Here is a 42,622-nt window from a genome sequence, read left to right as displayed (position 1 = left end):
CCTACCGCGTCGCCACCGTGCTCGCGCCGGCCTGGACCACCGACTGGATCACCGCCGAGGCGCGCGAAAAACTGCGCGTCTACGGCATCGCGCCGCCCACGGGCAACTGCGGTTCAGCCGCGACCTCGGCGTCACAGGAAAAAGTCCTGCGCTTCGTGCCGCGCGCGCTGCCCGCCCCGGCCTGCCCGCGCTGCGGCTCCGCACACACCGAGCGGCTCGCGCAGTTCGGCTCGACCGCCTGCAAGGCCCTGTATCGCTGCCTCGACTGCCGCGAACCCTTCGACTACTTCAAACCGTACTGATATGGCCACCCCGCAATTCCATCCGCTGCGTATCCGCGAAGTACGTCCCGAAACTGCCGATGCGGTGTCGGTCGCCTTCGAAGTCCCGCCCGAGCTGCGCGAGCAGTATCGCTTCACGCAGGGCCAGTTCGTCACGCTGAAGACGCATATCGAAGGGGAGGAAACGCGCCGCTCGTATTCGATCTGCGTGGGCGTCACCGACTACGACCGCGACGGCGAGTTGCGCATCGGCATCAAGCGTGTGCGCGGCGGGCGTTTCTCGAACTTCGCGTTCGACACGCTGCAGCCCGGCCACACGATCGACGTGATGACGCCGGACGGCCGCTTCTTCACGCACCTGAACGCCGAACAGGGCCAGCAGTACCTCGCGTTCTCGGGCGGCTCGGGCATCACGCCGGTGCTCGCGATCATCAAGACCACGCTCGAGGTCGAGCCGCGCAGCACCTTCACGCTCGTGTACGGCAACCGCAGCGTCGACCAGATCATGTTCGCCGAGGAGCTGGAGGACCTGAAGAACCGCTTCATGAACCGCTTCGTGCTGTATCACGTGCTGTCGGACGACCTGCAGGACGTCGAGCTGTTTAACGGCGTGCTCGACCAGCAGAAGTGCGCGGCGTTCCTCGAGCAGTTGCTGCCGGCCGACGCGATCGACGAGGCGTTCATCTGCGGCCCCGCGCCGATGATGGACGCCGCCGAGGCGGCGCTGAAGGCCGCCGGCGTGCCGCCCGCGAAGGTGCACGTCGAGCGCTTCGGCACGCCGCTGCCGCAGGCGGGGGTGCCGCCCGTCGAGATCAGCGCGGACACCCCGGCTGCCGACCTCGAGATCGTGCTCGACGGCAAGCGGCGCAGGCTGCGCCTGCCGTATCAGGGCGTGAGCGTGCTCGACGTCGGGCTGCGCGCCGGTCTCGCGCTGCCGTACGCGTGCAAGGGCGGTGTGTGCTGCACGTGTCGCGCGAAGGTGCTCGAGGGCGAAGTGAAGATGGAAAAGAACTACACGCTCGAAGAACACGAGGTCCGCGACGGGTTCGTGCTGACGTGTCAGTGTCATCCGGTGAGCGAGAAGGTTGTCGTCAGTTACGACGAACGTTGAGTCGGGAGCTTTCGTGGCCTGGGTGTGGAGTCGCTTCGTGTGACGGCCGCCGCCGCTTTCGGCCGTTTCGCGATCCGCTTACACTAGGGGCCGCTCATCGATCGGGACATCGGTTTCCAGTCGGCGAGCGGCCTCTTTTTGTTACAGCTGCAAGCGTCACAGCAAGCCTTTGCCCATGAGCACGATTCATCTCACCAACGGCGACGTCGCCGCCGAGTCGCTGCGTACCGCGCTGGCCCAGGCGGGCCGCGACGACCGCGTGCAGCCGTCGCGCGACGATCTGGCGGTCGGCCCGCTACGCGGCGTCGACGACGCTCCGTACGTGCGCGCCGACTTCTGGGAACGCGTCAACGCCGACACGCAGCGCGACTTCGTGCGCGAGTTCCGCGAACAGGCCGCAGTGCTCGACGGCCTCTCGAACGACACCGCGAATCTCGTTGTGTGGCACGCCGAAAGCGCGTCCGATCAGCTGATGCTGCGCCGTGTCTGCTACCTGGTGCGCAACAGCCCGCAGCGTTTGAACGAAGTGCGGCTGTCGATCGCCGACCTCGCCGATCCGCAAGCGTGGGCGCATACGCGCAAGGACCGCGCGACATCGGTCGGCATGTTTGCGCCGGACGTATTGCAGGCACATCTGCCGGACGCCGCGCCGATTTCCGTGCTGCGCATCAGCCGGCTTGCGCTCGAATGGCAGGAGGTCAAGCAGGCGAACGGCGAGACGCGGCGCTGGCGTGACAATACCTTCACGAACGGCAGCTTTGCCGAACTCGACACGCTGATTCTCGAACGCGCAAGCGACGACTGGCAGCCCGCCGCGCGCGTCGCCGCCCATGTTATGACCTCCGAACTGTGGTTTCTCGCCAGCGACAGCATCGTGCTGTGGCGCATGCGCGAACTCGCGACGCAACGACGCATCCACCTGCGTGGCGACGCGAACGAATGGCGCTCGCTCGAACTGCGCGCGGCGTCCGCTTCCAGCTCACCCCAATAAGATAAAACAGACAACTATGGCCCGCACCCGAGCCCCCGACCACGAAACCCAGCGCGAGCAGATTCTCGAACTGGCCGCCGCGAAGTTTGCGCAGACCAGCTACCCAAGCACGTCGATGGCCGATCTCGCCGCGGCGAGCGGCACCTCGAAGGCGCGCCTCTATCACTATTACGAGAGCAAGGAAGCGATCCTGTTCGACCTGCTCGATCGCTACACGAAGCGGCTGATGCTGATCATCGCCGAGGTGGAAGGGTCGAGCCAGCGGCGCGAACTGAGCGAGCGCGAAACCTTCGCGGAGCTGATCCGCGCGTTCCTGTCCGAGTATGAGACGTCGCACAGCCGGCACGTCGCGCTGTTGAACGATGTCAAGTATCTGGTCGATTCGCAGCGCGAGATCATCCTGAACCGCCAGCGCGACGTGGTCGCCGCGTTCGCGCGGCAGCTCGCGCGTGCCTACCCCGAACGAGCGACGCGCGACAACCAGACCGCGCTGACGATGATGGTGTTCGGCATGATCAACTGGACCTTCACGTGGCTCAAGCCGGACGGCCGCATGGGTTATAGCGAGTTCGCCGAACAGGTGGTCGGCATGGTCGAGCATGGTCTCGGCACCGCGCCGGTCAAGTCAGACGACGGTCCGAACCGGCGCCTTGGATGATGCAAAGCAACAACATTCATACGAAATATGTCAGCTCCGGGGATGCATGCGGCATCCTGTCCCGAACGTGCGTTCATTTTGCATTTCCTTTAAAAATCAATTGACTAAAATTAGGGCTCCAGCGGTCTAGGTAATCACCTCAGTTTTTGATACGGGTTTTCCCTAGTGAATGGCTTGGGTTTCCGCTAAAATCGGTTTTGCGGTGCACAACACCGCCTGATTAAAAGGAGAACCCGACCATGAACATGCTGAGCCTTCGCACCACCGAGCCGATCGCGCCGAACGACCGCGCGTCGCTGTCTGCTGGACGCGCGCACGTTCTGGTCCGAGAACTCACCGCGGTCGATCGCGAACGCCTGCTCACGCACTTCCTCGCGCTCGACGAAGAAGACCGACTGCTGCGCTTCGGCCAGGTTGTGCCGAACCGCGTAATCGAAAACTACGTGCGCACGATCGACTTCACGCGCGACACCGTGTTCGGCGTGTTCAACAGCAAGCTGGAACTGAGCGGCGTCGGCCATCTGGCCTACCTGCCGGCCGAAGGCAACAAGCGCACCGCCGAATTCGGCGTCTCGGTCCTCGAAAGCGCGCGTGGCATCGGTATCGGCTCGAAGCTGTTCGAGCGCGCCGCGATCCGCAGCCGCAACACGCATGTAACGACGCTCTACATCCACTGCCTGGCGCGCAACTCGACCATGATGCACATCGCCAAAAAGGCCGGCATGAAGATCGAATACGCGTACGGCGAAGCCGACGCCTATCTGACGCTGTCGCCGGCAGATCAGTCGAGCATCCTCGCGGAAATGCTGCAGGAGCAGGCCGCCGTGTTCGACTACGCGCTCAAGCGCCACGCGCGCCAGGCATCGCGACTGTTCGAGTCGTTCATGCCGGTGGCTGTCGCTGCCTGAATAATCGCTACGGGGAATTGAGACTGGGGCGGCCGCAAGGTCGCCCTTTTTTCTATCTGTACCAAATCAACGCCATGCGCAGGGCGTGACGCGTGAAGCCTACAAAATGGGCAGCGCTGTCGTTTCCTTGATTTTTTCGAGCGAAAAGCTCGATTTCACATCGATCACCGATGGATGCCGCAGCAATTGATCCTGGACGAAGCGCGAAAAGTGCGCCATGTCCTCGACCTGGACGCGCAGCAGATAATCCATCTCCCCCGTCATCGCGTGACACGCGACCACTTCGGGCCACGTCTGCACGGCCGCGCCGAACAGATCGGCGTGGGTGGCATCGCCATGCGGACTGAACGCGCGACCGCCGCCCTTCTCCAGCCGCACGTTGACATACGCAAGCAGGTCGAGTCCGAGACGCTGCGCGTCGAGTAGCGCGACGTAGCCGCGAATCACGCCGCTTTCCTCGAGCCGGCGAATCCGCCGCAGGCACGGACTCGGCGACAGATTGATCCGCTCCGCTATCTCCTGATTCGACAGCCGGCCATTTTCCTGAAGGATCGCCAGAATGCGTCGATCGATCGCATCTATCTCGCTATTAGCCATGTTCTGCCACGTTTCGCTCGAATCGAGCCATAAAGTAGCTCGAGAATAGCGACGCGCGATTAAGTTCGCAAGTTCTTGCCTCCATCACAGTTCTACACTTGCCCTATCCGGTCGCGCTCAGCCGACCGTCCCGCGCGCTCACCGCCAGCGCGCCTCGGCAACCCCCTTGCATGGGATTGGAGACAGACAATGCAGGTTTCTACTTGGGAAAATCCGGTCGGCACCGACGGCTTCGAATTCATCGAATACACGGCGCCGGACCCGAAAGCGCTCGGCAAACTGTTCGAACGGATGGGTTTCACCGCCGTTGCGCGACATCGTCACAAGGACGTGACGCTGTATCGTCAGGGCGACATCAATTTCATCGTCAACGCGGAGAAGCATTCGTTCGCGCAGCGCTTCGCGCGCTTGCATGGCCCGTCGATCTGCGCGATTGCGTTTCGCGTGCAGGACGCCGCGAAGGCCTACAGCCAGGCGCTCGAAAAAGGTGCCTGGGGATTCGACAACAAGACCGGCCCGATGGAGCTGAACATCCCGGCGATCAAAGGCATAGGCGATTCGCTGATCTATTTCGTCGACCGCTGGCGCGGCAAGAACGGCGCGGCGCCGAACAGCATAGGTGACATCGACATTTACGACGTCGACTTCGAACCGCTTCCCGGCGCGAACCCCAATCCGGTCGGCCACGGCCTGACCTATATCGATCACCTGACGCACAACGTGCATCGCGGCCGCATGCAGGAATGGGCCGAGTTCTACGAGCGCCTGTTCAACTTCCGCGAGGTGCGCTACTTCGACATCGAGGGCAAGGTGACGGGCGTGAAGTCGAAGGCGATGACTTCGCCGTGCGGCAAGATCCGCATTCCGATCAACGAGGAGGGCTCGGACACGGCCGGCCAGATCCAGGAATATCTGGACGCGTACCACGGCGAAGGCATCCAGCACATCGCGCTCGGCACCAGCGACATCTACCGCACCGTCGACGGCCTGCGCGCGTCGAACATTGCGCTGCTCGACACGATCGACACCTACTACGAACTCGTCGACCGGCGCGTGCCGAATCATGGCGAGCCGCTCGAGGAACTGCGCAAGCGCAAGATTCTGATCGACGGCGCGCCGGACGATCTGCTGCTGCAGATCTTCACCGAAAACCAGATCGGCCCGATCTTCTTCGAAATCATCCAGCGCAAGGGCAATCAGGGCTTCGGCGAGGGCAACTTCAAGGCGCTGTTCGAATCGATCGAGCTCGACCAGATTCGCCGCGGCGTCGTACAGGACAAGACCTGATCGCGGTGACTCGCGCCTGATCGGCGCGCAGAAGAAAAAAGGGCGAGGATCGCAGGATCCTCGCCCTTTCACGTTGCACGCCGCCGCTCTCTTCGAAACGGCGGCCGGTTGTCACAAGACGCGCGCGATGCGGCGCGTCATGAATTCTGCCTGTACTCATTGCTGCCGGTCGCACCGTCGATCGTTCCGACCTGCGCCGGCGCTACCTGCGCCGTGCGAATGATCGCGTTCGACAGCGCCCCCGTACTGCCCGGATTCGAGTGCATCGGCGCGCTCATCGCGAAGAAAGCGGCGGAAACCATCAGGAACGTCTGGATGTTTCTTGTGTTCATGCGTACTCCTTTTCTAACTGCCCTGCTGTCCAGAAGCTGCGCAAAATGCGCAGCGATCAGCATCGCTCGCAGGTCGGGGATTAGACAGTGGTTTTCACTGCGGTTCCGCACATTTGTAGGTTTTACAGCTTGTTACATGCGCAAGCACAACCCAACTCGATTCCGTGGAAAATCCGCGCCAACTGCTGACAACGCGCGGCCAACTTGCAGCGAAACCATCTGAAATCAGACTCGGCGCGGGCGATTTTTGATCCGCTGCGGCGGGTTTCCACCAGTGCTACCATCGCTTGAAACCCGTCAATATGACGACCCCGGCCCCAGCATTCACGAGATGCCGGGGGCCAGAAAAGTTTTGGTGATCCCAAGCTGAAGTGGAGGAGTACACATAATGAATGCCCCGCTAGACGCAGGTCAGCGAGCCTCGCTCGAAGCCGCGTTGTCTTCCGTCACGCTCGACGACAAATACACCCTCGATCGCGGCCGCGCTTACATGAGCGGCATCCAGGCGCTGGTGCGTCTGCCGATGCTGCAGCAGGAACGCGACCGCGCCGCTGGCCTCAATACGGCCGGCTTCATCTCCGGCTACCGCGGGTCCCCGCTCGGCGGACTCGACCAGTCGCTGTGGAAAGCCAAAAAGCATCTGTCCGCGCATCAGGTCGTGTTCCAGCCAGGCGTCAACGAAGACCTCGCGGCCACCGCCGTGTGGGGTTCGCAGCAGGTCAACCTGTACCCGAGCGCCAAATACGACGGCGTGTTTTCGATGTGGTACGGCAAGGGCCCCGGCGTCGACCGCTCCGGTGACGTCTTCAAGCACGGCAACTCGGCCGGCTCGTCGCGGCACGGCGGCGTTCTGGTGCTCGCCGGCGACGATCACGCGGCCAAATCCTCGACACTCGCGCACCAGTCCGAACACATCTTCAAGGCGTGCGGGCTGCCGGTGCTGTTTCCGTCGAACGTGCAGGAATATCTGGACTTCGGCCTGCACGGCTGGGCGATGAGCCGCTATTCGGGCCTCTGGGTCGCGATGAAGTGCGTGACCGACGTGGTCGAATCGTCCGCATCGGTCGATATCGACCCGCACCGCACCAGCATCATCCTGCCGGAAGACTTCGTGATGCCCGACGGCGGGCTGAACATCCGCTGGCCCGATCCGCCGCTCGTGCAGGAAGCGCGTCTGCTCGACTACAAGTGGTACGCGGGCCTCGCCTACGTGCGCGCGAACAAGCTCGACCGTGTCGAAATCGATTCGCCGCACGCGCGCTTCGGCATCATGACCGGCGGCAAGGCCTATCTCGACGTGCGTCAGGCGCTGACCGACCTCGGTCTCGACGACGAAACCTGCTCGCGCATCGGCATCCGGTTGTACAAGGTCGGCTGCGTGTGGCCGCTCGAAGCGCAAGGCGCGCACGCCTTCGCGCGCGGTCTCGACGAAATTCTCGTGGTCGAGGAAAAGCGCCAGATCCTCGAATACGCGATCAAGGAAGAGCTGTACAACTGGCCCGACGCGCAGCGCCCGCGCGTGTTCGGGAAGTTCGACGAAAAAGACGGCGCGGGCGGCGAATGGTCGGTGCCGATGGGCAACTGGCTGCTGCCGGCGCACTACGAGCTGTCGCCCGCGATCATCGCGAAGGCCATCGCCACGCGGCTGGACAAGTTCGATCTGCCGTCGGACGTGCGCGCCCGGATCGCCGCGCGCATCGCGGTGATCGAGGCGAAGGAAAAAGCGCTCGCGCGGCCGCGCGTCGAAGTCGAGCGCAAGCCGTGGTTCTGCTCGGGCTGCCCGCACAACACTTCGACCAATGTGCCGGAAGGCTCGCGCGCGATGGCCGGCATCGGCTGTCATTACATGACGGTCTGGATGGACCGCAGCACCAGCACGTTCAGCCAGATGGGCGGCGAAGGCGTCGCGTGGATCGGCCAGGCGCCGTTCACGAACGACAAGCACGTGTTCGCCAATCTCGGCGACGGCACCTACTTCCACTCGGGGCTGCTCGCGATTCGCGCGGCGATCGCGTCGAAGGCGAACATCACCTACAAGCTGCTGTACAACGACGCGGTCGCGATGACGGGCGGCCAGCCGGTCGACGGCGTGCTGACCGTGCCGCAGATCACGCACCAGCTCGCCGCTGAAGGCGCGGCGAAAATTGTCATCGTCACCGATGAGCCGGAGAAATACGCGGCGAATGTCGGCCTCGCGCCCGGTGTCGACATTCATCACCGTGACCAGCTCGACGACGTGCAGCGCCAGTTGCGCGAGATTCCTGGCACCACGATCCTGATCTACGACCAGACCTGCGCGACCGAAAAGCGCCGTCGCCGGAAGCGCGGCGCGTATCCCGATCCGGCACGGCGCGTCGTGATCAACGAGGCGGTGTGCGAAGGCTGCGGCGACTGCTCGGTGAAGTCGAACTGCCTGTCGGTCGAACCGCTCGACACCGAGTACGGCACGAAGCGCCAGATCAACCAGTCGACCTGCAACAAGGACTTCTCGTGCGTGAACGGCTTCTGCCCGAGCTTCGTCTCCGTTGAAGGCGGCCAGTTGCGCAAGCCCAAGGCGGCGTCGGGCGCCGGCGCCGACATGCCGCCGGTGCCGGACCCCGAGCTGCCGTCCATCGAGCGTCCGTACGGCGTGCTGGTGACGGGCGTCGGCGGCACCGGCGTCGTCACGATCGGCGCGCTGCTCGGCATGGCCGCGCATCTCGAGAACAAGGGTGTCACTGTGCTCGACGTCACCGGCCTCGCGCAGAAAGGCGGCGCCGTGATGAGCCACGTGCAGATCGCGAACCAGCCGGCCGACATCCATGCGACCCGCATCGCGATGGGCGAAGCGAGCCTCGTGATCGGCTGCGACGCGATCGTGACCGCCAGCGACGAGTGCGTGTCGCGGATGCAGGCGGATCGCACGCGCGTGGTGCTGAACAGCGCGCACACGCCGACCGCCGAGCTGATCAAGAATCCGAACTGGCGCTTCCCCGGCAGCAGCACCGAAGCCGACGTGCGTGCCGCAGCGGGGGACGACAACGTCTCGGCCGTCGACGCGAACCACTTTGCGGTCGCGCTGCTCGGCGACGCGATCTACACGAACCCGTTCGTGCTCGGCTACGCGTGGCAGCGCGGCTGGGTGCCGCTCACGCACGAGTCGCTGATTCGCGCGATCGAGCTGAACGACGTGCAGGTCGAGAAAAACCGTGCCGCGTTCGAATGGGGCCGGCGTGCCGCGCACGATCTGGCCGCGGTGCGCAAGCTCGCGCAAACCCAGGGACGCGGCGAGTCGGCCGACAACGCAAGCGGCAAGATCATCGCACTGCATACGCCGAAGGCGCTCGACACGCTGATCGACAAGCGCGCCGACTATCTGACCGCATGGCAGAACAGTGCGTACGCAGAGCGCTATCGCACGCTGGTGTCGCAGGTGCGTGCTGCGGAAGAAGCGCTCGATTCCGCCGACGGCCAAATGCCGCTGACCGAATCGGTCGCCAAAAACCTGCACAAGCTGATGGCGTACAAGGACGAATACGAAGTCGCGCGTCTGTACAGCGACCCGGCGTTCATCGAAAAGCTGAACGCGACGTTCGAAGGCGACTGGAAGCTGCATCTGCATCTTGCGCCGCCGACGCTATCGAAGAAGGACGCGCACGGCCATCTGGTGAAGAAGAAGTACGGTCCGTGGATGTTCCGCGCGATGCACGTGCTCGCGAAGCTCAAGTTCCTGCGCGGCACCGCGCTCGACGTGTTCGGCAACACCGAGGAGCGTCGCACCGAGCGCGCGCTGATCGGCGAATACGAGGCATTGGTGCGTGAATTGATCCGCGGGCTGACTGCGCAGAAGCGCGATCTCGCGGTCGAGCTCGCGAACCTGCCCGACGGCATCCGCGGTTATGGGCACGTGAAGGAGAACAACCTGAAAGGCGTGCGCATCAAGTGGAACGAGCTGCTCACGCGTTGGCGTTCGTCCGATGCAGGCAAGACGACGCAGCACGCGGCCTGATCGACTCTGGCAGTTGAACTGAAAAGCGGCGGTCTTCACGGACCGCCGCTTTTTTTCGGACGCAAAAAAGCGCCACGGAACCGCAATTCCGTAGCGCCTTTACCGAAGCCGTCGCGCGCGCGTTACTGCCGCCCCCGCTTCAACCCCGCGCGATGCACGTTACTTCGCGTTCACCGACTTGCGCGCGTTAGCCGAAGCGACCGCCGTCATGTTGATGATCCGGCGCACGGTCGCGGCCGGCGTCAGGATGTGCACCGGCTTTTCCGCGCCGAGCAGGAACGGTCCGACCGTCACGCCTTCGCCGCCCACCACCTTCAGCAGGTTGTACGCGATATTCGCCGCTTCGACGTTCGGCATGATCAGCAGGTTCGCTTCGCCGGCGAGCGTCGTGCCCGGGAACGCGGCCTTGCGGATCGCCTCCGACAACGCCGCGTCGCCGTGCATTTCACCGTCGATTTCGAGCGACGGCGCGCGTTGCGTGATCAGCTTGCGCGCCGCGGCCATGCGCTGCGACGACGACGACGGCGCGCTGCCGAAGTTCGAGTTCGACAGCAGCGCGACCTTCGGCGTGATCCCGAACTTCTCGATTTCGCGCGCGGCGAGCATCGTCATGTCGGCGAGCTGCTCGGCGGTCGGCACTTCGTTCACGTACGTGTCGCAGATGAACAGGTTGCGTCCCGGCAGCATCAGCAGGTTCATCGCGGCGAAGTTATCGACGTTGTCGGCCTTGCCGAGCACCTGCTCGATGAAGTTCAGGTGCGTGTGGTACTGGCCGATCATGCCGCAGATCATGCCGTCCGCATCCCCGAGATGCACGAGGATCGCGCCGATCAGCGTGTTGAACTTGCGCATCGCAGCCTTCGCGACGTCGGGCGTCACGCCTTCGCGCGCGCCGATTTCGTGATACGCCTGCCAGCTCTTGTGATAGCGCGGATCGTCTTCCGGATCGACGATTTCGACGTCTTCGCCGCACTTGAGCTTCGAGCCCATCTTCTTCAGACGCATCTCGATCACCGACGGACGGCCGACCAGGATCGGCTTCGCGATTTTTTCGAGCAGCACGAACTGCGCGGCGCGCAGCACGCGCTCGTCTTCGCCTTCGGCGAACACGATGCGCGCCGGTGCCGACTTCGCCGCCGCGAAGACCGGCCGCATCACCATGCCCGAGCGATAGACGGTCGCGCCGAGTTGTTCGCGATACGCGTCCATGTCCTGGATCGGACGGGTCGCGACGCCCGAATCCATCGCGGCCTGCGCGACGGCCGGCGCGATCTTGATGATCAGACGCGGATCGAACGGCTTCGGAATCAGGTATTCGGGACCGAATTCGAGGGAGTGGCCTTCGTAGGCCTTCGCGACCTCATCGCCCTGGTCGGTTTCCTCGGCCAGTTCGGCGATCGCGCGCACGCACGCGAGCTTCATTTCTTCGGTGATCGTCGTCGCGCCGACGTCGAGCGCGCCGCGGAAGATGAATGGGAAGCACAGCACGTTGTTGACCTGGTTCGGATAGTCCGAACGGCCGGTCGCGATGATGCAGTCCGGGCGGACCTTGCGCGCTTCTTCCGGACGGATTTCCGGCTCGGGGTTCGCGAGCGCGAGAATCAGCGGCTGCGAGCCCATTTCGGCGACCATCTCCGGCTTCAGCACGCCGGCGCTCGAGCAGCCGAGGAACACGTCGGCGCCACGAATTGCGTCGGCGAGCGAGCGCGCTTCGGTGTGCGCCGCATAGCGTTCCTTTGACGGATCGAGGTTGCCGCGCCCTTCGTAGATCACGCCCTTCGAGTCGGCGACGATAATGTTCTTCTTCGACAGACCGAGATTGACGAGCAGATCCAGGCACGCAATGGCGGCGGCGCCCGCGCCAGAACAGACCAGCTTCACTTCGTCGAGCTTCTTGCCGACCACTTTGAGGCCGTTCAGGATCGCCGCCGACGCGATGATCGCGGTGCCGTGCTGATCGTCGTGGAAGACCGGAATCTTCATACGTTCGCGCAGCTTCTTCTCGATGTAGAAGCACTCGGGCGCCTTGATGTCCTCGAGGTTGATGCCGCCGAGCGTGGGCTCGAGCATCGCGATCGCCTCGACGAGCTTGTCCGGATCGGATTCGGAGAGCTCAATGTCGAACACGTCGATGCCGGCGAACTTCTTGAACAGACACCCTTTGCCTTCCATCACCGGCTTCGCGGCGAGCGGGCCGATATTGCCGAGGCCGAGCACCGCTGTACCGTTCGTGATCACGCCGACCAGGTTGCCGCGCGACGTGTACTTCTGCGCGTCGAGCGGTTCCTCGTGAATCGCCATACAGGCTGCAGCCACGCCCGGCGAATACGCGAGCGACAAATCCAGCTGGTTCGACAGCGGCTTGGTGGGCGTCACCGAAATCTTGCCAGGTTTCGGATTCTGGTGATATGCGAGAGCGCTTTGCTTGAATTGTTCGTCCATTTCTAGGCCTGCGAGACGTAAGTGATTGGACCCGGCGCCCCACACCGTTGCGGCGTTTTCATCTGTCGAATGGATAGCCGATCGAGGCGGTTTTCGCACGCGCCCGGCAAGGCGCGATGACTTACCTCGACGAAGACGGGACGATGTGGAGTGCTTCGCGGGTCGATCAGTGTACACCCCGGAAGTGTCGATGCACTGAGTGGTTAACAGAACTCACCATTGGCGAAACAGCCGCTATAAATGCGGAGTCGCTGCACTTGACGCTGTTTTTCCGCCAATTGTCGGCGGCAAGCTCAGTCGAGCTCGGCGCCGCGTCGCTCAGGGATCAGAAATAGTGTCGCGAAGATGTCGAGCAGGTAAATCGACGCGAGCAGCGCGAGCGCCGCGCCGAACGAGTAGCGCGCCGCCAGCGCGCCCACCACCACCGGCCCAAAGCCGCCCACTGCGCGCCCGGCGTTGAACAGCACGTTTTGCGCGGTGGCGCGCGCATCGGTTGGATAGAGCTCCGAAATCAGCGCGCCATAGCCGCCGATCATGCCGTTCACGAACACCCCCATCGCCGCGCCGCCGATCAGCAACGCCATCGGCGTCGTCAGTTGCGCATATACGAACACCATCACGACTGCGCCCGCCTGGTAGAACAGGAACGTCGGCTTGCGGCCGAAGCGGTCGGCGGCGATGCCGAATAGCCAGATGCCGGCCGCCATGCCGAGAATCGTCGCGGCGGTCCATAGCCCCGATTTGGTCAGCGAATAGCCGAAGGTCTTCGACAGATAGCTCGGCAGCCAGATCATCAGCCCGTAATAGCCGAAGTTCTGCACCGAGCACAGGATCATGACGCCGAGGCTCGCGCGCGTCGTGCGCGCATCGACGAACAGCAGTTTCAGCGGCAGCTTGCGCATGCCGCGCGCGACGCGTTGGTTGAAAAGCGCCGGCTCCTCGACGCGGCGCCGCACGAAGAACGACACGACCGCCGGCAACAGCCCGAGCGCGAACATGCCGCGCCAGCCGATCACCGGCAGCAGGAGCGGCGTCAGCAACGCGGCCGCCAGCACGCCGAACTGCCAGCCAAGACCGACATACGACGACACCCGCGCCCGCTGCGACGCCGGCCACGCTTCGGCGACCAGCGTCATGCCGATGCCGAATTCGCCGCCCAGCCCGATGCCGGCGATGGTCCGGTAGACCAGCAGGTCCGTATAGCCCTGCGCGAGCGCGCACAGGCCGGTGAACACCGCGAAGATCAGGATCGTCCACGTCAGCATGCGCACGCGGCCGAAATAATCGCTGAGCACGCCGAACAGCACGCCGCCCGCGACTGCGCCGATCAGCGTCCATGTAACCAGCGCGCCGGCCTGCGACGAGCTCAGATGCAGGTCGGCGGCGATCACGGGCAGCATGAAGCCGAGGATCAGCAGATCGAAGCCGTCCATCGCGTAGCCCAGCACCGACGCGAGCAGTGCGCGGCCCGCATGGCCCGGCTTGACGGCAAAACGGGTTTCGGTGGCGGAGGCTGAGGCGGATGGAGCGGCGTTCATTGAAAGCATTCCGTTGGTCTGGAGGCGGCTGCGTGGGTTGCCACCCGGGAAAGTCGCGTGAGTGTAAAGGCGGCCTCAGCCGGTCACAAGCCGATGCGCGCGCCGAAGCGCCCACCGGGGGCGGCGGCGCGTACGACGGCCTCCTCGGTGCGACCCATTTCAGGTAAAATAACGGCCCACGCGCGCAGCAAAAGCCGGTCTTTGCTCTTCCCCCGGCCGCGTATCCCGCCCAGCATGGCGCGGCATACCCCGCTTGCTGCGCCACCGGGCCCGGCGCCCGCTTCTCCCCCCGCTCACTCCGAAGGATCCGCCCATGACAGGCTTCGATCGCCAGACGATCTCCGACACCACCGCCAAAATGCTGCTCGAAGTGCAAGCAGTGCATTTCAACGCGGAGAAACCGTATATTTTCACGTCCGGCTGGGCGAGCCCGGTGTATATCGACTGCCGCAAGCTGATCTCGTATCCGCGCGTGCGCCGCGGCCTGATGGAAATGGCCGAAGCGACGATCCTGCGCGACGTCGGCTATGAGCAGATCGACGCGGTCGCCGGCGGCGAAACCGCGGGTATCCCGTTCGCGGCATGGCTGTCCGACCGCCTGATGGTGCCGATGCAGTACGTGCGCAAGAAGCCGAAGGGTTTCGGCCGCAACGCGCAGATCGAAGGTCTGTTGACCGAAGGCCAGCGCGTGCTGCTCGTCGAAGACCTGACGACCGACAGCCGCAGCAAGATCAACTTCATCAACGCACTGCGCACCGCCGGCGCGACGGCGAACCACTGCTTCGTGCTGTTCCACTACAACATCTTCAAGGAAAGCGTGTCGGTGCTGAAAGACATCGACGTCGATCTGCACGCGCTCGCCACGTGGTGGGACGTGCTGCGCGTAGCGAAGCAAAACAACTACTTCGACACGAAGACAATCGACGAAGTGGAGAAATTCCTGCACGCGCCGGCCGAATGGTCCGCGGCGCATGGTGGTGCGACGTCTGCGCCGCAATAAAGCCATCGCGGTAAAGCAGTGACAATAAAAACGTAGCCGCTTTATGCGAATTGAATAAGAAAGCCGCCTGTTGCGAAACAGGCGGCTTTTTTTATCGCCGATTGCATATTGCCGATTACCTTTCGCCGATTACGCGGCGGACAAAACGAGGCGCGATATCAGGACTCGTTCGCGATGTTCCTGGCCGCGTTCGACGACAGATTCAGCAAACCATTGCTCTGTGCATACTGGAAAAGTTGGGAGTCGCGATCGATTCCGAGCTTGCGCATGGCTGCATTTTTCTGCGTGCTGATCGTCTTGATGCTGCGATTCAAACGCTCCGAAATTTCCTTGATCGTCATACCCGACACGAACAGCCGCACGACTTCGAGTTCGCGCCTCGACAGCTTCGAGTCGTCGCGCTTGCCGGCCGAATTGACCCGCAACCCTTCGAGCACCGCCTTCACCGACGGACTCATATAGGTCATGCGACGGCCGACGTGCTGTACCGCAAGCGCAATATGGCTTAGATCGTCCGACTTGTTCACGACCGACGTCACGCCAAGCTCCTTGAGCCGTTTCAGTAAGGCGGCGTTCTCGAGCATGGTGAGCACGACAATGGGCAGGTTCGGAAAATTGCGGCGTAAATAGTCGATCAGTTGCAAGCCATCGCCGTACTGACCGCCCGGCATGGCCAGGTCGGTGACGAGCACGTCGCATCCGGTGGATTGCAACAATTTGATGAGTTCAGTCGACTGTCTTGCGCGCCCAACGACTTGCATACCGGGAAATTTGTGAAGCGCATTTTCGGCACCAAACAGAATAACCGGATGATCGTCTGCCACCACGACCCTGAGTGAAACTTGCATCGTCCTCCTCTGGACGGATAAACCGGTCTCCACAACTTCTAACACTTCTTTCGACGCTCGCTATTTAAACGAGATAAATACAGCCAGGGTCGCCCGATAATCCTCTTACTATAGCTGATTTCCTATCTGCTAATTCCGCGGAAAGCGAACAGATTGCGTCGCAGAGCTAATCAGCGCTGGTGTTAGACTTTATTCGACCTTGGGGCACAATTCAGGAAAACGACCATCGCGAGGACCCGCGCCTCGCGCCCTGACAGGAGAACCGGCATATGCGCGTGCGTTGCCTGGTTGTTTCGTTGGCTTCATCCTGGTGGCATCGATCGCTCGCCGTCGGTGCGATGCTCGCACTATTGGCGGCGCATAGTGCCGGTGCCCGCGCCGACGAGCCGTTCACGCTGACGAGCGCGAGCGTGCGCGCGGGCGGCGCCGTGCAGAATGCGCAGGTGTTCGACCAGAGCGACTGCAAGGGCGGCAACCGTTCACCGCAGCTTTCATGGCGCGCCGCACCGGCCGGCACGCGCGGCTTCGCGATCACGATGTTCGACGAGGACGCGCCTGGGCGCGGCTGGTGGCATTGGGCGGTCGCGGGCATCCCAGCCACGGTCGACAGCCTGCCCGAGAATGCCAGTTCGTCCGGTTTCCTGCGCAAGCTCGGCGCGGTCGAAGCGCGCAACGACTTCGATACCGACGGCTATGGCGGCCCGTGCCCGCCGCCCGGCAAACCGCATCGCTATATCATCACCGTGTACGCGCTGAACTCGGCCGATCTGCGTCTCGCGCAAGGGCGTCCCGCGTTGATGTTCGATCACGAGATCGGCACGGCCGCGATCGGCAGCGCGAAGCTGGTGATCAATTACGGGCGCTAGTGGCGGCCAGCGCGGTCGTCATGGCGCGCCGCCTCGCCGCATCGGGTTTCGTCTCCCATCACCTTCCGGGTCGCCTTGCTGGAGCAGTCCATGTCGAAGATCGTCATCGTTTATCACAGCGGCTACGGCCATACGAAGAAGGTCGCCGAAGCCGTGCTCGCGGGCGCGCTCGAAGCCGGTGCGCACGCGAAGTTGATGCCGGTGGGCGACCTCGACGACGCCTCGTGGGACGAACTCGCCGCGGCCGACGCGCTGATCTTCGGCGCGCCGACCTACATGGGCGGCCCGTCGGCCGACTTCAAGAAGTTCGCCGATGCGAGCTCGAAACCGTGGTTCGCGCAGGCGTGGAAGGACAAGATCGCGGCCGGCTTCACGAACTCGGCGACGATGAACGGCGACAAGTTCTCGACGATCCAGTACTTCGTCACGCTGGCGATGCAGCACAGCATGATCTGGGCGGGCACCGGCATGATGCCGTCGAACACGAAGGCCGCGACGCGCAACGATCTGAACTTCGTCGGCGGCTTTACCGGCCTGCTCACGCAATCGGCGGCCGATGCGTCGCCCGACGAAGCGCCGCCGCCGGGCGATCTCGAAACCGCGCGCCTGTTCGGCGCGCGCATCGCGGGCGTCACCGCGCGCTGGATCGCGGCGCGCGGTTGATGGCAGAGCGGCCTGAACGGCGCCGAAGCGGCGTCGCGCCGCATCTGTAGTGCATCTTCGGTCATCAGCCCGCATTTGCCGCGCAACGGGTCACGCCGATGTCACGTTGCGCGCGCATCGTCGTTTTTTCGCGCTGCACCGCACGGTCGCGGCGATGACGTCTTAAAATAACGTTCCGGCGCGGCGTCGCGCCCCGTTTCCAGCGAGTGAGAGTGAGATGAGCACGAAAGTTTTTGTCGACGGACAGGAAGGCACGACCGGCCTGAAGATTTTTGAATACCTGTCGCAGCGCGCCGACGTCGAAATCCTGCGTATCGAAGAAGCGAAGCGCAAGGACCTGGACGAGCGCCGTCGTCTCATCAACGCATCGGACGTCACGTTCCTGTGTCTGCCCGACGTCGCCTCGCGCGAATCCGCTTCGCTCGTCGAGAACGACCGCACGGTGCTGATCGACGCGAGCACCGCATTCCGTACCTCGCCCGACTGGGCCTACGGCCTGCCTGAACTGGCCCGTTCGCAGCGCGAGCGCCTGCGCACCGCCAAACGCATCGCCGTGCCGGGCTGCCACGCCTCGGCGTTCGTGCTCGCGATGCGCCCGCTCGTCGAAGGCGGCGTCGTCGCGCCCGAGTTCGCCGCGCATGCCTACTCGATCACCGGCTACAGCGGCGGCGGCAAGAAGATGATTGCCGACTACGAAGCCGGCGGCAACGACAGGCTGAAGAGCCCGCGCCCATACGCGCTCGGCCTCACGCACAAGCATTTGCCGGAAATGGCCGCGCATACGGGCCTGAAGTCGGCGCCGATCTTCACGCCGATCGTTGGCGACTTCTACAAGGGCCTCGCGGTCACCACGTACTTCTCGCCGGGCCAGCTCGCGAAGAAGACGACACCGCAGGACGTGCAGGCTCTGTTCGCCGAGTACTACGCAGGCGAAGCATTCGTGCACGTCGCACCGTTCGACGCCGACGCGAACCTCGACAACGGCTTCTTCGACGTGCAGGCGAACAACGACACCAATCGTGTGGACCTGTTCGTGTTTGGCAATGAGGAGCGCTTCGTGACCGTCGCGCGTCTGGACAATCTCGGCAAGGGCGCGTCGGGTGCGGCGATCCAGTGCATGAATCTCGCGATCGGCGCGACCGAAGACAGCGGTTTGAAACGCTAAGCGAGTCGACCCGCGAGCCTCGCTGCGAGCCTACGAAAAAGCCAGCCGGTCTATAAAGACCGGCTTTTTCGTTTTAATACCGCGAACCCGGTCACTTCCTTCGTGGCCGCGTCGTATAAGGTCTGAGCTTGATTTTCTGTGCTTGCGGCGGCGGCGCTTTGCGCACGCGCGGCGAATTCCGGGCAAAAAAAAGCCCGCCTAGGTTGGCGGGCTGAATCCATATCAGAGGAGACATGGAGGAGACAAGACGTACTATAGCAAACCGCTTGGTGCGTTGCAACATGCAAATTAGGGTTGACCCTCGATGTTGCAAACATACAACGGTCACACAAATACGCTTCAGTTTCCCTTGTCTGCCAGCAGGCGCGGTGCTCAGTGCCGCACCAGCGCCATCATCGCGCCGAAACCCACGAATACACCGCCCGTCAGCCGGTTGAACATCCGCGCGACGCTGCGGCTCTTCAGCTTCACGCCGATGCGTGTACCAAAACCCGCGTACACCAGATACCAGCTGACCTCGATCAACGCGAACGTCGCGAGCAGCACGCCGAACTGCGGCAACTTCGGTTCGGTGGCATCGATGAATTGCGGCAGCAGCGCGGCCGCGAACAGAATCGCCTTCGGATTGCTGCTCGCGACCAGAAAGCCGTTGCGAAAAAGCGCGAAGCGCGAGCGCGCGGGCCTGACCGCCAGATCGTCGACGGTTTGCGCGGCGGCTTCGTCGGCCGGCGCGCGCCATGCCTTGATGCCCAGATACACGAGGTAGGCGGCGCCGATCATGCGCAGTGCGTTGAACATGGTCGGCCATGCCGCCAGAAACACGCCGAGTCCCGCCGCCGATACCGCCAGCATCAGCACCAGCGCCGACAGACAGCCGGCCATCGTCGCGCTAGCGCGGCGCAGGCCGTGCTGGGCGCCGTGCGTCATCACGAGCAGCATGTTGGGACCGGGAATCGCGGATACGACGAAAACGGTGGCGACGAACAGCCACCAGGTATGCAGAGTCATCGAGGTCGGGAGTAGGGAAATCGGGCGGCCATTATGCCTTGCCGGCCAGCGTGACTCCATGCGGTCACATTGGGTCGATCGCTCGCGTGCGGCGATCGACGGCCACGATCAACGGCCGGCGCGCCGCGCGGCCACCTGGCCCAGCACCGCGAAATCCTTCTCGCCGTCGCCGTGCGCGATCGCCTCGATCAGGCTGTCGCGCACCACGCTTGCGACCGGCATCGGCGTCGTCACCGCATCGGCGGCGGCGAGCGCGAGGCGCACGTCCTTCAGTCCCAGACGCGCCTTGAACAGCGCCGGTTCGAAGCGCTGCTCGGCGATCAGCTTGCCGTAGCCCGAGTACACCGGCCCCGGGAACAGGCCGCTTGTGATCACATCGAGGAAGTCCTGCATTCCGACGCCGTGGCCCGTCACGAGCGCGGCCGCTTCGCCGAGCGACTCGATCGCCGCGCCGAGCATGAAATTCGCGGCCAGCTTCATCACGTTCGCCTGCTGCGGCAGCGAGCCGATGCGCCAGGTCTTCTGGCCGAGCACGTCGAAAATCGGCTGGATCCGGTCGATCGATTCGGCAGGGCCGCCCGCGACGATCGTCAGCTTGCCTGCGGCTGCGACGTCGGGCCGCCCGAGCACCGGCGCGGCCACATAGTGCACGCCGCGCGACGCGTGCGCGGTCGCCAGTTCCTCGGCGAGCGCCACGGAAATCGTCGCCATGTTCGCGTGGATCAGCCCACGCGGCGCATGTTCGAGCAGCGACGCGGTGATGACTTCGCGCAGCGCGGCATCGTCGGCGAGCATCGAGAACACGGCGTCGCCCGCAAACGCTTCAGCCGGCGTGGCGACCACTTGCGCGCCCCGCGCGGCCAGCGGCTGAGCCTTCTCCGGCGAGCGGTTCCACACGCGCACCTGGTGCCCGGCTTTCAGAATGTTTGCAACCATCGCGGCGCCCATCTCGCCGAGACCGATAAAACCGATGTCCATCTATCGCTCCGTCTTCTAAAGAACCCGAAGTAAAGCACACTCATGCGACATGCGCAGGACAACACGCAGCCCGCGCGGTGCGATACTGCAGGCATGGTCACCGCGACATTCCGCTTTTACGAGGAACTGAACGACTTCATCGCCCGGCCGCTGCGCCGGCGCGCGTTCACCTGCGTCTGCGCGCGCGACGCGACGACCAAGCACATGATCGAAGTGCTCGGTGTGCCGCATACCGAGGTCGAGCTGATCCTCGTGAACGGCGAGTCGGTCGGTTTCGATTATCCGCTCGCCGACGGCGACCGCGTCGCGGTCTATCCGAAGTTCGAGGCGCTCGACATCCAGCCGCTGCTGCGTGTGCGCGAGCGTCCGTTGCGCGTGATGCGCTTCATCGCCGACGCGCATCTCGGCGGCCTTGCGCCACTATTGCGGCTCGCGGGCTTCGATACGCTGTACGACAACCACTTTCCCGACGCCGATATCGAGGCGCTCGCCGCCGCGCAACAGCGCATCGTGCTAACGCGCGACCGCGAGCTGCTCAAACGCCGCCACATCACGCATGGCTGCTATGTGCGCGCGCTGCGGCCGCGCGAGCAGTTACGCGAAGTGTTCGAGCGGCTCGATCTCGCGCGCAGCGCGCAACCGTTCCGGCTATGCCTGGTATGCAACGCGCCGCTGCGGCGAATCGGGCGCGAGGAAGCCGGCCCGCGTGTGCCGCACGGCGTGCTGCAGCGGCATAGCCGCTTCGTCACCTGCGATGTATGCGGACGGGTGTTCTGGGAAGGCACGCATTGGCAGAGGATGCGTGCGTTGATGGACAGCGTCTCCGCCAGCGCGCCGGAGCGAGTCGGCTGACGTCGCGTGCTTGCGTACAATGCGGGTTGATCTATTTGGCAGAGGCCTTTCCGATGGCGATGAAAAAAACCGACCTTGAAAAGAACAAGGCGCTGAAACTGGGCAACGCGATGAAGCAGGCGGCCGCGAACCGCGGCGGCAAGAACGCGGCGACCGAGCCGAAAGTCGACCGGCGCGAGCAGCGCAAGCTCGATCAGGCGCAAGGCCTCGTCCCGTTTGCGTGCAAGCTCAATAGTGGGCTGGTGGAAGAGCTAAAAACGCGCGCCGCCACGCATCCGGACGGCCTGAACGGGCTGCTCGATGAAGTGATCCGGCGCGGGCTCGCGGGCTGATCCTCCCGCGCGCAATATTCGCCGCAAAAGCAAAAAGGCCAGAGCTCGCGCTCTGGCCTTTTTGCTTGCAACGCATCTGCCTTCACCGGCTGCATCGACCGGCAAGCGGCCCGGTGCAGCGGTATGGCACGCCCGACGAGCGGGCGTCGGCTTAGTTCTGCGTGCCCTTGTCGTTCGTGCCAGCGGCCGAAGCTGCAGCGGAAACGTGTGCCTTCTTGCCGTGGGTCTTCAGTTGCTTGATGTGGTGCTTCTTCGGTGCGCTTGCTGCTTCCGTAGCTGCGGCATCCGATGCCTGTGCGAAAGCCTGAACGGAAACGAGTGCGATCGAAGCGGCTGCGAGCGAGACGATAACTTTTTTCATGTGTTGATCCCCAAACCAGACGACTTAGTCAATGTGAATGAATACAACAGCTGCACGGTAGAGCGGGCCGGACTTCGAGGCGCCTTGTGCTCCCCGCGGGAGAGTATTACCCAAGCGTAGGCGGTTTGTCATGCGCAAAACTCGATATGTATTTTCCGGGAGACAGCCTGCTTTCAGCGTGCTTGCATCGACCTGCAAGTTGCACCAGGGACACTACCAACTCCCCCGTGAAGCCACCTGCCGCGCGCCTCGCCGACCGCTTCGCCGCGCTCAAACAAGGTTCCGCAGCAGGCTCGCGGTCTCCTGCAGCGCCGGCAAAACGCGGTGCAGCGCGGCGTTCGCCGACTCCTCGCCGATCGGCATGCTGACGCTGATCGCCGCGACCACCGTACCGTGCCGGTCGCGCAACGGCACCGCGACGCCGCGCACCCCGATCTCGAGCTGCTGGTCGGTGACCACGTAGCCGTTGCGGCGGATTTCGCCGAGCACTTCCCTGAGCCGGTCGACCGTCGAATAGGTGTACGGCGTAAAAACCTTGATCGGATACGACGCGAGCCACGGGTCGATGCTGTCGGGCGGCTGAAACGCGAGCAGCACGAGCCCCGCCGACGATAACGGCGCCGGCGCGCGCGAGCCGGTCACGAAGCCGACCGCCATCGCCCGATTCACGCCGTTGCGCGCGACGTACACGACGTCGTGTTCGTCGAGGATCGCGACCAACGCGGTTTCCTGCACGGTCGCGGTGATCCGCTGCAGGAACGGCTGCACCGTGCGCGGCAGCCGCGCCGAATCGAGGTAAGACTGCCCGAGCCGCAGCACGCGCGGCGCGAGCCAGAACAGCTTGCCGTCGGTGTCGACGTAGCCGAGCTCGCGCAGCGTCAGCAGATAGCGGCGTGCCGCCGTCCGTGACAGGCCGGCGCGCGCGGCGACCATCGTCGGCGTCATGCGCGCGTGTTCTTCGTCGAATGCTTCGATGATCGCGAGCGCCTTCGCGGCGCCCGCGATCCAGTCCTTGTCGTCCATTTCGTTTGCTCGTGGAAGGAGCCAGGGATCGCGGTCCGGTTTGCAAGTCGCGTGATCACAGCGATCCGCACGGCGGCGACCGCGGCCGTTGCGCGATTATCGCGCGGCTCGCGGGCTTTGCCTGCCCGGCGCGCGAGGCCCGCGTATCATGTGAGCGATTCCTTACGGGCTGCGCACCGCGTGGCGCGCCCTTGCGGCTTCCCAGCCCGATCCACACGACAAAACAGAACAAACCTTGAATCCCGACACCCGCCAACACCTGCGCGCGAACGTGCTGATGCTGATCGCCGCGATGATCTGGGGCTCCGCGTTCGTCGCGCAGAGACTGAGCCTCGATACGATCGGCCCGTTCCTGTTCACCGGCTTGCGCTTTTTGCTCGGCGCGCTCGTCGTGCTGACGATGATCGTCTGCGTGCGCCGCCCGGCGCTCGCCGAGTTGACGAAGCGCGCGCCTGGCGGCGCCCGCGAACTGCTTGGCGCGGGCGGACTGCTCGGTGTCGTGCTGGCCGTGTCGATCTCGCTGCAGCAGATCGGCCTGCAGTACACGAAGATCGCCAACGCGGGCTTCATCAGTTCGCTGTATGTGGTGATCGTGCCGCTGCTGGGCGTGCTGTTTCGCCACCAGACCGGTCTCGGTACATGGCTTGGCGCGCTGCTCGCGGCCGTTGGCATGTACTTCCTGAGCGTCGACGAGCACTTCTCGATGCTGTATGGCGACTGGTATCAGCTCGCCGGGGCGCTGGTGATTTCCGCGCAGATGATGCTGGTCAGCCGCTTCGCGGCGCGCCACGACACGCTGATGCTCGCGCTCGTGCAGTTCGTGACCTGTGGGCTCGTGTGTCTGTCGATTGGCCTCGTCGTCGAGCCCGTTAGCGCCGCAGTAATTGTGCGAGCCGCGCCGACGATCGCGTACGGCGGTGCATTATCGGTGGGCGTCGCGTATACGATACAGGTGGTCGCGCAGCGCTATGCGGCGCCTTCGCACGCGGCGGTGATTTTCAGCATGGAAGGCGTGTTCGCGGCGTTCGCGGGCTGGCTCGTGCTCGGTGAGACGCTGACGGCGCGCGCATTGTTCGGCTGTGCGCTGATGCTCGCGGGATTGATCGTGTGTCAGGTACTGCCGGGCTGGAAACGCGCCCGGCAGCGTGCTCCGCAGGGGTTGTGACTGACAGCAGTTGACACGATTCGACGCCGACGCTCGGTGCGCGACGCGCACCGGCAGGCGTCTTGCCCATTCGCCCAACTATGCCGCGCGCGGACGAGCGAATAGGCTCGGCGTATCGGCGGTCGGCGGAAACACACACCAGCAGCCGTCGTCGTGCCGAAAGAAGAACAAACCGCGCGCGCCCTCTTCCGACGAAGTTTCCACCCGCACATAACGCCGCCCGCCGGTGCGCGTGCGGCTGAACTCCGTCACGTGAACCGGCTCCGCCGGCGATGGCGAAAGCCACTTGTCGACCAAAAACCGCAACGACTGTTCGCTCGCGGTTCTCATGATCTGCTCCGGAACAGCTTGTCGCGCTGCGCATTGCGCGTGGACTCGGGACTGTCGTCGTCGCGAGCGGTGTCGCCGTTCTCGGCAGCCTCGGCGGCTGCCAGCGCCATCATCCGATTGGTTGCGGCCGCCCGCAACGATCTGCAATGGGCCGCATGTCGAAGGTCCGAGAGAAGACGGACTAGCTGTCGTGCTGATCTGCGTTTCATACATCCCCCGCACTGCACCAGAAACCTCACAAAGCACTTTAACTCTATGCCGGATTGCTCGCTGGGCAAATGGTTTTTGACGAAATAGCAACAGTCGCGCTTGCAATAAGAAGGCGCGCAATCTTCGTACCGCGTCATCAATGTGCGCGATCGGTGGCCGAAATTCTGTGCGTTGGCGAGCGCTTCGCATCGCGCGAAGCGCAGGTGCGGGCAACGGCAAACGTAGTTCGGAGGCGACGGTTATCCACAGCGACCTCTGAATAACTTCGGGATAGCACGACGAACAGCCTGTGCGCGAAATCTTGATAAAGGTGGGGTCGGTTAACGGGTGCTCGAACTTATCCCAGTTATGTAGTTTTTCTACCGACGTGTTCCGCAGGGTTATCGGTTTCGCATGATGTTGAAGCGGCGGGACATTTGCGACTTATCCACAGAATCGGTTGACCCTTGTTAACTACTACTACGTATGTATACGTATTAAGTAAACACCATAAGGTGAATCTGGCTGCGCGCCTGAATCAAAGGCTGATCGGATCTTGATCAGCCTCGATGCGAAAGCCGCTGCGCCGCTGTCACGGCGCCAGAGACGCCGTGCCGCTCGCGGGTTCGATCGCAGCGGCCTGGCCAATCGGGTCGGTTGGTTGGACCGGAGAGGACGGCGACGGCGTCGTGAGCGAAACCGGTGCGGGCGCTGATTGGACCGCTTGAACCGCAGATGACTGCGTCGCCTGAACCGACACTGCCGGCGTCGCCTGAACGGCAGCGGGAGTCGTCGCCGGTACCGGCTCGGGGACCGGATCAGGAATCGTCAGCTGGAGCGGCGTGGCTACCTGCATTGGCAGCGTGCGCGTTTCGATCGAGCTGCTCGTCACCGGCTGCGTACGCACGACGGTCTGCAAGTAATGATCGACGAGGCTGAAAAAGCGGTCGTAAAACTTCCCAGACGGGATCGTTTCGCTCGAGATCTTCACCATCGCGTCGCTATTCGAGCGAATCGGCAGCGACAGCGAACCGAGCACGCTGAGCCCGACGCTCGCCGACGTATCGCTCTTCTTCAACGCAAAGCCGTTCTGCACCGCGTTCACATAAACGATGCTGGTATTGGCCGCCTCTTCGCCGGGCGTGCAGACGACGTGAAATTCGACGACCACGTGTGAATCGCCGGTCGGCTGAAAATTCTTCGTGCCGTCGACGGTATCGGGGCGCGACATCGTCGTCAGATAGCCTTGACTCAGCAGTGCGCGGCGCGCGGCTTCGCAGCTATCGCCGGTACTCGAATTGAAATTGCGCGCGTACGGGCTTGCGCCGGTTTCGAACAGTTCCTGCGTGAATTTGGGTTGCGGCGTGCTGCCGCTGCATGCGGTGAGCGCGAGCAGCCCGAACAGGGCCGCGGCGGTGGTGCGGGAGAAGGGGGTCTGCATGATCAGGTGCAAGAAGCGCCTCGTGAGCGCGAATGGGAATGCATTGTAGAGCGGGCAGCGCTATGTGCGTAAAAAGCGTGCAAGCCGGAGCCCGAACCCCATTACGTCACGTAACACAGCACATCAACTAGATGCACGCCGCCCGACCTTCGCAACACGTACGGGCGAAAACGGGAGTAGAAACCGCGAGCGCGCCTAGTTCGATGTCGTGCGCGTCGAGCCCGCTGTCGCGGCCGAACTCGACCCTGAGGCCGTGGTGGCCCCGCTCGCCGCAGGTGTCACAGGTGTAGTGAGCGCCGCCGGTAGGCTGAACGCGTCGGCCCACGGGTTCGCACCGGCACAACGATCCGCCTCGCACAACGCGGCTCGCCCGGCGGCTCCTGAAGCGCCGTCCGCGGGCGTCGCAACCGCCGCGAAATCTTCGACGCGCAGATTCACCTTCTGCGCATAGGCCTTCGAGCCGCCATAGCTCTTCAGTGCCGTATTCAGATCGCCGTTCGCCGAGCGCATGTAGCCGTATAGGATCGCCGAACCGGCTTCGATGTTCGCACCCGGTTCGGTCAGGTCCTTCACGTTGCGCAGCAGCCCGCGGTGCGCCTGCGGCACGACCTGCATCAGCCCCGTCGCGCCATTGGCGCCGCGAGCCTTTTCCTTGAAACGGGATTCGATCGAGATGATGGCGAGCAGCAGCGCCGGAGGGAGGGAGTATTTGTTGGCGGCGGATTGCACCGCGTCGGAGATCTTTTGAGCTTTTTCTCTGCCCACACCGAATTTCTGCGTCAGGTACGCCGATATTCGGTCGGTGTTTTCGTCGGCCGCCGCGGTTTGCGCGAGGCCGAGCGAAAGCACGATCAGACAAAGTAACCGGCTCATGGTGGACGTCGGGGAAGCAAAGATCCGCGCATTATAGCTCCGCGGTGCAACGGAGCCTTTCTTCGAGAGTTTTTGTCTTTTAAATCAAGGGTGACCAGAACTCTTCGCATTTTTCGCTCCGCTTGTTTGACCGCTTCGGTCTTCAGTTCATAGCCGTCGGTCAGCGTTGCGAGGAACGCGGTGAAGAGCGGATGGGCTATGTTCGCGCCCGGCTGGTCGATATGACAGGACGCGCAATTGCCGCCGGCGGGGTCGTCGAACAGCCTTTGCCTCGCAACTCTTGTGCAGTTAGTTGCACTTTTCTGTCGAGGTAGCAATCGAACTTGCTCGTGTACGGATGAGAGCTCGGGTCTTCGCGCTCGAAGCGCTCGATCGCGTGGCGAGGGGGGCCTCGCTTCATCGTTCGCGCGGATTTGAGACAATGCACGTCCGCCGTGCGGATCGCGTTGCGCACCGCCTCGATGAACAACCGATGTTTTCAGCTATGAGCAAGACCGCGTTTATTCCCAGCGTCCCGGGCACATCGGACGACGACTTCGAGATTTCGGCGAGCGCGAAGATGGCCGGCTACCGGCGCTTCTTCGGCGTGTTGAAGGTCGTGCGCACGACCGACGGCCGCGTGCTGTTTCCGTTCGACGGCGCGCCCGAACTCGGCCCGCATCCGAGCCGCGTCGAAGCACTCGCGGCCGCGCAGGTGTATGGCGAACACATCGTCGCGAGCGATCTGGCGCGGCCGGAGTTGTAGGCCGAGACACCCTCGAACCGGGTCCATTCCAACGAACGGCGAGGTCTCCGTCAGCGCGCCCGCACCCGGCGCGCAGCCCCAGCCCCCGAGCGTGCCGCGAGCACACCGCCGATGACGCCGCCGATATGGCTCTGCCACGACACATCGGGATAGATCGGCAGCACACCGAACAGCAAACTCAGACCGTAGCTGCCGACCACGATTAGAGCCACGAGGATCGACGCCAGATTGCGCGTGTAGTAGCCGCGTGCGATCAGGTAACCCGCATAGCCAAACACCAGTCCACTCGCGCCGATATGCACCGAATACGGCGCGCCGAACAGCCACGCGCAAAGACCGGCGCCGAGCATCGCGCCGATGGTCGCGCGCCAGAAGCCGCCGATGTGCGGCCACGTACACAGCCAGCCCAGCACGACGAGCGCGCTCGTGTTGGCCGCGATATGCCCGACGCTCGCATGCAGCCACGGCGCGAACAGAATCCCTTGCAAGCCGCCGAACGTACGCGGCACGACACCGTGTTCGTCCAGATGCAGGAACGGCAACGCAACCGACAGAAAGAACAGGGCCCACATCGAACCGACGAACAGCGCGATCAGTACGACTCGCGACTTGAGCTTCTCGGTGAGCGTGGTGCGAGATGAGGTCTTCATGGAACGTGGCCACGGGATGTCGACAGAGGGTAGTCGATGCGGCGTCGTCACGTCGAGGCATCGTGGAACGACAGATGCCGATTTGAGCGGTGGATGTTTCGTCAGCCGCACCGCACCGAATGGCGGTGCGGCTGATTTGGCGGAGCCGGCGGCCCGGTTCGTCGCCGCCGCCGTCGTCGTTACGTCTTCTGCTTCGTCGTCACTCCACCGTCACCGACTTCGCCAGATTGCGCGGCTTATCCACATCCGTGCCACGCGCACACGCGGTGTGATACGCGAGCAACTGCAGCGGCACCACGTGCAGGATCGGCGACAGCAAGCCATAGTGCTCGGGCATCCGGATCACATGCAGCCCTTCGCCGTTGACGATTTTCGTATCCGCATCGGCGAACACATACAGCTCGCCGCCGCGCGCGCGCACTTCCTGGATGTTCGACTTCAGCTTTTCGAGCAGCGCGTCATTCGGCGCAACCGTCACCACCGGCATCGCTTCGGTCACGAGCGCCAACGGCCCGTGCTTCAGCTCGCCAGCCGGATACGCCTCGGCGTGGATATACGAAATTTCCTTGAGCTTCAACGCGCCTTCGAGCGCGATCGGATAATGCATGCCGCGTCCGAGGAACAATGCGTGTTCCTTGCGCGAAAACTCCTCCGACCAGGCGATGATCTGCGGCTCCAGCGCGAGCACGCTGTTCAGCGCGGCCGGCAGGTGGCGCAACTGCTTCAGATAACTCGCTTCCTGCTCGTCGCTCAAACGTCCGCGCAGCTTCGCGAGCGTTGCCGCCAGCGTGAACAGTGCGACCAGCTGCGTCGTGAATGCCTTGGTCGACGCGACGCCGATCTCGCGGCCCGCATGCGTGAGGAACGACAACTCGGTCTGCCGCACCATCGCGCTCGTCCCGACGTTGCAGATCGCGAGCGTGTGCTGGTGGCCGAGTTCCTGCGCGTGCTTGAGCGCCGCGAGCGTGTCGGCGGTTTCGCCCGACTGCGAGATCACCACCACCAGCGACTTCGGATTCGGCACCGACTCGCGATAGCGATACTCGCTCGCGATCTCGACCTGAGTCGGAATCTTCGCGATCGATTCGAGCCAGTACTTGGCGGTGAGTCCCGAGTAGTAGCTGGTGCCGCACGCGAGAATCAGCAGGCTGTCGATGTCCGCGAACACCTGGCGCGCGCCTTCGCCGAAGATCGACGCATCGAACGCGTCGGCTTGCGGAATCGTGTCGGTGATCGCGCGCGGCTGCTCGAAGATCTCCTTCTGCATGAAGTGGCGATACGGGCCGAGTTCGACCGCACCGCCATAGGCTGCGACCTGACGCACCTCGCGTTGCGCGATCTCGCCCTGGCGATCGGCGATGCGCACGCCATCGAGCGACAGTTCGCAGACGTCGCCTTCCTCGAGGAAGATGAAGCGCTCGGTGCTGCCGGCGAGCGCGAGCGCGTCCGAGGCCAGGAAGTTTTCACCGTCGCCGAGTCCGACTACGAGCGGCGAGCCCTGGCGGGCGCCGACCACCGTATGCGGCTGGTCCTTATGCAGCACCGCGATCGCATACGCGCCGTGCAGTTGTGCGATGGCTTCGCGCACCGCGGCGAACAGGTCGCCGCGATACAGGCTATGGATCAGGTGAGCAATAACCTCGGTGTCGGTTTGTGACACGAACTCATAACCCTTGCCACGAAGCATTTCGCGCAAGGCCTCGTAGTTCTCGATGATGCCGTTGTGTACCAACGCCAGCGCGTCGCGCGAGAAGATCGGGTGCGCGTTATCGGTGACCGGCGCGCCATGCGTGGCCCAGCGTGTATGCGCGATGCCCGTCACGCCTTCGAGGTGACCTTCGCGCACCTGAGCGTCGAGGTCGGCGACGCGCGCGACGCTGCGTGCGCGGCTCGGCCCGCGAGCGCCGAGCACGGCGACGCCGCACGAATCGTAGCCGCGATATTCGAGACGTCGCAGTCCTTCGATCAGGACGGGAACGATATTACGTTGCGCAACCGCGCCGACAATGCCGCACATGGTGTATTCCTTTTCAGTGCCGAATTCAGTGAGCGCGCCTCGTGGGCACGCCATATCGATCAGCTTTTCTTTTTGACTGGGCGCACGTAGCCCGTCTTGCTCGTCTGGGTTTTATCGTTCAACACCAGCGCATTCGCGGCGACGTCTTTCCACACCGTGGTGCCGGCCGCGATCGTCGCGCCGCGCTGCACGCGCACCGGTGCGACCAGTTGCGTGTCCGAGCCGACGAACACGTCGTCCTCGATCACGGTGCGGAATTTATTGGCGCCGTCGTAGTTGCAGGTGATCGTGCCCGCGCCGATATTCACGCGCGCACCGACATCCGCGTCGCCGATGTAGCTGAGGTGGTTGGCTTTCGAGCCATGACCGAGCACAGCGTTCTTGATCTCGACGAAGTTCCCTACATGAGACTCGTCTTGCAGCGCCGCGCCTGTGCGCAAGCGCGCATACGGACCGACAACGGCTTTCGCGCCGACTTCCGCGCCTTCGATGTGCGTGAACGCATCGACCCGCGTACCCGCGCCGATACGCGCGTTGCGAATCACGCAGTTCGGCCCGATGCTGACGTTGTCAGCGAGCGACACGCTGCCTTCGAACACGCAGTTGACGTCGATCGATACGTCGCGGCCGCATTCGAGCGTGCCGCGCACGTCGACGCGCGCGGGGTCGACGAGCGTCACGCCCGCGACGAGCAGCGCGTCGGCGACGTTGCGCTGATGAATCCGCTCGAGTTCGGCGAGCTGCTGCTTGCTGTTGACGCCGAGCGTTTCCCACTCGTCGTCGGGCTGCGTGGTGACGACTTCGAGGCCGGCTTCGATCGCCATCTCGACCGCGTCGGTCAGATAGAACTCGCCTTGCGCGTTGTCGTTCTTGAGCGCCGCGAGCCAGCCGGCAAGGCGCGCGGTCGGCGCGACGATGATGCCGGTGTTGATTTCAGCGACCTTCAGCTGCTCCGGATTTGCGTCCTTCTGCTCGACGATGCGCTGCACGTTGCCATGCTGATCGCGCACGATGCGGCCGTAGCCGCTCGGGTCGTCGAGCGTGACGGTGAGTACGCCGTAGCCGTCCTGGCCGGCGCGCTCTGTCAGTGCGCGCAGCGTTTGCGCGCGCGTGAGCGGCACGTCGCCATAGAGCACCAGCGTGGGCAACGAAGGATCGAGCAGCGGCAGCGCCTGCTGCACCGCGTGGCCGGTGCCGAGCTGTTGCTCCTGCACCGCGAACTGGATATCGGGCGCCGCGACGGCGTCGCGCACGGCTTCGGCGCCGTGGCCGATCACGACGATCAGGCGCGCGGGCTTCAGCGCGCGGGCGGTGTCGATGACATGAGCGAGGAGCGGCCGGCCGGCCAGAGGATGGAGCACCTTGGGAAGCGCGGACCGCATGCGCTTGCCGGTACCTGCCGCCAAAATGACGATGTTCATGGCGTCGGCAAATAGACGAGTTTGGAGCGCACGATTCTATCATGCTGCACCTGCAAAAAAGGCCGCAGACGCGGCCTCGGCAGGGCGTGCAAGCCAGCGGAAAACCGCCCGAATGCCGCCAAAACAAGCAATTTTCGCTCTCTACAGGTCGTCGAACTGGACCAGCGGAATAGTCTTCGCGCCGGTGAGCGGTGCACCTTCGTCGCCGCTCGAGCACGGTTCTTCGTCGAACGCGATGTCGCCTTGCGGGTCGGCCTCGCCGGTCGCGCGCAACCCCGCGAACGGAAACAGCTGGTGATCCATCAGATGCGACGGCACTACGTTCGACAGCGCGTTGAACATGTTCTCGATGCGACCCGGGAAACGCTTCTCCCAGTCGCGGACCAGCGCCTTCATTTCCGCGCGCTTCAGGTTTGGTTGGCTACCGCACAGATTGCACGGAATGATCGGGAATTCGCGCAGCTCCGCGTACTTCTCCAGATCGGTTTCCTTCACGTAGGCAAGCGGCCGGATCACGATGTTCTTGCCGTCGTCCGATTGCAGCTTGGGCGGCATGCCCTTCAGCTTGCCGCCGTAGAACAGATTCAGCAGCAGCGTCTGCAGGATGTCGTCGCGATGATGGCCGAGCGCGATCTTGGTCGCGCCGAGCTCGCCGGCGACGCGATACAGGATGCCGCGCCGCAGCCGCGAGCACAGCGAGCAGGTGGTCTTGCCCTCCGGCACGAGCCGCTTGACGATGCTGTAGGTGTCCTGGTTCTCGATGTGGAACGGGATGTCGAGCTGGGTCAGATACTCGGGCAGCACGTGCTCGGGGAAGCCCGGCTGCTTCTGGTCGAGGTTGACCGCGACGATGTCGAAATTGATCGGCGCGCGCTCGCGCAGCCGCATCAGGATGTCGAGCATCGCGTAGCTGTCTTTGCCGCCCGACAGGCACACCATCACCTTGTCGCCGTCCTCGATCATGTTGTAGTCGCCGATCGCCTGGCCGACCTGGCGCGCGAGGCGCTTGAACAGCTTGTTGTTCTCGTACGCTTCTTTCTGCTCGCGGCGCGTGAGCGGCGATTTCGGGGCGCGCGCGGCGTTCGGGGCCGTGGTGGCCTCGGCGGCCTGGTTGCCTGCATTCAGCATTTCCGGTGCATTCATCGCTCAGTCCTCCTTGATGCGGAAGACTTCGACACCGACCGCATCGCAGTCCGGATACACGTCCGGCTTCTCGGTCGACACGCGCGCGCCGCGCACCTGCGGATGTTCGAGCATCACGCGCACGAGGTCGTCGCACAGCGTTTCCTGCAGATGAATATGGCCTTGCGACACGCGCTTGGCGATCGTCGAGCGCATGAAATCGTAGTCGACGACTTCGGTGAGCTTGTCGTGCACCGGCGTGGACATCGCGAGCGGCACGAACAGTTCGACGTTGATCACGACGCGCTGCTCGCCGCGCTTTTCGAAGTCGTGCACGCCGATGTTGATATGCACTTCGTAATTGCGCAGAAACAGCCGGCGGCAATCGGCGAGCCGGGGGTGCGAAAGAGCGGCAAACATGTTCGTTCCAATCAAAAAAGCGTGCGGGCACGCAAAGGGGCGCTGCGCCACTCGTGACGGCCGCATCGAAGGCTGGCCGCGCGCGCGTGTCAGGCGCCCGTCAAAAACATTACGTCGCGCGGCAGCGGCACGAGATGCTGCCCGCCGTCGACCACCAGCGTCGTTCCGGTGACGCCGGCTGCATCCGCGAGATACAGCGCGGCGGCGACGATATCCTCGGGCCGCGACGCACGGCCGAGAGGCGTCATACGGTGGGCGGCCTCGAACCCGTGCTGGGTCTGGTCGCCCGATTGCATGGTCAGGCCAGGCGCGAGCCCGACCACCCGGACCTTCGGCGCGAGCGCCTGGGCGAGCGCGACCGTCGCGGTCTGCAGCGCCGCCTTCGACAGCGTGTACGACAGATAGTCCGGGTTCATGTTGTACAGCTTCTGATCCAGCACATTGATGACCACGCTGCGCTGGCTTTCGTCGCGCAACGCGGCATCGGGCGTCGCGTCGTAAAGCATGCGCGCGAGCACCAGCGGCGCGCCGACGTTCATCGCGGTCAGCTTCAGCAGCAGGTCGTAGCCGACGTCGCGCGCCGTGTCTTCCTCGAAGCGCGACGCGTTGTTGACGATGCACGACGGCCGCCCGAGGGCGGCAGCACAGTCCGGCAGCAGCCGCGCGACCTGTGCCTCGTCGCCGAGCTCGGCGTGCAGCGCGACCGCGCGGCGGCCTAGCGCGACGATCTGTGCGACCACTTCGTCGGCGTCCTCACGCGAGGCGCCATAGTGCACGGCCACGTCCCAGCCGCGTGCGGCAAAGCCGAGCGCTAGCGCGCGCCCGATGCGGCGCGCGGCGCCGGTAATCAGCACGACGCGGGGCGGTTCAGTCGGCGCTTCGGCCGCGCGGGCAGCGATGTCCGGAGAAACGGTCATTTACAATGCGGGGATGAATCCGAAAGCTCACCAACCCGATAGTTTACCTGCTCCCGGCCCGAGCGCGCTCGCGCAGTCCGACGCGCTCGTCGCCGAGATCCGCGCGCAGCTCGAAGCGGCCGGCGGCTGGCTGCCGTTCGACCGCTACATGGAGCGCGCTTTGTACGCGCCGGGGCTCGGCTACTACAGCGGCGGTGCACGCAAATTCGGCCTGCGCGCCGACGACGGCAGCGACTTCGTCACCGCGCCGGAATTGTCACCGCTGTTCGCCGCGACGCTCGCGCGCCCGGTCGCGGAAGCGTTGGAGGCGAGCGGCACGCGCGAGGTGATGGAGTTCGGCGCCGGCACCGGCAAGCTCGCCGCGGGGCTGCTCAATGCGCTCGACACCCTCGGCGCCGAATTCGACAACTATTCGATCGTCGATCTGTCGGGTGAGCTGCGCGAGCGGCAGCGCGAAACGATCGCGGCGGCCGCGCCCGCGCTGCTCGCCAAAGTACGCTGGCTCGACGCATTGCCGGGGCGCTTCGAAGGCGTGGTGATCGGCAACGAGGTGCTCGATGCGATGCCGGTGCGGCTCTTTGTGCAAAACGGCGGTGTCTGGCACGAGCGCGGCGTGGTCTGGCGCGACGGCGCATTCGCATTCGACGACCGCCCCGTCGCGGCCGCCGCGGACCGCGCGCTGCTGACCGAAATCGATACTGATCGCGAGAACGCCGGCGACGGCTACGTGACCGAAACGCACGAAGCCGCCCGCGCTTTCACGCGCACCATCTGCACGATGCTCGCGCGCGGCGCGATCTTGCTGATCGACTACGGCTTTCCGCGCCACGAGTACTACCACGACCAGCGCGCGCAGGGCACGCTGATGTGCCACTACCGGCATCGCGCGCACGGCGACCCGTTCCTGTACCCCGGTCTGCAGGACATCACCGCGCACGTCGAATTCACTGGCATCGCCGAGGCGGGCGTCGAGACCGGCGCGGATCTGCTCGGCTTCACTTCGCAAGCGCGCTTCCTGCTGAACGCGGGCGTCACCGAGGTGCTCGGCGAAATCGATCCCGCCGACACCAGGCGTTTTCTGCCCGCGGCCAACGCGGTACAGAAGCTGCTGTCCGAGGCGGAGATGGGCGAGCTCTTCAAGGTGATCGCGTTTTCACGCGGACTCGACGATACGTTGCGCGCCTTTTCGAGCGGCGACCGCTCGCATACGCTGTGATTGTGAAGCCGTTCCGGTTCGAGGACTCGTGATGATTCGCTGGCTGTTGACTACCTTCGTCGCCGTCGCGGTGCTGTCGTCGTGCTGGCCGTGGCTGCGGAAGCTCGGCATCGGCCGGATGCCCGGCGACGTGACCTTGCGGCTGTTCGGCCGCGAGTATCCGTTTCCGTTCATGTCGACCCTGGTGCTGTCGATTCTGTTGTCGCTGTTGGCGCGGGTGTTGTAGGCACCGCGCGCCGCTTCACGTTACCACCGCTTCAGGCAAGCGCCGCTTGCACCGCGCGCACCCGCTCCTCATGCACGGCGTCCTTGATGCCGGCCGGTGCATCGGCGAGCCGCTTGGCCACCGCTCCCGCATCCACGCCTCGCGCGGCCACCAGCGCCACCCTCAGCCGCTCGGCCTGCGGGTACTCGCTCATCTCGAGGCCGAGCCGCCCGCGCGCATCGGACTCGCAGGCCTGCAGCGCCTCGGCGAAGCGCGCCGGCTTCCTGATCGCGTCGCTGCGCTCGAGCAGGCGCACCAGTGCCGCCGCCCCCATCTCCATCACGCGATGAATGTTGCCGTGCTCGCGCGCGACCAGCATCGCCAGATCGCGGCATTCATTTGGCACGCGCAGCCGCTCGCACAGCGGCTTCAGCAGATCGACGCTGCGGCCCTCGTGGCCGATGTGCCGCGGCAGTTGCTCCTCGGGCGTGGTCGCCTTGCCGAGGTCGTGTGTCAGCGCCGCGAAGCGCACCGGCAGCGTGTAGCCCTGCTGCGCGGCATGGTCCAGCACCATCATCACGTGAACACCGGTATCGACTTCGGGGTGATAGTCGGCGCGCTGCGGCACGCCGAACAACGCATCGATCTCCGGCAGAATCCGCGCGAGCGCGCCGCAGTCGCGCAGCACGTCGAACATCCGCGACGGCTTCTTCTCCATCAGTCCGCGCGATACTTCCTGCCACACGCGCTCGGCCACCAGTGCATCGGCTTCACCGTCGGCGACCATCTCGCGCATCAGCGCCAGCGTTTCCGGCGCGACCGTGAAATCGACGAAGCGCGCCGCGAAACGCGCGATGCGCAGAATCCGCACCGGATCTTCGAGGAACGCATCGCTGACATGGCGAAAGAGCCGCGCCCGCAAGTCAGCCTGGCCATTGAACGGATCGATGACGGGGCCGGTCAGCGCACCGTCCGGGCGCACCTCGCGCGCCATCGCGTTGATCGTCAGATCGCGGCGCGCGAGGTCTTCTTCGAGCGTCACGTCGGGCGCATAAAAAAACTGGAAGCCGTGATAACCGGCCGCCGTCTTGCGCTCGGTGCGCGCGAGCGCGTACTCCTCGTGCGTCTGCGGATGCAGGAATACCGGAAAGTCCTTGCCCACCGGCCGATAACCCTGCGCGACCATCTGCTCGGGCGTCGCGCCCACCACCACATAGTCGCGATCCTGCACCGGTACGCCGAGCAGCTCGTCGCGGACGGCGCCACCTACTGCATAGATATTCATGGGCATTCGTCTTGATAGGCGATCGCGTGCGTTTCACGGCGCGAGGCATCGATCCATGCGTTGACCGCGGGCAGCTTGGTAAGCCGCTCGACATAGGCGACCGAGGTCTCCGACAACGCCGGCTTCCACGTGTTGAAGCGCATTGCGACCGGCGCGTACATCGCGTCGGCAATGCCGAATTCGCCGAACAGGAACGGACCGCCGTAGGTGTCGAGGCAGTCGCGCCAGATCGTCTCGATCCGCGCGATGTCGGCGAGCGCGCCCGGCGTCGCGTTCTTGCCCGGGAACGACGCACGGATGTTCATCCACATCTTCGAGCGCAATTCGCCGAAGCCCGAATGCATCTCGGCGCTGACGCTGCGCGCATGCGCGCGCGCCGCCGCGTCGCGCGGCCACAGCGCGTGTTGGGCAAAGCGCTCGGCGAGCGTTTCGGCGATCGCGAGCGAATCCCACACGGCCTGCCCCGCGTCGTCGATCAGGCACGGCACCTTGCCCGGTCCGCGCGGTGCCTGAGCGCGGATCTTCGCATTCGTGTCCGCTTCGTTGAGCAGGATCAGTTCCTCGTCGAACGGAATGCCGAAGTGCGTGAGCAGCAGCCACGGACGCATCGACCACGACGAATAGTTCTTGTCACCAATCAGCAGTTTCATGCTTGTTATCAGGGAGTGGGAAAAAGGTTTCAGCGCCCCGCGCTGGCGCGGAACGTGTCGAGTCGCGAACCCGAGGCCGCGCCGGTCAGATACGTCGGCACGATCGCTTCGATGCTGATCGGTTCCAGTCCGAGCTCCGGCGCGAGCGGCCCGCTCAGAATATTGGCGACCTTCATCGAATCGAGATTGTCGCGCGAAATCACCGGTTCGCCCGGCGCCAATTCGAAGCTCAGCGCCTGCAGCCGCGCGAGCGGCTCGGGCAGACGGATGATGCGCGCATGCTTGCCGATCACGTCGCCGCAATACGACACCAGGTCTTCGAGCGTATAGACGGTCGGGCCGCCGAGCTCGTAGGTGCGGCCGCCCGCGCCATCCATATCGAGCACGTTGACGATCGCCTTCGCGACGTCGCCGACATAGACCGGCTGGAATTGCGCGTCCGGCATCGCGAGCGGGATGACTGGAAACACGCGCTGCAGAAACGCGAACTTGTTCAGAAACGCGTCCTCGGGACCGAACACGACGGACGGCCGGAAGATCGTCCACGCGACATTCGCCGCATGCACCGCCTTCTCGCCGTCACCCTTCGAGCGCGCATACATGCTCGGGCCGCTCGGATTGGCGCCGAGCGCGCTCAGATGAATCAGCCGATGAACGCCCTTGCCTTCGCAGGCGGCGACGATGCGCGTCGGCAACTCGACGTGCGCATGCGCGAACTCCCGTCCATAAGGCTTGCCGCGTTTGCCGTTCAGGATACCGACGAGGTTGATCACGCAATCCGCGCCTTCGACGAAGCGCGCGAGCTGCACCGGATCGAACACGTCGGTTTCGAGCACGTCGATCGGCAGCATGGTCAGATGGCGCGCGTTGTAGCGTCGCCGCGTGGCGACGCGCACATCCTTGCCCATTTCGACGAGCGAGTTGACGAGGTAGCTGCCGATGAACCCGGAGCCGCCGATGACCGCGATAGCTTGATGTCGCATTTTTCGACTCCCTGATGGAAGCCGCGGCAACGGCTGGCGAAGCGCGCCGCAACCTCGAAACGAGATTGCGGCGGCAAGGCGCTTACGGTGCGATGTAACCCAGGCGCGCCTTCAGCGATTGCGGACGGCCTTCAAACAATGCCGCGTAGTAGACCGTGTTGGACAGCACATTCTTGACGTAGTCGCGAGTTTCCTGGAACGGAATCGCCTCGGCGAACACCGCGCCTTCGACCGGGCGCTGCAGCGACTGCCGCCAGTTGCGCGGACGGCCCGGACCTGCGTTGTAGCCAGCGGTGGCCAGCACGGCGGACCCGTCGAACTGATTGTAGATCATCGCCAGGTAGTTCGTACCGAGCAGGATATTGGTGTTGATGTCGTTCATCTGCTCGCGCGAGAGCGGGCCCAGACCGATTTTCTTCGCGACCAGTTGCGCGGTGGCGGGCATCAGCTGCATCAGTCCGCCCGCGCCGACATCCGAGCGCGCGTTGATGATGAAGCGCGACTCCTGGCGAATCAGCCCGTACGCCCACTCGACGTCGAGCCCGCTCGACTGCGCGTCCTGCTCGACGATGTTGCGGAACGGCGATAGATAGCGCAGCGAAAAATCATGCTCGCTCTTCGTGCGGTCCGCAGTGTTGACGGTGCGGTCGTACAGCTCGATGCGGCGCGCGTACTCGGCGGCCGCCAGCAGTTGCCGGTCGGTCATGCCGCGCAGCGGCCAGTTCCACTCGCGATTGCCTTCGAGCCGCAGATTCAACGCATAGAAGCGCTGCGCCAGATCGAAACCCGGCGTGGTGCCGGCCTGCTGCACTTCGGCGTCGGTGACCGTGGTTTTCGGCGGCACGGTGATGTTCTGGCCGAGCTCTTCCAGCGCGAGCTGGCCGTAGAAGTTGAAGTTCGACGCGATCGACTGGAATTCCTGGTTGGCCGTGGCGGTGTCGCCAGCCTGCTTCAGCGCGCGCGCGTGCCAATACACCCACGACGGCTGCTTGCGCAGCGACTCGGGCATCTGCTCGATCGACCAGCGCACCATGTTCCAGTCGCCGGCAAGAAGTGCGCTGCGGGTGCGCCATTCATACGCGGGATTCGACAGCGGCGCGTTCGCCGACAGCCGGAACCAGTCCACCGCGGCAGGCATCTGCTTGAGCGCGCCCTGATAGCCGATCGTGCCCCAGCCGATCGCGCGCTCCGGCGAATTCAGCGACGGCGCGACCGATGCAAACGTGGCCGCGGCCATGGCCGGATCGTTGCGCGCCATGCGCGTGATCGCGAGCAGCGCCAGCTGATGCGATTGCGCATCCGGTCCGACGCTGCGCGCGAGCAGCAGCGGCGGCGTATTGGCGGCCTGGCTGAACAGCACCGGGTCGGGCGGCTGGTCGCCGAGCGCGTCGACGAGCTTGCTGCCGGTGTTCGTGTAGTTCTGCTCGTACGCGAGACGAATCTGCGCCCAGATGTCGTCGCTGCTGAACTGATGGTTCACGCCGAGCACCGTGATCAGATCGACGCAGCCGTCGCCGTACCACTTCGGATCGACGAGCAGCGCGCGTGCCGCGTCCGCGACGTTCTCGCCGCGCGACGCGCGCGATTCGAGCGCGTAGCACTTGACCTGAGTGTCGTCGTCGAGCACGAACTTCGCGTACTGCTGGTCGAAGTTGCGCCAGTCGTGACGCGTGCCTAGCACGGTCAGATAGTCGTTGCGCATGCGATCGGCGATTGCCTGGCCGTCGTACTTCTGCAGGAACGCGAGCACCGGCGCGTCCGGCGCGTCGATGCGCGCATGGCCGGTCGAATCGAACAGTTGCGGCTTGATCTGGAAGTACTCCAGATAAGAGGGCGCCGGATAATTCGGGATCATGCTTGCGAGCTGGGCTGCGCGCGCCGCGTCGTTAGTGCGCGCGGCTTCGCGAAGCTGGACGAAAATCTGGTCGTCGTTCGTGAGTTGGGAGATCGGGAGAGGCTTGACGGCCGAGGCAGTACTGCAGGCCACGAGTGCCGCTGCGGCCAGCGCGATACCGGCCGCGCGATATACTCGAAAAAGGCGTTTTGACATCGTTGTTTCTGGAGCGCGAATTGGACCCAAGCATAGCATGCAACCCTGTCCCCGCAACGAAAAAGGCGCTGCGCCGGATGTTGCTGGAAAGCCGTCTGCAAGCGGCTTCCGAGCCGTCGAAGAACGCCACGCTCGGGCGTCGAATGCTCGACGCGCTGAAGCACTACGCGGTACGCAGCGCCGGATTCTACTGGCCGCTCGCCGGCGAGTTCGACGCGCGCGGCGCGATCGGGATCTGGCTCGCCGCGGATTCGCATCACGAAGCCAGTCTGCCAATCATTAAAGAACGTGGCATGGCACTCGAATTCCATGCGTGGACGCCCGCGACGCCGATGAAAATCGGCCATCACAAGATTGCGGAGCCCACTTCGGGGCGCGTCGTGCTGCCCGAGCTGCTGTTCGTGCCCTGCGTGGGTTTTGACTCGGACGGCTATCGCCTCGGCTACGGCGGCGGCTATTACGACCGCACGCTGGCCCGCTGGCCGGCCGCGCACAAGCCGATCACGGTCGGCATCGCGTACGAAGCATGCCGCACCGACACGCTGGAGCGTGAGGCGCACGACATTCCGCTCGATCTGATCGTGACCGAAGCGGGGTTTCATCCGGCGCTGCCGGACTGAACGCGCGATGCGCGGCGTGTGACGCGCGGCGTTTGCGCGCTATTTCGTCGTTACAGCGAAGCGGCCGCGCGCGCCGCCGTGTCGTACAGCCCCGACGCATTGCGCATCAACTGCGCGGCCTCGCCGATCTGCTGGTTGGTCAGGCCGCTTTCCTTGAGCGTCGAGATCAGGCAGTTTTCGCGCACCTCGCGATACTTCAGGCATAGCTCGCGGCCCGCGTCGGTGGCGGAAAAGAACACTTCCTTGCCGGTCTTTTCGCTTTTTACGTACCCTCTAGCTACGAGCTTTTTCAACGCGTAAGTCGCGACGTGCGTGTCTTCGATGTTCAGCACGAAGCAGATGTCCGCTAGTTTCTTGCGGCGCTCGCGATGGCTCACGTGGTGCAGCAGCGACACCTCGATCGCGGTCATGTCCTTGTCGCCGGCCGCCGACATGCAGCGCACCATCCAGCGGTTGAACGCATTGCCCGCCATGATCAGCGCGTATTCGAGCTCGGACAGCTCCGCGCTGCTCTCGGAGACGAGGTGTTCCGACGAAACGATCTTGGTGGGATGACGCGTCATACGAGGTTCCCGTGACGAAAATGGGCTGGAAAAGTGTCGCAAGTGTACGACGATGCCCAGTCGCCGACGAGCCTGGCGAAAACGCTTATTGGTAAATCATCGATATTTTATTGATAATGTATTCTCCAATCGTCGCCGACTCCATGCCGGACATGCGCCCACGCATCGCGCCGTCCCCCTCATTTTCAGACTCGATCCGGGCCGCCCAGCCATGAGCCAACCACGAATCTTTCCCCTCGGCGATGCCGCGCTCGTCTGCGAAGCGCCCCCGCCCGCCACGCTGGAGTGCCAGCAGCGCGTGTGGGCCGCCGCTGAAGCCGCGCGCGACTGGCCGCAGGTGCTCGAAGTCGTGCCCGGCATGAACAATCTGACACTTGTGTTCGACCCGCTCGCGACCGACGCCGACGCGCTCGGCGAGCAGTTGCTGACGGCCTGGAACGCAGCGGCCAAAGTCGCCGCGCCGGGACGCGACGTCGAAATTCCGGTGCAGTACGGCGGCGCATTCGGCCCCGATCTGCAGGCGGTCGCCGA

42 protein-coding genes and 1 pseudogene (1 of these 43 only partly in view) are annotated in these 42,622 nt (G+C 64.2%); 19 read left to right on the top strand and 24 right to left on the bottom strand.

Translation table 11 applies throughout. The features are described 5' to 3' along the window. The 5 genes from paaD to AB3X95_RS32135 all read left to right on the top strand — a co-directional run. Positions 1-302, top strand: a 302-nt coding sequence (paaD, locus tag AB3X95_RS32155; RefSeq protein WP_368623396.1) for a 1,2-phenylacetyl-CoA epoxidase subunit PaaD, incomplete at its 5' end; no start/stop codon positions are given. A 1-nt stretch (position 303) separates the two neighbouring features. Further along, positions 304-1,392 carry a 1,2-phenylacetyl-CoA epoxidase subunit PaaE gene (gene paaE, locus AB3X95_RS32150; RefSeq protein ID WP_368623395.1) on the top strand — a complete coding sequence of 363 codons (1,089 nt, stop codon included), beginning with the start codon at positions 304-306 and terminating at the stop codon, positions 1,390-1,392. Positions 1,393-1,567: 175 nt separating this feature from the next. Continuing rightward, positions 1,568-2,383 (top strand): DUF1835 domain-containing protein, encoded by an 816-nt coding sequence (locus AB3X95_RS32145; protein WP_368623394.1) that lies wholly within the window; start codon positions 1,568-1,570, stop codon positions 2,381-2,383. Positions 2,384-2,399: 16 nt separating this feature from the next. Then, positions 2,400-3,041: a TetR/AcrR family transcriptional regulator gene (locus AB3X95_RS32140; protein WP_184226278.1), complete on the top strand. Its 642-nt coding sequence runs from the start codon at positions 2,400-2,402 to the stop codon at positions 3,039-3,041. A 239-nt stretch (positions 3,042-3,280) separates the two neighbouring features. Next, positions 3,281-3,949 carry a GNAT family N-acetyltransferase gene (locus AB3X95_RS32135; RefSeq protein WP_368623393.1) on the top strand — a complete coding sequence of 223 codons (669 nt, stop codon included), beginning with the start codon at positions 3,281-3,283 and terminating at the stop codon, positions 3,947-3,949. Between the two features lie 99 nt (positions 3,950-4,048). On the opposite strand, the gene AB3X95_RS32130 is transcribed toward AB3X95_RS32135, so the two are convergent. Then, positions 4,049-4,546 carry an Lrp/AsnC family transcriptional regulator gene (locus tag AB3X95_RS32130; RefSeq protein ID WP_176110082.1) on the bottom strand — a complete coding sequence of 166 codons (498 nt, stop codon included), beginning with the start codon at positions 4,544-4,546 and terminating at the stop codon, positions 4,049-4,051. Between the two features lie 189 nt (positions 4,547-4,735). Between AB3X95_RS32130 and hppD the strand changes: the two genes are divergently transcribed. Then, entirely contained in the window at positions 4,736-5,833 is a 1,098-nt protein-coding gene (gene hppD / locus AB3X95_RS32125) for a 4-hydroxyphenylpyruvate dioxygenase (protein WP_368623392.1), read from the top strand. A 137-nt stretch (positions 5,834-5,970) separates the two neighbouring features. On the opposite strand, the gene AB3X95_RS32120 is transcribed toward hppD, so the two are convergent. Then, positions 5,971-6,165, bottom strand: coding sequence for a hypothetical protein (locus tag AB3X95_RS32120; protein ID WP_176124619.1), 195 nt, complete (start codon positions 6,163-6,165; stop codon positions 5,971-5,973). A 388-nt stretch (positions 6,166-6,553) separates the two neighbouring features. Between AB3X95_RS32120 and AB3X95_RS32115 the strand changes: the two genes are divergently transcribed. After that, entirely contained in the window at positions 6,554-10,153 is a 3,600-nt protein-coding gene (locus tag AB3X95_RS32115; protein WP_368623391.1) for an indolepyruvate ferredoxin oxidoreductase family protein, read from the top strand. A 159-nt stretch (positions 10,154-10,312) separates the two neighbouring features. On the opposite strand, the gene AB3X95_RS32110 is transcribed toward AB3X95_RS32115, so the two are convergent. Together AB3X95_RS32110 and AB3X95_RS32105 are read right to left on the bottom strand one after the other, a co-directional pair. Beyond that, entirely contained in the window at positions 10,313-12,595 is a 2,283-nt protein-coding gene (locus AB3X95_RS32110; RefSeq protein WP_368623390.1) for an NADP-dependent malic enzyme, read from the bottom strand. Positions 12,596-12,888: 293 nt separating this feature from the next. After that, on the bottom strand, positions 12,889-14,133 hold the full coding sequence (locus AB3X95_RS32105; RefSeq protein ID WP_368623389.1) for an MFS transporter: 1,245 nt from the start codon (positions 14,131-14,133) through the stop codon (positions 12,889-12,891). Positions 14,134-14,446: 313 nt separating this feature from the next. Between AB3X95_RS32105 and AB3X95_RS32100 the strand changes: the two genes are divergently transcribed. Next, positions 14,447-15,133, top strand: coding sequence for an orotate phosphoribosyltransferase (locus AB3X95_RS32100; RefSeq protein WP_368623388.1), 687 nt, complete (start codon positions 14,447-14,449; stop codon positions 15,131-15,133). Between the two features lie 158 nt (positions 15,134-15,291). Here AB3X95_RS32100 and AB3X95_RS32095 read toward each other — a convergent pair whose 3' ends face one another. Beyond that, positions 15,292-15,981 carry a response regulator gene (locus AB3X95_RS32095; protein ID WP_176124615.1) on the bottom strand — a complete coding sequence of 230 codons (690 nt, stop codon included), beginning with the start codon at positions 15,979-15,981 and terminating at the stop codon, positions 15,292-15,294. A gap of 269 nt (positions 15,982-16,250) precedes the next feature. Here AB3X95_RS32095 and AB3X95_RS32090 point away from each other — a divergent pair, with 269 nt between their 5' ends. The 3 genes from AB3X95_RS32090 (at position 16,251) to argC (ending at position 18,675) form a co-directional block, all read left to right on the top strand. Further along, complete coding sequence (locus tag AB3X95_RS32090) at positions 16,251-16,847, top strand: YbhB/YbcL family Raf kinase inhibitor-like protein (protein WP_176124614.1); 597 nt, start codon at positions 16,251-16,253, stop codon at positions 16,845-16,847. Positions 16,848-16,937: 90 nt separating this feature from the next. Next, positions 16,938-17,510: a flavodoxin family protein gene (locus AB3X95_RS32085; RefSeq protein WP_176380117.1), complete on the top strand. Its 573-nt coding sequence runs from the start codon at positions 16,938-16,940 to the stop codon at positions 17,508-17,510. Between the two features lie 217 nt (positions 17,511-17,727). Next, on the top strand, positions 17,728-18,675 hold the full coding sequence (gene argC / locus AB3X95_RS32080) for an N-acetyl-gamma-glutamyl-phosphate reductase (RefSeq protein WP_176124610.1): 948 nt from the start codon (positions 17,728-17,730) through the stop codon (positions 18,673-18,675). 372 nt (positions 18,676-19,047) lie between these two features. Here argC and AB3X95_RS32075 read toward each other — a convergent pair whose 3' ends face one another. Next, the gene (locus AB3X95_RS32075) at positions 19,048-19,683 is read right to left on the bottom strand and encodes a LysE family translocator (protein ID WP_368623387.1); all 636 of its coding nucleotides are present in this window, start codon (positions 19,681-19,683) and stop codon (positions 19,048-19,050) included. Positions 19,684-19,791: 108 nt separating this feature from the next. Beyond that, a complete protein-coding gene (locus tag AB3X95_RS32070; RefSeq protein ID WP_176367717.1) occupies positions 19,792-20,661 on the bottom strand; it encodes an NAD(P)-dependent oxidoreductase in 870 nt (289 codons plus the stop codon). Between the two features lie 93 nt (positions 20,662-20,754). Between AB3X95_RS32070 and AB3X95_RS32065 the strand changes: the two genes are divergently transcribed. Together AB3X95_RS32065 and AB3X95_RS32060 are read left to right on the top strand one after the other, a co-directional pair. Beyond that, entirely contained in the window at positions 20,755-21,513 is a 759-nt protein-coding gene (locus AB3X95_RS32065; RefSeq protein ID WP_176380113.1) for a Mut7-C RNAse domain-containing protein, read from the top strand. A gap of 53 nt (positions 21,514-21,566) precedes the next feature. Next, positions 21,567-21,845, top strand: coding sequence for a hypothetical protein (locus AB3X95_RS32060; RefSeq protein ID WP_176110069.1), 279 nt, complete (start codon positions 21,567-21,569; stop codon positions 21,843-21,845). Between the two features lie 151 nt (positions 21,846-21,996). On the opposite strand, the gene AB3X95_RS32055 is transcribed toward AB3X95_RS32060, so the two are convergent. Then, positions 21,997-22,206, bottom strand: coding sequence for a hypothetical protein (locus tag AB3X95_RS32055; protein WP_018432578.1), 210 nt, complete (start codon positions 22,204-22,206; stop codon positions 21,997-21,999). 270 nt (positions 22,207-22,476) lie between these two features. Then, positions 22,477-23,229: an IclR family transcriptional regulator C-terminal domain-containing protein gene (locus AB3X95_RS32050; protein ID WP_176110068.1), complete on the bottom strand. Its 753-nt coding sequence runs from the start codon at positions 23,227-23,229 to the stop codon at positions 22,477-22,479. Between the two features lie 235 nt (positions 23,230-23,464). Between AB3X95_RS32050 and AB3X95_RS32045 the strand changes: the two genes are divergently transcribed. Then, entirely contained in the window at positions 23,465-24,394 is a 930-nt protein-coding gene (locus tag AB3X95_RS32045) for a DMT family transporter (RefSeq protein ID WP_176367718.1), read from the top strand. Between the two features lie 78 nt (positions 24,395-24,472). Here the strand turns inward: AB3X95_RS32045 and AB3X95_RS32040 are convergent, their stop codons facing one another. From AB3X95_RS32040 to AB3X95_RS32025, 4 genes and pseudogenes are all read right to left on the bottom strand, one after another. Further along, positions 24,473-24,724: a hypothetical protein gene (locus tag AB3X95_RS32040; RefSeq protein ID WP_176124598.1), complete on the bottom strand. Its 252-nt coding sequence runs from the start codon at positions 24,722-24,724 to the stop codon at positions 24,473-24,475. A gap of 781 nt (positions 24,725-25,505) precedes the next feature. Continuing rightward, complete coding sequence (locus tag AB3X95_RS32035; RefSeq protein ID WP_368623386.1) at positions 25,506-26,354, bottom strand: DUF2242 domain-containing protein; 849 nt, start codon at positions 26,352-26,354, stop codon at positions 25,506-25,508. Between the two features lie 195 nt (positions 26,355-26,549). Then, complete coding sequence (locus tag AB3X95_RS32030; RefSeq protein ID WP_368623385.1) at positions 26,550-27,227, bottom strand: lytic transglycosylase domain-containing protein; 678 nt, start codon at positions 27,225-27,227, stop codon at positions 26,550-26,552. Positions 27,228-27,400: 173 nt separating this feature from the next. After that, positions 27,401-27,603 (bottom strand): annotated as a pseudogene (locus tag AB3X95_RS32025) (cytochrome-c peroxidase); the annotation flags it as partial. Between the two features lie 108 nt (positions 27,604-27,711). Between AB3X95_RS32025 and AB3X95_RS32020 the strand changes: the two are divergent. Then, positions 27,712-27,972 (top strand): DUF6723 family protein, encoded by a 261-nt coding sequence (locus tag AB3X95_RS32020; protein WP_176124588.1) that lies wholly within the window; start codon positions 27,712-27,714, stop codon positions 27,970-27,972. 50 nt (positions 27,973-28,022) lie between these two features. Here the strand turns inward: AB3X95_RS32020 and AB3X95_RS32015 are convergent, their stop codons facing one another. The 6 genes from AB3X95_RS32015 to AB3X95_RS31990 form a co-directional block, all read right to left on the bottom strand. Then, complete coding sequence (locus AB3X95_RS32015) at positions 28,023-28,622, bottom strand: rhomboid family intramembrane serine protease (protein ID WP_368623384.1); 600 nt, start codon at positions 28,620-28,622, stop codon at positions 28,023-28,025. Positions 28,623-28,821: 199 nt separating this feature from the next. After that, entirely contained in the window at positions 28,822-30,639 is a 1,818-nt protein-coding gene (gene glmS, locus AB3X95_RS32010) for a glutamine--fructose-6-phosphate transaminase (isomerizing) (protein ID WP_368623383.1), read from the bottom strand. Positions 30,640-30,698: 59 nt separating this feature from the next. Further along, positions 30,699-32,060, bottom strand: coding sequence for a bifunctional UDP-N-acetylglucosamine diphosphorylase/glucosamine-1-phosphate N-acetyltransferase GlmU (gene glmU, locus AB3X95_RS32005; protein WP_368623382.1), 1,362 nt, complete (start codon positions 32,058-32,060; stop codon positions 30,699-30,701). A gap of 141 nt (positions 32,061-32,201) precedes the next feature. Beyond that, positions 32,202-33,203: a tRNA 2-thiocytidine(32) synthetase TtcA gene (gene ttcA / locus AB3X95_RS32000; RefSeq protein ID WP_176110058.1), complete on the bottom strand. Its 1,002-nt coding sequence runs from the start codon at positions 33,201-33,203 to the stop codon at positions 32,202-32,204. A 3-nt stretch (positions 33,204-33,206) separates the two neighbouring features. Then, positions 33,207-33,602, bottom strand: coding sequence for a dihydroneopterin aldolase (locus tag AB3X95_RS31995; RefSeq protein ID WP_013090805.1), 396 nt, complete (start codon positions 33,600-33,602; stop codon positions 33,207-33,209). 89 nt (positions 33,603-33,691) lie between these two features. Next, positions 33,692-34,519 (bottom strand): SDR family oxidoreductase, encoded by an 828-nt coding sequence (locus AB3X95_RS31990; protein WP_176124573.1) that lies wholly within the window; start codon positions 34,517-34,519, stop codon positions 33,692-33,694. A gap of 13 nt (positions 34,520-34,532) precedes the next feature. Here AB3X95_RS31990 and AB3X95_RS31985 point away from each other — a divergent pair, with 13 nt between their 5' ends. Next, positions 34,533-35,735 carry a class I SAM-dependent methyltransferase gene (locus AB3X95_RS31985; RefSeq protein ID WP_368623381.1) on the top strand — a complete coding sequence of 401 codons (1,203 nt, stop codon included), beginning with the start codon at positions 34,533-34,535 and terminating at the stop codon, positions 35,733-35,735. Between the two features lie 31 nt (positions 35,736-35,766). Further along, positions 35,767-35,961 (top strand): DUF2905 domain-containing protein, encoded by a 195-nt coding sequence (locus AB3X95_RS31980; RefSeq protein WP_013090808.1) that lies wholly within the window; start codon positions 35,767-35,769, stop codon positions 35,959-35,961. 31 nt (positions 35,962-35,992) lie between these two features. Here AB3X95_RS31980 and AB3X95_RS31975 read toward each other — a convergent pair whose 3' ends face one another. From AB3X95_RS31975 to AB3X95_RS31960, 4 genes are all read right to left on the bottom strand, one after another. After that, on the bottom strand, positions 35,993-37,225 hold the full coding sequence (locus AB3X95_RS31975; RefSeq protein WP_176124569.1) for a multifunctional CCA addition/repair protein: 1,233 nt from the start codon (positions 37,223-37,225) through the stop codon (positions 35,993-35,995). Then, positions 37,222-37,875: a glutathione S-transferase family protein gene (locus AB3X95_RS31970; protein ID WP_184226267.1), complete on the bottom strand. Its 654-nt coding sequence runs from the start codon at positions 37,873-37,875 to the stop codon at positions 37,222-37,224. The genes AB3X95_RS31975 and AB3X95_RS31970 overlap by 4 nt, the downstream gene beginning before the upstream one ends. Positions 37,876-37,904: 29 nt before the next feature. Next, entirely contained in the window at positions 37,905-38,858 is a 954-nt protein-coding gene (locus tag AB3X95_RS31965; protein WP_184226266.1) for a complex I NDUFA9 subunit family protein, read from the bottom strand. An 82-nt stretch (positions 38,859-38,940) separates the two neighbouring features. Further along, positions 38,941-40,908 carry a lytic transglycosylase domain-containing protein gene (locus tag AB3X95_RS31960; protein WP_184226265.1) on the bottom strand — a complete coding sequence of 656 codons (1,968 nt, stop codon included), beginning with the start codon at positions 40,906-40,908 and terminating at the stop codon, positions 38,941-38,943. Positions 40,909-40,985: 77 nt separating this feature from the next. Between AB3X95_RS31960 and AB3X95_RS31955 the strand changes: the two genes are divergently transcribed. Further along, entirely contained in the window at positions 40,986-41,528 is a 543-nt protein-coding gene (locus AB3X95_RS31955) for a 5-formyltetrahydrofolate cyclo-ligase (RefSeq protein ID WP_260332161.1), read from the top strand. A gap of 50 nt (positions 41,529-41,578) precedes the next feature. On the opposite strand, the gene AB3X95_RS31950 is transcribed toward AB3X95_RS31955, so the two are convergent. Next, positions 41,579-42,091 carry a winged helix DNA-binding protein gene (locus tag AB3X95_RS31950; protein WP_018418717.1) on the bottom strand — a complete coding sequence of 171 codons (513 nt, stop codon included), beginning with the start codon at positions 42,089-42,091 and terminating at the stop codon, positions 41,579-41,581. Positions 42,092-42,302: 211 nt separating this feature from the next. Here AB3X95_RS31950 and pxpB point away from each other — a divergent pair, with 211 nt between their 5' ends. Next, positions 42,303-42,622 carry the 5' end (the start) of a 5-oxoprolinase subunit PxpB gene (pxpB, locus tag AB3X95_RS31945; protein WP_368623380.1) on the top strand. It continues 334 nt past the right edge of the window, so 320 of the gene's 654 nt are visible here — the first part of the coding sequence; it begins with the start codon at positions 42,303-42,305; the stop codon falls past the right edge of the window.

The organism is Paraburkholderia sp. BR13444, assembly GCF_040948755.1.
Classification (GTDB): Bacteria; Pseudomonadota; Gammaproteobacteria; order Burkholderiales; family Burkholderiaceae; genus Paraburkholderia; species Paraburkholderia youngii.
The sequence above is the reverse complement of the archived record's forward strand: the minus strand, read 5'-3'. Positions and strand labels throughout refer to the sequence as shown.

What these genes read in the sequence shown, in the direction of transcription:
- AB3X95_RS32130 (WP_176110082.1), bottom strand. Translation starts at nt 4,546, where the DNA reads ATGGCTAATAGCGAGATAGATGCGATCGATCGACGCATTCTGGCGATC.
- AB3X95_RS32140 (WP_184226278.1), top strand. Translation starts at nt 2,400, where the DNA reads ATGGCCCGCACCCGAGCCCCCGACCACGAAACCCAGCGCGAGCAGATT.
- ttcA (WP_176110058.1), bottom strand. Translation starts at nt 33,203, where the DNA reads ATGAATGCACCGGAAATGCTGAATGCAGGCAACCAGGCCGCCGAGGCC.
- glmS (WP_368623383.1), bottom strand. Translation starts at nt 30,639, where the DNA reads ATGTGCGGCATTGTCGGCGCGGTTGCGCAACGTAATATCGTTCCCGTC.
- AB3X95_RS32035 (WP_368623386.1), bottom strand. Translation starts at nt 26,354, where the DNA reads ATGCAGACCCCCTTCTCCCGCACCACCGCCGCGGCCCTGTTCGGGCTG.
- AB3X95_RS32095 (WP_176124615.1), bottom strand. Translation starts at nt 15,981, where the DNA reads ATGCAAGTTTCACTCAGGGTCGTGGTGGCAGACGATCATCCGGTTATT.
- AB3X95_RS32110 (WP_368623390.1), bottom strand. Translation starts at nt 12,595, where the DNA reads ATGGACGAACAATTCAAGCAAAGCGCTCTCGCATATCACCAGAATCCG.
- AB3X95_RS31950 (WP_018418717.1), bottom strand. Translation starts at nt 42,091, where the DNA reads ATGACGCGTCATCCCACCAAGATCGTTTCGTCGGAACACCTCGTCTCC.
- AB3X95_RS32105 (WP_368623389.1), bottom strand. Translation starts at nt 14,133, where the DNA reads ATGAACGCCGCTCCATCCGCCTCAGCCTCCGCCACCGAAACCCGTTTT.
- AB3X95_RS32030 (WP_368623385.1), bottom strand. Translation starts at nt 27,227, where the DNA reads ATGAGCCGGTTACTTTGTCTGATCGTGCTTTCGCTCGGCCTCGCGCAA.
- AB3X95_RS32115 (WP_368623391.1), top strand. Translation starts at nt 6,554, where the DNA reads ATGAATGCCCCGCTAGACGCAGGTCAGCGAGCCTCGCTCGAAGCCGCG.
- AB3X95_RS31970 (WP_184226267.1), bottom strand. Translation starts at nt 37,875, where the DNA reads ATGAAACTGCTGATTGGTGACAAGAACTATTCGTCGTGGTCGATGCGT.
- AB3X95_RS32075 (WP_368623387.1), bottom strand. Translation starts at nt 19,683, where the DNA reads ATGACTCTGCATACCTGGTGGCTGTTCGTCGCCACCGTTTTCGTCGTA.
- AB3X95_RS32070 (WP_176367717.1), bottom strand. Translation starts at nt 20,661, where the DNA reads ATGGACATCGGTTTTATCGGTCTCGGCGAGATGGGCGCCGCGATGGTT.
- glmU (WP_368623382.1), bottom strand. Translation starts at nt 32,060, where the DNA reads ATGAACATCGTCATTTTGGCGGCAGGTACCGGCAAGCGCATGCGGTCC.
- AB3X95_RS32120 (WP_176124619.1), bottom strand. Translation starts at nt 6,165, where the DNA reads ATGAACACAAGAAACATCCAGACGTTCCTGATGGTTTCCGCCGCTTTC.
- AB3X95_RS31990 (WP_176124573.1), bottom strand. Translation starts at nt 34,519, where the DNA reads ATGACCGTTTCTCCGGACATCGCTGCCCGCGCGGCCGAAGCGCCGACT.
- AB3X95_RS32055 (WP_018432578.1), bottom strand. Translation starts at nt 22,206, where the DNA reads ATGAAAAAAGTTATCGTCTCGCTCGCAGCCGCTTCGATCGCACTCGTT.
- AB3X95_RS32085 (WP_176380117.1), top strand. Translation starts at nt 16,938, where the DNA reads ATGTCGAAGATCGTCATCGTTTATCACAGCGGCTACGGCCATACGAAG.
- AB3X95_RS32040 (WP_176124598.1), bottom strand. Translation starts at nt 24,724, where the DNA reads ATGAGAACCGCGAGCGAACAGTCGTTGCGGTTTTTGGTCGACAAGTGG.
- AB3X95_RS32020 (WP_176124588.1), top strand. Translation starts at nt 27,712, where the DNA reads ATGAGCAAGACCGCGTTTATTCCCAGCGTCCCGGGCACATCGGACGAC.
- AB3X95_RS32145 (WP_368623394.1), top strand. Translation starts at nt 1,568, where the DNA reads ATGAGCACGATTCATCTCACCAACGGCGACGTCGCCGCCGAGTCGCTG.
- AB3X95_RS32100 (WP_368623388.1), top strand. Translation starts at nt 14,447, where the DNA reads ATGACAGGCTTCGATCGCCAGACGATCTCCGACACCACCGCCAAAATG.
- AB3X95_RS32065 (WP_176380113.1), top strand. Translation starts at nt 20,755, where the DNA reads ATGGTCACCGCGACATTCCGCTTTTACGAGGAACTGAACGACTTCATC.
- AB3X95_RS31960 (WP_184226265.1), bottom strand. Translation starts at nt 40,908, where the DNA reads ATGTCAAAACGCCTTTTTCGAGTATATCGCGCGGCCGGTATCGCGCTG.
- AB3X95_RS32015 (WP_368623384.1), bottom strand. Translation starts at nt 28,622, where the DNA reads ATGAAGACCTCATCTCGCACCACGCTCACCGAGAAGCTCAAGTCGCGA.
- argC (WP_176124610.1), top strand. Translation starts at nt 17,728, where the DNA reads ATGAGCACGAAAGTTTTTGTCGACGGACAGGAAGGCACGACCGGCCTG.
- AB3X95_RS32090 (WP_176124614.1), top strand. Translation starts at nt 16,251, where the DNA reads ATGCGCGTGCGTTGCCTGGTTGTTTCGTTGGCTTCATCCTGGTGGCAT.
- paaE (WP_368623395.1), top strand. Translation starts at nt 304, where the DNA reads ATGGCCACCCCGCAATTCCATCCGCTGCGTATCCGCGAAGTACGTCCC.
- AB3X95_RS31995 (WP_013090805.1), bottom strand. Translation starts at nt 33,602, where the DNA reads ATGTTTGCCGCTCTTTCGCACCCCCGGCTCGCCGATTGCCGCCGGCTG.
- AB3X95_RS31955 (WP_260332161.1), top strand. Translation starts at nt 40,986, where the DNA reads ATGTTGCTGGAAAGCCGTCTGCAAGCGGCTTCCGAGCCGTCGAAGAAC.
- hppD (WP_368623392.1), top strand. Translation starts at nt 4,736, where the DNA reads ATGCAGGTTTCTACTTGGGAAAATCCGGTCGGCACCGACGGCTTCGAA.
- AB3X95_RS32050 (WP_176110068.1), bottom strand. Translation starts at nt 23,229, where the DNA reads ATGGACGACAAGGACTGGATCGCGGGCGCCGCGAAGGCGCTCGCGATC.
- AB3X95_RS31985 (WP_368623381.1), top strand. Translation starts at nt 34,533, where the DNA reads ATGAATCCGAAAGCTCACCAACCCGATAGTTTACCTGCTCCCGGCCCG.
- AB3X95_RS31980 (WP_013090808.1), top strand. Translation starts at nt 35,767, where the DNA reads ATGATTCGCTGGCTGTTGACTACCTTCGTCGCCGTCGCGGTGCTGTCG.
- AB3X95_RS32135 (WP_368623393.1), top strand. Translation starts at nt 3,281, where the DNA reads ATGAACATGCTGAGCCTTCGCACCACCGAGCCGATCGCGCCGAACGAC.
- AB3X95_RS32060 (WP_176110069.1), top strand. Translation starts at nt 21,567, where the DNA reads ATGGCGATGAAAAAAACCGACCTTGAAAAGAACAAGGCGCTGAAACTG.
- AB3X95_RS31975 (WP_176124569.1), bottom strand. Translation starts at nt 37,225, where the DNA reads ATGAATATCTATGCAGTAGGTGGCGCCGTCCGCGACGAGCTGCTCGGC.
- AB3X95_RS31965 (WP_184226266.1), bottom strand. Translation starts at nt 38,858, where the DNA reads ATGCGACATCAAGCTATCGCGGTCATCGGCGGCTCCGGGTTCATCGGC.